General features: G+C 47.4%; 63 protein-coding genes (2 of these 63 only partly in view). 17 read left to right on the top strand and 46 right to left on the bottom strand.

Going from position 1 to position 56,646, the window contains the following annotated elements; all coding sequences use genetic code 11:
- The 3 genes from GC178_08180 to GC178_08170 all read right to left on the bottom strand — a co-directional run.
- Positions 1-882 carry the 5' portion of a SpoIIE family protein phosphatase gene (locus tag GC178_08180; GenBank protein MBI1287544.1) on the bottom strand. Its footprint begins 36 nt before the window's first position, so the window shows 882 of its 918 coding nt (coding positions 1-882); it begins with the start codon at positions 880-882; its stop codon lies off the left edge, out of view.
- 71 nt (positions 883-953) lie between these two features.
- Positions 954-2,093: a hypothetical protein gene (locus GC178_08175; protein MBI1287543.1), complete on the bottom strand. Its 1,140-nt coding sequence runs from the start codon at positions 2,091-2,093 to the stop codon at positions 954-956.
- Between the two features lie 148 nt (positions 2,094-2,241).
- Positions 2,242-4,053 (bottom strand): UbiD family decarboxylase, encoded by a 1,812-nt coding sequence (locus tag GC178_08170; protein MBI1287542.1) that lies wholly within the window; start codon positions 4,051-4,053, stop codon positions 2,242-2,244.
- A 47-nt stretch (positions 4,054-4,100) separates the two neighbouring features.
- On the opposite strand from GC178_08170, the gene GC178_08165 reads away from it, so the two are divergent.
- Positions 4,101-5,555 carry a hypothetical protein gene (locus GC178_08165; GenBank protein ID MBI1287541.1) on the top strand — a complete coding sequence of 485 codons (1,455 nt, stop codon included), beginning with the start codon at positions 4,101-4,103 and terminating at the stop codon, positions 5,553-5,555.
- Here GC178_08165 and GC178_08160 read toward each other — a convergent pair.
- The 34 genes from GC178_08160 to GC178_07995 form a co-directional block, all read right to left on the bottom strand.
- Positions 5,542-6,837: a phosphopyruvate hydratase gene (locus GC178_08160; protein MBI1287540.1), complete on the bottom strand. Its 1,296-nt coding sequence runs from the start codon at positions 6,835-6,837 to the stop codon at positions 5,542-5,544. The two genes, GC178_08165 and GC178_08160, sit on opposite strands and share 14 nt — an antisense overlap.
- 40 nt (positions 6,838-6,877) lie before the next feature.
- Positions 6,878-7,987 carry a glutamine-hydrolyzing carbamoyl-phosphate synthase small subunit gene (gene carA, locus GC178_08155; GenBank protein MBI1287539.1) on the bottom strand — a complete coding sequence of 370 codons (1,110 nt, stop codon included), beginning with the start codon at positions 7,985-7,987 and terminating at the stop codon, positions 6,878-6,880.
- A gap of 84 nt (positions 7,988-8,071) precedes the next feature.
- Positions 8,072-8,692 (bottom strand): 50S ribosomal protein L17, encoded by a 621-nt coding sequence (locus GC178_08150; GenBank protein MBI1287538.1) that lies wholly within the window; start codon positions 8,690-8,692, stop codon positions 8,072-8,074.
- Between the two features lie 63 nt (positions 8,693-8,755).
- Complete coding sequence (locus GC178_08145) at positions 8,756-9,748, bottom strand: DNA-directed RNA polymerase subunit alpha (GenBank protein ID MBI1287537.1); 993 nt, start codon at positions 9,746-9,748, stop codon at positions 8,756-8,758.
- A 26-nt stretch (positions 9,749-9,774) separates the two neighbouring features.
- Positions 9,775-10,380: a 30S ribosomal protein S4 gene (gene rpsD, locus GC178_08140; GenBank protein ID MBI1287536.1), complete on the bottom strand. Its 606-nt coding sequence runs from the start codon at positions 10,378-10,380 to the stop codon at positions 9,775-9,777.
- A gap of 20 nt (positions 10,381-10,400) precedes the next feature.
- Entirely contained in the window at positions 10,401-10,790 is a 390-nt protein-coding gene (gene rpsK / locus GC178_08135) for a 30S ribosomal protein S11 (protein MBI1287535.1), read from the bottom strand.
- A gap of 25 nt (positions 10,791-10,815) precedes the next feature.
- Entirely contained in the window at positions 10,816-11,190 is a 375-nt protein-coding gene (gene rpsM, locus GC178_08130) for a 30S ribosomal protein S13 (GenBank protein MBI1287534.1), read from the bottom strand.
- Positions 11,191-11,222: 32 nt separating this feature from the next.
- The gene (locus GC178_08125; protein MBI1287533.1) at positions 11,223-11,339 is read right to left on the bottom strand and encodes a 50S ribosomal protein L36; all 117 of its coding nucleotides are present in this window, start codon (positions 11,337-11,339) and stop codon (positions 11,223-11,225) included.
- Positions 11,340-11,346: 7 nt separating this feature from the next.
- Complete coding sequence (infA, locus tag GC178_08120) at positions 11,347-11,565, bottom strand: translation initiation factor IF-1 (protein MBI1287532.1); 219 nt, start codon at positions 11,563-11,565, stop codon at positions 11,347-11,349.
- A gap of 24 nt (positions 11,566-11,589) precedes the next feature.
- Positions 11,590-12,936, bottom strand: coding sequence for a preprotein translocase subunit SecY (secY, locus tag GC178_08115; protein ID MBI1287531.1), 1,347 nt, complete (start codon positions 12,934-12,936; stop codon positions 11,590-11,592).
- Positions 12,937-12,942: 6 nt separating this feature from the next.
- Positions 12,943-13,389 (bottom strand): 50S ribosomal protein L15, encoded by a 447-nt coding sequence (locus GC178_08110; GenBank protein MBI1287530.1) that lies wholly within the window; start codon positions 13,387-13,389, stop codon positions 12,943-12,945.
- A gap of 20 nt (positions 13,390-13,409) precedes the next feature.
- Entirely contained in the window at positions 13,410-13,586 is a 177-nt protein-coding gene (rpmD, locus tag GC178_08105; protein ID MBI1287529.1) for a 50S ribosomal protein L30, read from the bottom strand.
- A 24-nt stretch (positions 13,587-13,610) separates the two neighbouring features.
- A complete protein-coding gene (locus GC178_08100; protein ID MBI1287528.1) occupies positions 13,611-14,114 on the bottom strand; it encodes a 30S ribosomal protein S5 in 504 nt (167 codons plus the stop codon).
- Between the two features lie 18 nt (positions 14,115-14,132).
- Positions 14,133-14,483 carry a 50S ribosomal protein L18 gene (locus tag GC178_08095; protein ID MBI1287527.1) on the bottom strand — a complete coding sequence of 117 codons (351 nt, stop codon included), beginning with the start codon at positions 14,481-14,483 and terminating at the stop codon, positions 14,133-14,135.
- A gap of 12 nt (positions 14,484-14,495) precedes the next feature.
- Positions 14,496-15,050 carry a 50S ribosomal protein L6 gene (locus GC178_08090; GenBank protein MBI1287526.1) on the bottom strand — a complete coding sequence of 185 codons (555 nt, stop codon included), beginning with the start codon at positions 15,048-15,050 and terminating at the stop codon, positions 14,496-14,498.
- Between the two features lie 23 nt (positions 15,051-15,073).
- The gene (gene rpsH / locus GC178_08085) at positions 15,074-15,469 is read right to left on the bottom strand and encodes a 30S ribosomal protein S8 (GenBank protein MBI1287525.1); all 396 of its coding nucleotides are present in this window, start codon (positions 15,467-15,469) and stop codon (positions 15,074-15,076) included.
- A gap of 19 nt (positions 15,470-15,488) precedes the next feature.
- Positions 15,489-15,758, bottom strand: coding sequence for a 30S ribosomal protein S14 (rpsN, locus tag GC178_08080; GenBank protein MBI1287524.1), 270 nt, complete (start codon positions 15,756-15,758; stop codon positions 15,489-15,491).
- A gap of 8 nt (positions 15,759-15,766) precedes the next feature.
- Positions 15,767-16,318 carry a 50S ribosomal protein L5 gene (gene rplE / locus GC178_08075; protein MBI1287523.1) on the bottom strand — a complete coding sequence of 184 codons (552 nt, stop codon included), beginning with the start codon at positions 16,316-16,318 and terminating at the stop codon, positions 15,767-15,769.
- The gene (locus GC178_08070; protein ID MBI1287522.1) at positions 16,318-16,635 is read right to left on the bottom strand and encodes a 50S ribosomal protein L24; all 318 of its coding nucleotides are present in this window, start codon (positions 16,633-16,635) and stop codon (positions 16,318-16,320) included. Before GC178_08070 ends, rplE begins: the two co-directional genes overlap by 1 nt.
- Positions 16,636-16,654: 19 nt before the next feature.
- Positions 16,655-17,023 carry a 50S ribosomal protein L14 gene (rplN, locus tag GC178_08065; protein ID MBI1287521.1) on the bottom strand — a complete coding sequence of 123 codons (369 nt, stop codon included), beginning with the start codon at positions 17,021-17,023 and terminating at the stop codon, positions 16,655-16,657.
- 3 nt (positions 17,024-17,026) lie between these two features.
- Positions 17,027-17,290 (bottom strand): 30S ribosomal protein S17, encoded by a 264-nt coding sequence (gene rpsQ, locus GC178_08060; GenBank protein ID MBI1287520.1) that lies wholly within the window; start codon positions 17,288-17,290, stop codon positions 17,027-17,029.
- 6 nt (positions 17,291-17,296) lie between these two features.
- Positions 17,297-17,488 (bottom strand): 50S ribosomal protein L29, encoded by a 192-nt coding sequence (locus GC178_08055; protein ID MBI1287519.1) that lies wholly within the window; start codon positions 17,486-17,488, stop codon positions 17,297-17,299.
- 12 nt (positions 17,489-17,500) lie between these two features.
- A complete protein-coding gene (rplP, locus tag GC178_08050; protein ID MBI1287518.1) occupies positions 17,501-17,923 on the bottom strand; it encodes a 50S ribosomal protein L16 in 423 nt (140 codons plus the stop codon).
- A 29-nt stretch (positions 17,924-17,952) separates the two neighbouring features.
- On the bottom strand, positions 17,953-18,660 hold the full coding sequence (gene rpsC, locus GC178_08045; GenBank protein ID MBI1287517.1) for a 30S ribosomal protein S3: 708 nt from the start codon (positions 18,658-18,660) through the stop codon (positions 17,953-17,955).
- 7 nt (positions 18,661-18,667) lie between these two features.
- Entirely contained in the window at positions 18,668-19,057 is a 390-nt protein-coding gene (locus tag GC178_08040; GenBank protein MBI1287516.1) for a 50S ribosomal protein L22, read from the bottom strand.
- A gap of 28 nt (positions 19,058-19,085) precedes the next feature.
- Positions 19,086-19,352, bottom strand: a complete 267-nt coding sequence (gene rpsS / locus GC178_08035; GenBank protein MBI1287515.1) for a 30S ribosomal protein S19 — start codon at positions 19,350-19,352, stop codon at positions 19,086-19,088.
- Between the two features lie 7 nt (positions 19,353-19,359).
- Positions 19,360-20,184, bottom strand: a complete 825-nt coding sequence (gene rplB, locus GC178_08030) for a 50S ribosomal protein L2 (protein MBI1287514.1) — start codon at positions 20,182-20,184, stop codon at positions 19,360-19,362.
- 6 nt (positions 20,185-20,190) lie between these two features.
- Entirely contained in the window at positions 20,191-20,481 is a 291-nt protein-coding gene (locus GC178_08025; protein MBI1287513.1) for a 50S ribosomal protein L23, read from the bottom strand.
- Positions 20,482-20,487: 6 nt separating this feature from the next.
- On the bottom strand, positions 20,488-21,114 hold the full coding sequence (rplD, locus tag GC178_08020) for a 50S ribosomal protein L4 (GenBank protein ID MBI1287512.1): 627 nt from the start codon (positions 21,112-21,114) through the stop codon (positions 20,488-20,490).
- 19 nt (positions 21,115-21,133) lie between these two features.
- Complete coding sequence (locus GC178_08015) at positions 21,134-21,772, bottom strand: 50S ribosomal protein L3 (protein MBI1287511.1); 639 nt, start codon at positions 21,770-21,772, stop codon at positions 21,134-21,136.
- Positions 21,773-21,807: 35 nt separating this feature from the next.
- Positions 21,808-22,113 carry a 30S ribosomal protein S10 gene (gene rpsJ / locus GC178_08010; protein ID MBI1287510.1) on the bottom strand — a complete coding sequence of 102 codons (306 nt, stop codon included), beginning with the start codon at positions 22,111-22,113 and terminating at the stop codon, positions 21,808-21,810.
- A gap of 21 nt (positions 22,114-22,134) precedes the next feature.
- On the bottom strand, positions 22,135-24,234 hold the full coding sequence (gene fusA / locus GC178_08005; GenBank protein ID MBI1287509.1) for an elongation factor G: 2,100 nt from the start codon (positions 24,232-24,234) through the stop codon (positions 22,135-22,137).
- A 20-nt stretch (positions 24,235-24,254) separates the two neighbouring features.
- Entirely contained in the window at positions 24,255-24,728 is a 474-nt protein-coding gene (rpsG, locus tag GC178_08000) for a 30S ribosomal protein S7 (GenBank protein ID MBI1287508.1), read from the bottom strand.
- Positions 24,729-24,741: 13 nt separating this feature from the next.
- The gene (locus GC178_07995; protein MBI1287507.1) at positions 24,742-25,122 is read right to left on the bottom strand and encodes a 30S ribosomal protein S12; all 381 of its coding nucleotides are present in this window, start codon (positions 25,120-25,122) and stop codon (positions 24,742-24,744) included.
- Between the two features lie 214 nt (positions 25,123-25,336).
- Between GC178_07995 and GC178_07990 the strand changes: the two genes are divergently transcribed.
- From GC178_07990 to GC178_07970, 5 genes are read left to right on the top strand one after another with little or no spacing between them, the layout of a single operon-like run.
- Positions 25,337-25,999: a 2OG-Fe(II) oxygenase gene (locus GC178_07990; GenBank protein ID MBI1287506.1), complete on the top strand. Its 663-nt coding sequence runs from the start codon at positions 25,337-25,339 to the stop codon at positions 25,997-25,999.
- A 34-nt stretch (positions 26,000-26,033) separates the two neighbouring features.
- Positions 26,034-26,792: an exodeoxyribonuclease III gene (xth, locus tag GC178_07985; protein MBI1287505.1), complete on the top strand. Its 759-nt coding sequence runs from the start codon at positions 26,034-26,036 to the stop codon at positions 26,790-26,792.
- A 5-nt stretch (positions 26,793-26,797) separates the two neighbouring features.
- Positions 26,798-27,142: a DUF4260 family protein gene (locus GC178_07980; protein ID MBI1287504.1), complete on the top strand. Its 345-nt coding sequence runs from the start codon at positions 26,798-26,800 to the stop codon at positions 27,140-27,142.
- A 30-nt stretch (positions 27,143-27,172) separates the two neighbouring features.
- Entirely contained in the window at positions 27,173-28,009 is an 837-nt protein-coding gene (locus GC178_07975) for a hypothetical protein (protein MBI1287503.1), read from the top strand.
- A gap of 18 nt (positions 28,010-28,027) precedes the next feature.
- Positions 28,028-28,327, top strand: coding sequence for a HigA family addiction module antidote protein (locus GC178_07970; protein ID MBI1287502.1), 300 nt, complete (start codon positions 28,028-28,030; stop codon positions 28,325-28,327).
- On the opposite strand, the gene GC178_07965 is transcribed toward GC178_07970, so the two are convergent.
- The gene (locus GC178_07965) at positions 28,328-28,840 is read right to left on the bottom strand and encodes a hypothetical protein (protein MBI1287501.1); all 513 of its coding nucleotides are present in this window, start codon (positions 28,838-28,840) and stop codon (positions 28,328-28,330) included.
- A 97-nt stretch (positions 28,841-28,937) separates the two neighbouring features.
- Between GC178_07965 and GC178_07960 the strand changes: the two genes are divergently transcribed.
- The 7 genes from GC178_07960 (at position 28,938) to GC178_07930 (ending at position 35,438) form a co-directional block, all read left to right on the top strand.
- Entirely contained in the window at positions 28,938-29,327 is a 390-nt protein-coding gene (locus tag GC178_07960; GenBank protein ID MBI1287500.1) for a PadR family transcriptional regulator, read from the top strand.
- A 1-nt stretch (position 29,328) separates the two neighbouring features.
- A complete protein-coding gene (locus GC178_07955; protein MBI1287499.1) occupies positions 29,329-30,720 on the top strand; it encodes a hypothetical protein in 1,392 nt (463 codons plus the stop codon).
- Positions 30,721-30,838: 118 nt separating this feature from the next.
- A complete protein-coding gene (locus GC178_07950; protein MBI1287498.1) occupies positions 30,839-31,339 on the top strand; it encodes a transcriptional regulator in 501 nt (166 codons plus the stop codon).
- 65 nt (positions 31,340-31,404) lie between these two features.
- Positions 31,405-32,325: a methyltransferase domain-containing protein gene (locus tag GC178_07945; GenBank protein MBI1287497.1), complete on the top strand. Its 921-nt coding sequence runs from the start codon at positions 31,405-31,407 to the stop codon at positions 32,323-32,325.
- 71 nt (positions 32,326-32,396) lie between these two features.
- Positions 32,397-33,071 carry a response regulator gene (locus tag GC178_07940; protein MBI1287496.1) on the top strand — a complete coding sequence of 225 codons (675 nt, stop codon included), beginning with the start codon at positions 32,397-32,399 and terminating at the stop codon, positions 33,069-33,071.
- Between the two features lie 2 nt (positions 33,072-33,073).
- Positions 33,074-34,447 carry a HAMP domain-containing protein gene (locus tag GC178_07935; protein MBI1287495.1) on the top strand — a complete coding sequence of 458 codons (1,374 nt, stop codon included), beginning with the start codon at positions 33,074-33,076 and terminating at the stop codon, positions 34,445-34,447.
- A 97-nt stretch (positions 34,448-34,544) separates the two neighbouring features.
- Positions 34,545-35,438 (top strand): hypothetical protein, encoded by an 894-nt coding sequence (locus GC178_07930; GenBank protein ID MBI1287494.1) that lies wholly within the window; start codon positions 34,545-34,547, stop codon positions 35,436-35,438.
- A gap of 57 nt (positions 35,439-35,495) precedes the next feature.
- Here the strand turns inward: GC178_07930 and GC178_07925 are convergent, their stop codons facing one another.
- The 3 genes from GC178_07925 to GC178_07915 all read right to left on the bottom strand — a co-directional run bounded on the left by GC178_07925 (position 35,496) and on the right by GC178_07915 (position 42,557).
- Positions 35,496-36,470: a hypothetical protein gene (locus GC178_07925; GenBank protein ID MBI1287493.1), complete on the bottom strand. Its 975-nt coding sequence runs from the start codon at positions 36,468-36,470 to the stop codon at positions 35,496-35,498.
- A gap of 23 nt (positions 36,471-36,493) precedes the next feature.
- A complete protein-coding gene (locus GC178_07920) occupies positions 36,494-40,774 on the bottom strand; it encodes a hypothetical protein (protein MBI1287492.1) in 4,281 nt (1,426 codons plus the stop codon).
- 103 nt (positions 40,775-40,877) lie between these two features.
- A complete protein-coding gene (locus GC178_07915) occupies positions 40,878-42,557 on the bottom strand; it encodes a T9SS type A sorting domain-containing protein (protein ID MBI1287491.1) in 1,680 nt (559 codons plus the stop codon).
- Positions 42,558-42,877: 320 nt separating this feature from the next.
- Between GC178_07915 and GC178_07910 the strand changes: the two genes are divergently transcribed.
- The 4 genes from GC178_07910 to GC178_07895 all read left to right on the top strand — a co-directional run bounded on the left by GC178_07910 (position 42,878) and on the right by GC178_07895 (position 50,326).
- On the top strand, positions 42,878-44,239 hold the full coding sequence (locus GC178_07910; GenBank protein ID MBI1287490.1) for an rRNA methyltransferase: 1,362 nt from the start codon (positions 42,878-42,880) through the stop codon (positions 44,237-44,239).
- 21 nt (positions 44,240-44,260) lie between these two features.
- Complete coding sequence (locus GC178_07905) at positions 44,261-45,100, top strand: outer membrane beta-barrel protein (GenBank protein MBI1287489.1); 840 nt, start codon at positions 44,261-44,263, stop codon at positions 45,098-45,100.
- Positions 45,101-45,202: 102 nt separating this feature from the next.
- Positions 45,203-49,684, top strand: a complete 4,482-nt coding sequence (locus GC178_07900) for a T9SS type A sorting domain-containing protein (protein MBI1287488.1) — start codon at positions 45,203-45,205, stop codon at positions 49,682-49,684.
- 63 nt (positions 49,685-49,747) lie between these two features.
- Positions 49,748-50,326, top strand: a complete 579-nt coding sequence (locus GC178_07895; GenBank protein MBI1287487.1) for a redoxin domain-containing protein — start codon at positions 49,748-49,750, stop codon at positions 50,324-50,326.
- Here the strand turns inward: GC178_07895 and GC178_07890 are convergent.
- The 5 genes from GC178_07890 to GC178_07870 all read right to left on the bottom strand — a co-directional run.
- Positions 50,317-50,667, bottom strand: coding sequence for a hypothetical protein (locus tag GC178_07890; protein ID MBI1287486.1), 351 nt, complete (start codon positions 50,665-50,667; stop codon positions 50,317-50,319). The genes GC178_07895 and GC178_07890 overlap by 10 nt on opposite strands.
- Before the next feature lie 291 nt (positions 50,668-50,958).
- Positions 50,959-52,488, bottom strand: a complete 1,530-nt coding sequence (locus GC178_07885) for a T9SS type A sorting domain-containing protein (GenBank protein ID MBI1287485.1) — start codon at positions 52,486-52,488, stop codon at positions 50,959-50,961.
- A gap of 144 nt (positions 52,489-52,632) precedes the next feature.
- A complete protein-coding gene (gene trxB / locus GC178_07880) occupies positions 52,633-53,574 on the bottom strand; it encodes a thioredoxin-disulfide reductase (GenBank protein MBI1287484.1) in 942 nt (313 codons plus the stop codon).
- Positions 53,575-53,613: 39 nt separating this feature from the next.
- Positions 53,614-54,552 carry a DUF4249 family protein gene (locus GC178_07875; protein MBI1287483.1) on the bottom strand — a complete coding sequence of 313 codons (939 nt, stop codon included), beginning with the start codon at positions 54,550-54,552 and terminating at the stop codon, positions 53,614-53,616.
- Between the two features lie 3 nt (positions 54,553-54,555).
- On the bottom strand, positions 54,556-56,646 hold the 3' portion of the coding sequence (locus GC178_07870) for a TonB-dependent receptor plug domain-containing protein (protein MBI1287482.1). Its footprint extends 312 nt past the window's final position; only the last 2,091 of its 2,403 coding nucleotides appear in the window; its start codon lies beyond the right edge, outside the window — the gene reads right to left on this strand; it ends in the stop codon at positions 54,556-54,558.

Genomic DNA, 56,646 nt, shown 5'->3' with positions numbered 1-56,646 from the left:
CTGAACAAGGTCGCCTTTCCAGTCGTCAAACGTGCGCTCCACCTGCTTCAACTGCCTTCGCGGACTCAGTTCGTGTATGTCGAAAAGGAGTGAGCGGAAATTATCGTACTTGAATTTCTTACCAAGTGGGCCACCGAATTGGTCGGGATAACCGTCCGAGAAGATGTATACCATGTCACCTTCCTTCAGTTCGAACGTGTGATTGGTAAAAAGTCGAAGGTCGTCCATCTGCGCCAGCCCAATGGGAAACTTATCGCCTTTGGTCTCGATCAGTTTGCCATCTCGCATCACGTAAAGCGGATTGTAAGCACCCGCGTACTGTAGCTGCCTATTCTTGTAATCGACACAGATGAGGGCAATGTCCATTCCGTCCTTGATCCCCATTTCCACCGTTCCGCCCTGCTGCTTCAGCATGGAACTTACGCTTCGGTTCAACGAATCAAGGATCAATGCGGGCGTGGTCAGACCTTCTTCACGCACAGCCGCATTCAGGGCATTGTTCCCGATGATGGACATGAACGCGCCTGGCACTCCGTGTCCCGTACAGTCCACGGCCGCCACCAGGATCTTCTCATCATATTCCATCAACCAGTAGAAATCGCCACTAACAATATCACGTGGTCGGTGAAAGACAAACGACTCGGGAATGGAGCTTCTGAAACGCTCTTCGGATGGAAGAATCGCTTCCTGAATAAGTCGTGCGTAATGGATGCTGCTGAGCAGGTCTTCATTCCGTTCGTTCAGCTGCGCCAATGCCTTGCTGACACGGTTCTTTGCCTGATTGAGCTCGATGGAACTCAGTTCGATGGCACGCTGAAGCAGCGCCAAGTTCTCCTCGTAGTGATCGTAAGCGTCACTTATAATAGCCAAAAGGCCCTCCATCTCTTTCGGGATGGGGGCACCTCTCAGATATTTGCGTATCTGTCTATTGAGTAACTTGCTGTTGTACACGGTTATACCTCGGCAAAGGTCGTAATTGTCATTGTTTGATTATGCAACTCACAACGGGCCGATTCAACAACAGGCGAAATTTCTCCGTAAGAATAAAATCCAGTAATAGTAGTTCCATTTCCCAATACTGATTGAACAGCCTCGACTTCCTCGTCAATTCGTTGCCCTAAGATAAGTTTCCTACCGACACAACTGATCAAAAGAGCCAGTTTTTCACCAGAACCTCCTCCTTTTTGCGTGGTGTGTTCAGCGGCAAGATTGGCACCTTCGATCAATTTGTCGAAGTTGGCCTTCATCAATCTCACGTAGCATCCTTCGGGAATATCGCCAGCGAAGGTCATGCTGTTCTGCTCCTCATCAACACCGAGAACTGTTCTTACAATCGTGTCCGATTCTTCATCGAATTTCAAACCCAGCGGAAAAAGCAGCGCGGAACCAGGGAGTTCCGAAGCCTTATCGCCCAGGTACATTTTGTAAAGTTCCAATGCCGACTGACCATCCAGTTCATAGAGAACATTCCCTTCCGAACGCGTCACCAAACGCTCCGCCCCGAAGTTGTCCCAACCTCCTACCGAACCGTAACCGACCTCAATGTCGCTTCCGTAAAAACCAACCGCTACGATCAGGTTTTCCTTCGGTGGGCCGTCCAAACCGACCAATGTCTTTTCGAAGTTGGCCGCATCTCCTGCCAAGCCTCCCGTGCAGGGAACTTTCTCGTCCAACGTGGAATTGACACCTTTTACGATCTCGCTTCCGTTCACGTGCAAACCGTCCGAAAGCAGAAATACGTGCGACAGTCCTTCGCCTTTCAATTCGTTGGCCAAACGAACTCCAGCATCAAAACTGCTCTTGGCATCATTGATATCCATGGAAGTGACCTTGATGCTCGTCTTCTCGAACTCGACTGCCGTTACCGCCAAAGAATCGTCATATACAAGATCCTCCAATATCTCTCCAGACGTGCTTCCCATCAGGATGTGAGCCGATGGATACATCGACTTTATCTCCTCGAATTTCGATGCGTCTTCCAATAATTTTCTGGCACCGAAAACAAATACGAGATTGGCTGTTTCGCCAATGTCCTCGATCTTGATCTCCTGCCAACCGCCTTCCGCAGTCCATTGTCTTTGTTCCGTCTTCATGATTGCTGATCAATAAGTAGCAGATGAACGGTGAGCATTATTCAAGGTTACGAATAGACCGCAATCATCAACCTATTCGGACAAATTCACACATATCGGAAATTGACGATACGTGATTCACGTAAATGAAGTGCGTAAATTGGAAGGGTCAGATGATTCCGTACAACGATGCACCTTTGATCCCAAGTCGGTCAACCCGCTTTTCCACTTCGGGATCTTTGATGAGCGGAGGCGCATGATGGGGTTTTATCCGCGCATCAAAAACCACAGAACCTGTGCAGCCCCAGTGTTTGTTTTCAATGAACTCCCCTACTCCGTGAATGTCGTGTGAAGGATTGCTGCGTGTGAAGGTGACCCACAGGAAATTGTTCAGCGTTCGAGCAACGAATTCGCTGTCATCGACCAAAACAATCATAGGAAATCCTTCAAGATTCCTTTGCTGAGACTCCAAAACTGACGTCAGCTTTTTCACATCAGACCCATCTGAATATTTGTTGGATTCGATGGCCAGAACGCCTTCAAAAACCACCTTCGGATTCTTGAACCCATCGGGAAGATTCAACTCAGGAACTTCCGTGGCTAATTCTCTCTTTTTAGAACCGACAGCAGCTACCACCAACTTGGAACCGCTGTTCAGATCCGTTCCGCTGTAATCGAGCGTATCGATGGTCGTTCTGGTCTGAAAATGCAGATCGCGCGTTGGATCAAATCGCTCTAAAACGTATTTGAAAAACGCCTTTTCGTCTTTAGAACTTGGCGAATTCTCATCTTTTGCAATGATGAAAAGGAACTTGGCCAATGACATCTGATTGAAACCCAAAATGGCATTGGCTGTTGTGAGCAATTCCTGCGGTTGCTTCACTTCCAAATAAGGCGTGTAGCGCTCACTTCCAACCGCCAAAAGCAACGGATGAACTCCCGCAGCATCAACAGCATTCACTTCGTGCAATCCAGGAATGGTCTGCGGAAGAATAGCTCCCGTGATCTCGTGGATCAACGCACCGAAACTGGTGTCTTCCTGTGGTGGCCGACCAACCACCGTAAACGCCCAAATTCCATTCTTCTTGGCAAGAACTTTTTTCACCCGCATTAGCGGGAAATCGTGCTTCAGACTATAGTAACCTAAGTGATCACCGAACGGTCCTTCAGGTTTGTTTTCCATGGGATAAACCTCACCGAGAATGACAAAATCGGCATCCGCAGAAACGGTGAAACCATCCTGCTTGAAATAGCGGAAATTCCTACCACCCAACGCACCTGCAAAAGCAACCTCTGGTAATCCTTCTGGCAATGGCATTACAGCTGCAAACGAATGTGAAGGCGGTCCACCAACGAACACGGCCACTTTGAGCGGCTGCCCCGCGTTGTTACTTTTGGTCTGATGAATCCCGATGCCGCGATGCAATTGGTAATGCAGACCAATTTCCTTGTTCTGCACATAATCGTTTCCACCCAACTGAACGCGATACATTCCCAAGTTGGAATTCATGATTCCTGATCGGTCAATGTCTTCCGAATAAACTTGCGGCAGCGTTACGAACGGACCGCCATCATCTGGCCAGCATTTTATCTGCGGCAGATCGGAGATAGAAACTTCCTCGAAACTGCTCTTCCATTGAAAAGGCAATGCGTCAATACCTCCTTGTAAGGCGGAAATGATCCAAGATGGATTCTTCATGAGGAGCGATGGGTCGCCTTTCATCTGAACCAAACGCTTCACTCTTTCCAACGAATCGCGGAAAATGAATCGGCTACGCTCAAGAGACCCGAACAGGTTAGAAACCGCGCGATACTTGGAGTCTTTCACATTCTCGAAAAGCAACGCTGGGCCGTTGTTCTCAAAAACCCGCAAATGGATGGCGGCCATTTCCAAATTCGGATCGACCTCTTCGGTTATCCGAACCAAATGACCGTGCTTTTCAAGGTCTTTGACACACTGCTCAAGCGAACGATATCCCATCTGTGCGAAAATAACCACAAGCAGCGCGACTTGTTTAAATTCGCTCGATGTCACGTTTCTTCCGTTTTCCGTACGTACTTGCCACCATTGTGGTACTTGGAATCGCATTGCATTGGAGCATTTGGCAGTTGGACATCATGGGAATTCATGCTTGGCGACAAACGCAGACCATGACGGTTGTCGAGAATTTCGTCTTCGAAGACATGAATATTCTGAACCCACGCATCAACTCGCGTGGCGATGGCGATGGCATTTTCCGAATGGAATTTCCGCTGATGCAATGGGTTTTCGCATGGTTTTACCGTCTGTTTGGAGATAATCTGACAATTGCCCGTGCGCTCACATTCATCATTTCCATTTTCAGCGGCATCGGCTTTTACCGCCTGCTGAAAGCTTACGGTCTTTCCGATACCGTAAGTTCAATCGGCATGTGGTGTCTTTCGTGGTCGCCTGTATTCTTTTATTACGCTGTAAATCCGCTTCCAGACAATCTTGCGCTTTGCTTCGGCATTTGGAGTCTGAGCTTTCTGAAACGGTATCAACAAAACGGTTTGGTTCGCCAATTGGCTGGTTTCGGCATCTTCTTGGCATTGGCCACAGCGGTCAAACTGCCCTTTATTCTTTTCGGTGCTGGATACATTCCTGTGTTCATTCAAAACCTGAGAAAATCTCCAGCTAAATCCATTCTGCATGCGTCAATCCTTATCGCAACCATGCTTCCTGCTATTGCTTGGTATGCTTGGGTGATTCCGCAATGGAAGAACACGGCTTTGATCGGTGGCGTTGGAGCCGAGGCGTCATTCGATTCCGCATCTGCATTCAACAACATTTGGGGCGTATTTCATTCGCTACTTCCCGAACTCTTCGTGAACTATGCCGCTGTTCTGTTTTTCATAGTAGGTTTTATCGTGCTCTTTCAGACAAAGGACTTTTTGAAGCTTTACGCTTCGGAAATATTCATCTTCGGATCTGTACTGCTGTATTATCTCTACGAAGTGAACATGATAGGAATGGCGCACGATTACTACCTGTTTCCTTTCCTTCCAATCATATTCTTACTGGTAACCGCTGGTGCAAAACGGGTCATTCTCAGCAGACAGATGTGGCTCCGATACGTTGGGTTGATCGCATTGCTGATACTTCCGTTGACGGCTTACTTGAGGGCCATTGGACGGTGGACTCCGATGGGAAATGAAAAAGCCATTCTCGAACACAAAGAAGAATTGCGGAATCTGATTCCTGATGATGCATTGGTCGTGGTAGGAAATGACCCTTCTACTCACATTTTTCTTTATCACATACATAAAAAGGGATGGACGTTTGAGCAGGATTGGCTGACCACCGAAGAGTTGAAAGACCACATTGAGCACGGTGCAAAGTACCTCTACTCCAACACGGATCATGTGAGAAAATCAGAAGGAATCAGTCAATTCTTGGAAGAACCGATCTTCGATAAGGATGGAATCACGGTTTACCCGTTGAAGCGAATCAGCGATTCTTGACGTACCTCATCGTCTTGCCAAGGAACTGGGCTTCCTCGCCAAGCAACTCTTCAATACGAAGCAACTGATTGTACTTAGCGATACGATCAGAGCGAGATGCAGAGCCTGTTTTGATCTGCCCCGTTCCCAAAGCCACAGCAAGGTCAGCAATGGTCACATCTTCGGTTTCACCAGAACGGTGGCTCATAACGGAAGTATATCTGTTAGCTGTAGCCATTTTTACCGCATTGATGGTCTCAGTCAGCGAACCGATCTGGTTCACTTTCACCAAAATTGAGTTGGCCACACCATTCTCAATTCCTCGGCTCAGACGCTCCACATTTGTCACAAAAAGGTCATCGCCCACCAGCTGAACTTTATCTCCGATCGTGTCTGTCAGTTGCTTCCAACCATCCCAGTCGTTCTCATCCAAACCGTCTTCAATCGATACGATCGGATATTTCGAAGACCAATCTTTCCACAAAGAAACCATATCAGAACTGCTCAGTTTTTCGCCTGATGACTTGTGCAGATGATAAACACCTTCATCCTTCAGGTAGAACTCAGAAGAAGCAGCGTCCATAGCCATGAAAATATCTTCACCTGGACGGTAACCAGCATTCTCAATTGCCTTGAGAATAACCTCAACCGCCTCATCGTTCGACTTTAAATTCGGGGCAAAACCACCTTCATCTCCAACGTTTGTGGAATAGCCTTTGTCGTGCAGTACTTTCTTTAGATGATGGAACACTTCCGTTCCCATTCTCAAGCACTCCGAAAATGAACTCGCGCCAGCGGGCATGATCATGAACTCCTGAAAATCGATACTGTTATCGGCATGCGAACCACCGTTGATGATGTTCATCATCGGAATCGGAAGCAAGTTCGAATTCACTCCGCCCACATAACGGAACAGCGGTTGACCAGCCTCTTCAGCAGCCGCTTTTGCCACAGCCATCGAAACTCCCAAAATGGCGTTGGCTCCCAAGTTGCTCTTGTTGGCCGTACCATCCAGATCCATCATTCGCTTATCGATGAGATGCTGATCGAACACATAGCTTCCTGTAATGGCTTCAGCAATCGCACCGTTCACATTTTCAACGGCTTTCAGCACTCCTTTTCCAAGAAATCTGCTTTTATCGCCATCCCGAAGCTCCACTGCTTCATGCTCTCCTGTAGACGCTCCTGAAGGAACCGCAGCTCTTCCAAGAACTCCGTTCTGTGTGATTACGTCAACTTCCACGGTAGGATTTCCTCGCGAATCCAATATCTGACGGGCAACAACTTTAGCTATGTAGGTCATTCTTCGTTGAGTAGTGAATTAGATTATCAGTTAATTCAAATCAGGCAAGAACCATCTTCATGTTCTCTACAAACTGATCAAACAGATAGCGACTATCGTTCGGTCCTGGCGATGATTCTGGGTGATATTGCACACTGAATACCGGACGACCTTTCAATCGCAAACCTGCAACTGTATTGTCGTTGAGATGTACATGCGTGATTTCAATATCAGCATGGTTCTCACATGCTTCGCGATTCACCACAAAACCGTGATTTTGGGATGTCACTTCGCATTTGCCTGTTTCAAGGTTCTTGATCGGATGATTGATGCCACGGTGACCGTTGTGCATCTTGTAAGTCGGAATTCCCTGACTGATGGCCATCACTTGATGACCGAGGCAGATTCCGAAAACCGGAATTCCAGAATCGATCATTTTGGTAACGGTTTCGCTTACCGCTGGCATGGCTGCAGGATCGCCAGGGCCGTTAGAGATCATAAATCCTTCAGGATTCCATTCCATGATCGTATCGAATGGCGTGTCCATCGGGAACACTTTCAGGTAGCAACCTCGTTCAGCAAGGCATCTCAAGATGTTCTTCTTCACACCAATATCAAGAACCGCCACACGATGGTCTGCATTCTCATCTCCGTAGAAATAAGGCTCTTTCGCGCACACTTTGGATGAAAGCTCTAAACCTTCCATAGAAGGAACTTTTTCCAATTGCTTCTTCAGAACTTCAACATCCAACTCTTCAGATGAAATGATGGCGTTCATGGCGCCTTTATCACGAATGTGTTGAACGATGGCTCGTGTATCCACATCGGAAATTCCAACCACTTGGTTTTCTTCGAAATAACCTTGGATGTTGTCAACTCCTCTTGGTCGGCTGTAAACCTTTGAGAAGTATTTACACACCAATCCGCTGATCTTCATTCCTTCCGACTCAACGTCTTCCGGACTTACGCCATAGTTTCCTATATGAACGCTTGCCGTAACCATGATCTGACCGTAGTAAGATGGATCGGTGAAAATCTCCTGATATCCGGTCATTCCAGTGTTGAAGCAGATCTCGCCTGTGGTCGTTCCGATCTTGCCTGCCGCTTTCCCTCTGAAAACTGTTCCGTCTTGGAGTAATAGGATCGCGTCAGGTCTGTTCTGGTATTTCATCTGCTTTTGGGTTTGGGCAAAATTAAAAAAGGACGAACCGTAAGCGGCTCGTCCTTCTGTCAACTTTTAAACACGTTTTGAAAATCAGGCTTTTTTCTTTTCGTCTCCGCCTTCTTCTTCCTTTGCAGCTTCATCAGCAGCCGGCTCTTCCGCCTTGGCTTCTGGAGCAGCTTCTGCTGGTGCAGCCTCTTCAACTGGTGCCTCTACAACTTCTTCAGCTACTTCAGCCTTTGGCTCTTCTGCCTTTGCTTCAGCCGCTGGAGCAGCTTCCGCTTTCTTAGCAGCACCACCAGTACTTCTGCGGCTTCTTCTGCTACGCTTCGGCTTGGCTTCTTTCACCAACAGCTCGTTGAAGTCAACCAACTCGATCATCGCCATATCTGCGCTATCGCCCAAACGTGTTGGCAACTTGATGATGCGTGTGTAACCACCTGGACGATCAGCAACTTTCGGAGACACTTCACGGAAAAGCTCCGCAGTAGCCTCTTTGTCTTTCAAGTAGCTGAATACCACTCTACGTGCATGCGTCTCATCAACCTTCGACTTGGTGATCAACGGCTCCACGTAAGAGCGTAGTGCTTTCGCCTTGGCTACAGTTGTAGTGATTCTTTTGTGAAGAATCAATGAACTGGCCATGTTTGACAGCATTGCATCGCGATGCCCTTTCTTTCTCCCTAAATGGTTAAAACCTTTCCTATGTCTCATTTCAATAGTTCAATGTTCAAGGTTCAAAGTTCAATCGCAAGAACTTGAAACTTGAGGCTTTTATTAATCCTCGTCCAGTCTGTATTTCGCAACGTTCATTCCGAAGGTCAAGTTCTTAGAGTGAACCAGATCCTCCAACTCTGTCAAAGACTTCTTACCGAAGTTTCTGAATTTCAATAGATCGTTCTTGTTGTAAGAAACAAGGTCGCCCAACGTTTCCACGTCAGCTGCTTTCAAGCAGTTCAATGCACGAACAGAAAGATCCATATCAACCAATTTGGTCTTCAACAATTGACGCATGTGCAACGCGTTCTCATCGAATTCCTCCGCTGGCTTTTTCACTTCAGTCTCCAAAGCGATCTTCTCGTCAGAGAACAACATGAAGTGGTGAATAAGGATCTTGGCAGCTTCTTTCAATGCATCCTTCGGATGAATAGAACCATCCGTTGTGATCTCCATCACCAATTTCTCGTAGTCGGTCTTCTGCTCCACACGGAAGTTCTCGATAGAGTACTTCACATTTTTGATCGGAGTGAAGATGACATCGATAGCAATGGTTCCAACTGGAGCGCTTGCTGGCTTGTTATCTTCAGCAGGAACGTAACCACGGCCTTTATCAATTGTAAGGTCCATGTTCAGTTTTACTGACTTCTCCATGTGGCAGATAACCAACTCTGGATTCAATACTTGGAAACCTGTGAGGAACTTGCCGATATCACCAGCGGTCAATTTATCCTGTCCTGAAACAGAAACTGTAACACGCTCATTTTCCTGCGTATCGATCTGACGCTTGAAACGTACCTGCTTCAAGTTAAGAACCATTTCAGTCACGTCCTCAACAACTCCAGAAACGGTTGAGAACTCATGCTCTACACCATCAATACGGATTGAGGTGATCGCAAATCCTTCCAATGAGTTGAGAAGGATTCTTCTCAGCGCGTTACCGATAGTGATACCGTAACCTGGCTCAAGTGGACGGAATTCGAATTCTCCAACACGCTCATCTGAGTTGAGCATGATGACTTTATCAGGTTTTTGAAAATCAAGTATTGCCATGATTATTTGATGCCTTTTAGCAGTTATTACTTAGAATACAATTCGACAATGAGCTGCTCATTGATGTTCTCAGGAATTTCTTCGCGAGTTGGATAGTGCATGAACTCTCCTTCCATGTTTGAAGGATTCCAGCTCAACCATGCGCTATCGCACGAGTTGGCAGCAAGCGATTCGCTGATCGCTTCCAATGACTTCGACTTTTCGCGGACCGCGATCTTCTCACCTGGTCTGATGGAACGTGAAGGAATGTTACAAACCTCACCACCGACAGTTATATGACGATGCGTTACCAACTGACGGGCAGCTGCACGAGAAGGAGCAATTCCCATTCGGTAAACCACGTTGTCCAAACGAGCCTCGCACAATTGCAACAGCAACTCACCTGTAATACCAGATTTGCTTGATGCCTTGTGGAAAAGGTTCTCGAACTGACGCTCAAGCATACCGTAAGTGTACTTGGCCTTTTGCTTCTCCATCAACTGAACACCGTAGTCAGACTGCTTCTTTCTGCGTCTGTTGTTACCGTGCATCCCAGGAGGATAGCTTTTCTTCTCCAAGTACTTATCCGGTCCGTAGATAGCCTCTCCGAACTTTCGTGCAATTTTCGATTTTGGTCCTGTATATCTGGCCATTTCTTTATTCTAATGCGTGCTTAAACTCTTCTTCTTTTCGGTGGGCGACATCCGTTGTGTGGAAGTGGCGTTACGTCTACGATCTCGCTAACTTCAATTCCACTTGCGTGAATGTAACGGATAGCCGACTCGCGACCACCGCCTGGTCCTTTCACAAACACCTTTACTTTTCTCAGACCAGCCTCATACGCAACCTTGGCGCAATCGGTAGCTGCGGTCTGAGCAGCGTAAGGAGTGTTCTTTTTGGAACCTCTAAAGCCTTGCTTACCAGCAGACGACCAAGAGATGACTTCTCCTTTGTTGTTGGTAAGAGAGATGATGATGTTGTTGAAAGTTGCGTTGATGTGCGCTTCTCCAACTGCATCGACCTTAACGGTTCTTTTTCTTGTAGTTTTTGATGTCTTTGCCATTTCCTCGAATTATCGAAGTCTATTATTACTTGGTTACCTTCTTCTTGTTGGCAACAGTTTTTCTCTTTCCTTTTCTCGTACGAGAGTTGTTCTTGGTCTTCTGTCCACGAAGTGGAAGACCTGAACGGTGACGGATACCACGGTAGCAACCGATATCCATCAATCGCTTGATGTTCATCTGGGTAAGAGAACGAAGCTCACCTTCCGTTTTGATAAGGCCGATAGCCTCACGGATAGCAGCTTGCTCATCGTCTGACCACTCTTCTACTTTCTTGTCACGGCTGATGTTTGCACCGTCAAGGATTTTCCCTGCGGTTACTCTACCGATCCCGTAGATGTAGGTAAGGCCGATTTCGCCTCTCTTGTTCTTTGGAAGATCTATTCCTGCAATTCTTGCCATTGTACTTATTCTATACAGTTACGTAAAGGCTATTAACCTTGTCTTTGTTTGAACTTCGGATTCTTCTTGTTGATCACGTAGACGCGTCCTTTTCTCTTGACGATCTTGCAATCTGCACTTCTCTTCTTTACTGATGCCCTGACTTTCATCTTGCAATTATTTATATCGGTATGTAATACGTCCTTTTGTAAGATCGTAAGGACTCATTTCAACTTTTACTTTATCTCCTGGTAGAATCTTTATGTAGTGCATTCGCATCTTTCCTGAAATGTGGGCTGTGATCACATGCCCATTCTCCAACTCCACACGGAACATGGCATTTGATAGTGCTTCCACTACGGTGCCGTCCTGTGATATAGATGCTTGTTTTGCCATACGCTTCCTCTAACCTCTCTCCTTTTATCCGGCCATGCTCATTGAAGAGCGACCTTTGATTCTACCTGACTTCATCAATCCGTCATAGTGACGCATCAACAAATGACTCTCGATCTGCTGTAGTGTGTCGAGCACCACACCGACCATGATCAACAATGATGTTCCTCCATAGAACTGTGCAAACTGAGCGTTCACTCCAAAGATCATCGCAATGGATGGAAGGATGGCAACGATTCCAAGGAAAATAGATCCCGGGAGCGTAATACGCGACATGATCGTATCGATGTACTCTGCCGTCTTCTTCCCAGGCTTCACTCCAGGAATGAAACCTCCAGTGCGTTTCATGTCTTCCGCCATCTGATTCGGGTTGATAGTGATGGCCGTATAGAAATACGTGAACACGATGATCAACAGGAAGAAGGTGATGTTGTATGCAGGACCCGTGAAATCTGAGAATGCAGTAACGAACCAAGATGCACTATCGCCAGCAAAACCACCCAATGTGATCGGCACGAACATGATCGCTTGCGCGAAGATGATCGGCATAACACCAGCAGCATTCACCTTCAAAGGAATGTACTGACGTGTTCCTCCTTGTGGCAACGCCTGACGACCAGAGATGGCAGCCCGTGCAACCTGAACTGGAATTCTTCTGGTTCCCTGAACCAACAGAATGGAGAAGACGATCACAAACAGCAGCACAACCAATTCAATCAAGAAGATGACAAGTCCACCACCAGACTGCTCCAACTTGGAGAAGAATTCTGCGATGAATGAGAACGGCAATCTCGCCATGATACCCACCATGATGAGCAATGAGATACCATTTCCAATTCCTTTATCAGTGATACGCTCACCCAACCACATGACGAATACGGTTCCTGTGATAAGAATTAACCATGCGGTGAACCAGAACAGACTTGGTGATGTCAAGAAAGCATCTACAGGCAATTGCGACTGAAGGTTTGCAATGTACCCTGGTGCCTGACCAGCCGTGATAAGGATTGTCAGGTAACGTGTGTACTGATTGATCTTCTTTCGTCCGCTCTCTCCTTCTTTCTGCAATTTCTGCAAAGCTGGAACCGCCATACCTGCCAACTGCAACACGATGGATGCAGAGATGTAAGGCATGATACCCAATGCGAAAATGGAAGCGTTTGAGAACGCACCACCCGAGAACATGTTCAACAGACCGAGAAGACCGTCTGAGGTCTGTGCCTGAAGTGCACCCAATTTAGATGGGTCCAAACCTGGCAACACCACAAACGAACCCACTCTGTAGATCATGATGAAACCCAAGGTGTTGAGAATCCTCGTCCTTAGGTCATCGATCTTCCAGATGTTCTGAAGTGTATCTATAAATTTCTTCATCTACCCTTATAGCGTAACAACTGTTCCTCCAGCTGCTTCGATTGCACTTACTGCTGTTTTAGAGAATCCGTGTGCTGACACCTCCAATTTGGCTTTCAGCTCACCTCTTCCCAAGATTTTCACCAACTCGTTCTTGTTGGCAAGTCCGTTTTCGATAAGAACCTCAGGAGTGATAGCCGATACTTTCTTCTCGTCAGCCAACTTCTGAAGTGTATCCAAGTTGATACCGTGGTATTCTACTCGGAACGGATTCTTGAATCCGAACTTCGGAACGCGTCTTTGAAGTGGCATCTGACCACCTTCAAAACCTACTTTCTTCTTGTAACCAGAACGCGACTTGGCACCTTTGTGTCCACGTGTTGATGTTCCACCGTGACCGCTTCCTTCGCCTCGTCCGATGCGTTTTCTACTCTTGGTAGAACCTGCTGCTGGTTTTAGATTATTCAGAGCCATTGCCTAATTCGTTGTTCTGTTTATTCTACTACTTCTACCAAGTGACCTACCGCTTTTACCATTCCCATGATCTGCGGAGTGTTCTCGTGTTCAACCACCTGGTTCATTTTTTTCAATCCCAAAGCCTGAAGAGTCTTCTTCTGGCGCGCAGTTCTGTTGATTGCGCTTCTTACTTGCTTTACCTTGATCGTAGCCATTTTACTTGCTCTTTATCGGGATAATTATCCGTTGAATACAACGTCAAGTTTAACTCCTCGCTGGTTCGATACCGCAATGGCATCACGCATTTCGCTCAATGCAAGGAATGTTGCCTTTACCACGTTGTGCGGGTTTGAAGAACCTTTAGACTTTGCCAATACGTTCTTAACTCCGGCAGCTTCAAGAACTGCACGCATTGCACCACCTGCAATAACACCGGTACCCAAAGAAGCTGGCTTCAAGAATACGCGCGCTCCGCAGTACTTGTTCTCTTGCTCGTGCGGAACAGTTCCATTGATAAGTGGCACACGGACCAAGTTCTTCTTCGCATCGTCAATTCCTTTAGCGATAGCTTCAGTAACTTCCTTTGCTTTTCCAAGACCGTGTCCTACAACTCCGTTCTCATCACCAACTACAACGATGGCTGAGAAACTGAAGGTTCTACCACCCTTGGTCACCTTGGTTACACGCTGAATACCAACTACGCGGTCTTTCAGCTCAATATCTGTTGATTTTACTCTTTTCATCTTTTCTCAGTAACCAGATTAGAATTTAAGACCTTCTTCACGAGCACCATCAGCCAACGCTTTCACACGTCCGTGGTACAGGTAACCGTTACGATCGAAAACAACAGTTTCGATACCAGCTTCCTTTGCCTTCTCTGCGATCAACTTACCCACTTTACCAGCGATCTCCGTCTTGGTTCCTTTCTCATCAGCCACTCCTTTCTCTGAAGAAGATGCAGACAATAGGGTTTTACCATCGTTGTCATCGATCAACTGAACATAGATGTCCTTGTTGCTGCGGAAAACCGACATTCTTGGTCTGTCTGCAGAACCCGACACTACGCTACGGATGCGTTTCTTGATCTTTAGTCTTTTATTACTGGTAGCCATTTCCTCTACTTCTTATTTTTTAGCTGCTGATTTCCCAGCCTTTCTTCTGATCTGTTCTCCTACGAACTTGATACCCTTTCCTTTGTAAGGTTCAGGCTTTCTCAATGAGCGGATCTTGGCGCAAACCTGTCCGATCAATTGCTTGTCGTGCGACTTGAGCGTGATGATGGGATTCTTACCTCTTTCCATCGCGGTCTCAACCTTGATCTCGTTTGGAAGAAGAAAAACCACGTTGTGCGAGAAACCCAATGAAAGCTCAAGCTCCTGCCCTTTGTTGCTGGCACGGTAACCTACACCTACCAATTCCAGCTTCTTCTCGTATCCTTTAGATACGCCTTCTACCATGTTGTTGATAAGCGAACGGTAAAGCCCGTGGTAGGCTTTGGTCTGCTTGGCCTCATTCTCACGGACAAGCTCAACGTTTCCATCCTTCACTTCTACTTTGATAGAAGGATCGAAAGCCTGAGTAAGCTCACCCAATGGACCTTTTACTTTCACAACGTTGTCACCAACGGTTATCTCAACTCCTTGAGGTACTACGACCGGTGCTAATCCTATCCTTGACATTGCTCTTCTCTTCTTTCAGTTTCTTAGTACACGTAGCAGAGAACTTCTCCACCAATATGTTGTGCCCTTGCTTCTTTATCGGTCATCACCCCATGAGATGTTGACACAACAGCTACTCCAAGACCATTCTTTACGCGTGGCAATTCGCCCGCTCCGGAATACTTACGAAGTCCTGGCTTACTTACACGCTCCAATCCTTTGATGGCATTCACCTTCGTGTGTGGATTGTACTTGAGAGCGATCTTGATATTGCCTTGAACACCTTCGTCCTCGAACTTGTAGTTCAGGATGTATCCTTTCTCGAAAAGGATCTTAGTGATAGCCTTTTTCACGTTGGATGCAGGAATATCAACCACTTTGTGGTTCGCCTGAATCGCGTTTCTAACTCTTGTCAGATAATCTGCTACTGGATCTGTCATTTTCTTTCGAATAAATCGCTTACCAACTTGCCTTTTTAACACCTGGAATGAGCCCGGCATTGGCCATCTCTCTGAACTGAATCCTGCTGATACCGAAATCTCTCATGTATCCTTTAGGACGACCGGTGATGCTGCATCTGTTATGCAAACGGATAGCAGCTCCGTTCTTAGGAAGTCTTGCCAATGCTTGGAAGTCTCCTTCTTCTTTCAGTCTCGCTCTTTTCTCAGCATAACGGGCAACAAGCTTTGCACGCTTGCGCTCTCTTGCTTTCATTGATTCTTTAGCCATGCTCTTTCTTACTTTTTAAATGGCATTCCGAACTCGGTCAAAAGTGCGAGTCCTTCTTCGTTTGTCTTAGCAGTTGTCACGAAAGTGATGTCCATACCAAGAATCTTGTTCACTTTATCGATATCGATCTCTGGGAAGATGATCTGCTCGGTGATTCCCATGTTGTAGTTACCAGCGCCATCAAATCCTTTAGGGCTGATACCACGGAAGTCACGTACACGAGGAAGAGCGACTGCTACCAATCTTTCCAAGAATTCATACATCTTGTCTCCACGAAGCGTAACGCGGGCACCGATGGCCATTCCCTTACGCAATTTGAAGTTGGCGATGTCTTTCTTAGACTTTGCGGCAACTGCTTTCTGACCAGCGATGGTTGACATGTCGTTCAACGCTGCCTCAAGGATCTTCTTGTCAGCAACTGCCTGTCCAAGTCCTTGGTTCAAGCAGATCTTCTGCAGTTTTGGAACTTCCATAATACTCTTGTACTGGAACTTCTCTTGAAGAGCAGGAACGATCTCGTCCTGGTACTTCTTTTTAAGTGTCGGTGCTGTACTGCTCATCACTTAATTACTTCTCCGGATTTCTTAGAATATCTTACAAGCTTACCATCAACCTCTTTTCTTCCCACTTTGGTGGTTTCTCCTGTTTTAGGATCAACCAACATAAGGTTAGAAATGTGGATGGGTGCTTCTTTCTCCACAATACCTCCGTTAGGATTGGCGGCATTCGGCTTGGTGTGACGCTTAACGATGTTTGCTCCTTCTACCAACGCTTTGTTCTTAGAAGGGAACACTTCAAGCACCTTGCCTTCAAGTCCTTTGGACTCACCGGTCATTACCTTAACGGTATCGTCTTTCTTAATGTGAAACTTTGCCATTGCTTTGCTTCTTGCTATATCAAAGCACCTCTGGTGCAAGTGATACGATCTTCATGTATTGTTTCTCTCTCAACTCACGCGCAACTGGTCCGAAGATTCGAGTTCCTCTCATCTCACCAGCATTGTTCAAAAGAACTACCGCGTTGTCATCGAAACGGATGTATGATCCGTCCTGTCTTCTGGTCTCTTTCTTGGTCCTTACAACCACAGCTTTAGAAACCGTACCTTTTTTAGCGTTACCGGATGGAACAGCATCTTTTACTGTTACCACGATGGTATCACCGATGCGCGCATAACGCTTTCTGGTTCCACCAAGAACCCTGATGCAAAGAACTTCCTTTGCTCCGCTGTTATCAGCTACTTTAAGTCTTGACTCTGTCTGTATCATGGCTTACTTGGCTTTTTCAATGATCTCTACCAACCTCCAGTTCTTAGACTTGCTCAAAGGACGTGTCTCCATGATGCGAACCGTATCTCCGATACCGCAGTCGTTGTTCTCATCGTGTGCATGGAACTTGTTCGTCTTCTTAACGAACTTTCCATACATCGGGTGCTTCACTTTACGCTCAACGCTAACAGTGATGGTCTTATCCATCTTATCGCTGGTAACGACCCCGATCCTTTCTTTTCTAAGGTTTCTTGCTGTACTTTCCATTTCAGCTTATGCTTTGCTCCTTTTAGTTCGCTCTGTCATCAAACGAGCGATCAATCTTCTTGAGTGCTTCAACTCTTGCGGATTCTCAACTGGAGATACCGCGTGATTCATTTTCATCTTGGCAAGCTTCAATCGCTCTTCCGCCAACTTGTCTTCCAGCTCTTCGCCTGACAATTCTCTTATTACTGCGTTTTCCATTGTCTTAAACTCTTAAGCTCCGGTATAATCTCTTCTGGTCACAAACTTGGTTGTGATAGGAAGTTTCTGTGCTGCAAGTCTCAAGGCCTCTTTTGCGATGGTTGAGTCTACACCTTCAATTTCGAACATGATGCAACCAGGCTTCACAACGGCCACCCAATATTCTGGAGAACCTTTACCCTTACCCATACGAACCTCTGCAGGCTTCTTAGTGATCGGCTTGTCTGGAAAAATCTTGATCCAAACCTGTCCTTCCCTTTTCATGTATCGGGTTACCGCAATACGGGCAGCTTCTATCTGACGTGCAGTGATCCACGCACCTTCCATTGCCTTAATGCCAAATGAACCATAGGCCAACTGACTGCCACGATTGGCAAGACCTTTCATTTTCATTTTGTGCATTTTGCGGAACTTCGTCCTTTTTGGCTGTAGCATCTCTTTGCTCTTGTTGCTGTTCTACCTAATTACTTCTTAGTACCACGCTCTCTTCTGGCCAAACGTGCTGGTTTCTTGCTCTGAACCGTTGCGTTAGGTGCCAGATCACGCTTTCCGTAAACCTCTCCCAACATGATCCAAACCTTGATTCCAAGACGACCATAGGTTGTGTGTGCCTCAACGTTTGCGTAATCGATGTCTGCACGGAATGTGTGCAATGGAATACGACCATCTTTGTACATCTCAGAACGCGCCATTTCAGCTCCTCCCAAACGACCACTCACTTGGATCTTGATTCCCTCTGCTCCCATTCTCATGGTTGAGGCAACCGCCATTTTCATTGCTCTACGGAAAGAGATACGTCCTTCCAACTGACGGGCAACGCTATCGGCCACCAAACGGGCATCCAATTCTGGGCGCTTGATCTCGAAGATGTTGATCTGAACCTCCTTGCCGGTGATCTTCTTCAACTCTTCTTTCAATTTATCTACTTCCTGACCTCCTTTACCAATGATGATACCTGGACGTGCAGTATTTACCGTAACCGTGATCAACTTAAGGGTACGCTCTACAATGATCTTAGAGATACTTGCCTTTGCCAAACGGGCGCGCAGGTACTTTCGGATCTTGTAATCCTCCTCAATTTTTGCTGGGGTTTCTTTACCACCGTACCAGTTGGAGTCCCAACCTTTAACGATTCCCAGTCTGTTACCTATCGGATTTGTTTTCTGTCCCATGCGTCAATCAGTTCTTGCTATCCAAAACAAGTGTTACGTGGTTTGATCTTTTTCTAATTCTGTGAGCTCTACCCTGAGGTGCTGTCTGAAGTCTTTTCAATGAACGACCACCGTCAACAGAGATCTCTTTCACGATAAGGTTCGCTGAATCTCCACCGTTGCTCTTCTGCTCGAAGTTTGAAAGGGCAGAAAGCAATAGCTTCTCCAAACGAATCGAAGCCTCTTTCGGGTGCAGTTTCAAGGTGTAAAGTGCCTTGTCTACATCCATACCTCTTACAAGGTCGGCTACAAGCCTCATTTTACGTGGTGATGTTGGCACATTTTTCAATGTAGCGAAGTACTGCGTTTTACGCGCTTCCTTCATTGCATCTGCCATTTCTCTTTTTCTCTTTCCCATTGCTTTAAGCTTGGCGATTCAACAGATCTTACTTCTTACCTTTTGAGTGACCACGGAACGTACGTGTTGGAGAGAATTCACCCAACTTATGACCTACCATGTTCTCGGTTACATACACAGGGATGAACTTGTTTCCGTTGTGTACTGCAATGGTCAGACCTACGAAATCAGGAGTGATCATTGACCTTCTTGACCAAGTTTTGATCACGGTCTTCTTCCTTGTTTCTTGGGCATCAACAACTCGCTTCTCGAGCTTGAAGTCTACAAAAGGCCCTTTTTTAAGTGATCTTGCCATTACCTAATTACTTCTTTCTTTTTTCTACTATGTACTTACTTGAAGCTTTCTTCTTGTAGCGTGTCTTGTATCCTTTAGCAGGAAGACCTTTTCTTGATCTTGGGTGACCTCCGGAAGCCCTTCCTTCACCACCACCCATCGGGTGATCAACTGGGTTCATCACTACTGGACGAGTACGTGGTCTTCTTCCCAGCCAACGGCTACGACCTGCCTTACCAGAACGCTCAAGGTTGTAATCGCTGTTTGAAACAGTACCGATAGTTGCTTTACAAGTAGTAAGGATCATTCGAACCTCACCTGAAGGCATCTTCAACGTAGCGTACTTACCTTCTCTTGCAATCAACTGAGCATAAGTTCCTGCGCTACGCGCAAGAAGAGCTCCTTGCCCTGGACGCATCTCAATGCAATGAACCGTGGTTCCCATTGGTACATCTTTCAGGAAAAGTGTGTTACCAACATCTGGCGTAGCACCTTTACCTGAAGAAATGGTTGCACCAACCTCCAATCCCTTAGGGGCAATGATGTATCGCTTCTCACCATCTTTATATTGTACGAGGGCGATACGTGCGTTACGGTTCGGGTCATACTCAATGGTAAGAACTTCTGCGTTTACACCATCCTTATCACGCTTGAAGTCGATGATACGGTACTTCTTTTTGTGACCACCACCGATGTAGCGCATGGTCATCTTACCAGTATTGTTACGACCACCAGACTTCTTAAGTCCAACTACCAAAGACTTCTCTGGTTTGGATGCAGTAATCGTTTCGAACGTACTGGCAACCTTATGTCTCTGTCCCGGGGTGGTCGGTTTTAGTTTTCTTACAGCCATGGTCTATCAGATATTGCTATAAAAGTCAATGGATTGTCCTTCAGCCAATGTTACGATGGCCTTCTTTACAGCAGATGTACGACCAACGATGAATTTGGTCTTTGTATTTCTGCTTCGCTTCTTGCCTGGAATGACCATGGTATTCACAGACTCTACGTTCACTCCGTACATCTGCTCAACCGCTTTCTTCACGTCCAGTTTATTGGCTTTTCTATTGACAACGAAACCGTACTGACCACGCTTTTCAGCAAGGCCTGTCATTTTTTCGGTTATCAATGGTTTAACTAGAACTTCCATCACTTCTTAGCTTAAACTTTTCTCAATTGTCGCGATTGCACTCTCCGAAAGGAGCAGATTATTCGCGTTTAAAATGCCGTAAGTGTTTAATTCTGAGACAGTTACGACTTTCGCCCCCTTCAAATTTCGGGAGGACAAATATATGTTTTTATCCTGCTCATTCAGAACCAGCAAAGTTTTTTTGTCTGAGAGCTTCAAATTGCCCAAAAACTCAGCGTAATCCTTTGTCTTGATAGCATCGAATTTCAAATCCTCAACAACAGTAATAGCGTTGTCTACAGCCATCTTAGAAAGAGCCGATCTACGGGCAGCTTGCTTCAGTTTTCTGTTCAGTTTGAACCCGTGCTCTGCTGGACGCGGACCGAATACACGGCCTCCACCTCTCAACAATGGACTCTTGATATCCCCGAAACGCGCTCCACCAGAACCTTTCTGCTTTCTGATCTTACGTGTACTACCGCGTACTTCAGAACGCTCTCTTGAACTTGAAGTTCCTTGACGCTGATGGGCCAAGTACTGCTTCACATCAAGGTAGATGGCATGCTCGTTCGGCTCTACACCAAAAACCTCTTTGCTCAACGTCACTTTCTTTGACGTGGCTTTACCTTTTCTATCGACTACTGCTAATTCCATGATCGCTATCTGTTACAGATCACTTTTCTATAATGATGTAAGAACCTTTTGCTCCGGGAACGGCTCCGCTCAACACAAGAAGATTCTTCTCTGCATCAACGGCCAAAACCTGTAGGTTCTGAACTTTAACTCGCTTGTTACCTGTCTGCCCGGCCATTCGAAGACCTTTGAAAACACGCGCTGGGTATGAACAGGCACCGATAGCACCTGGAGCACGCAAACGGTTGTGCTGTCCGTGAGTTGCTTGACCAACACCACCGAAACCATGACGCTTTACAACCCCTTGGAAACCCTTTCCTTTAGACGCTCCGATCACATCCACATATTCTCCGGTTTCGAAGATGTCTGCAACTCCCAACGAAGCCCCAAGAGCAAGACCGTCAGCGAATGGTGTATAACCATGGTTTGTTCTGAACTCGATGAGCTTTTGCTTTGCATCTACCTTGGCCTTATTGAAATGTCCTTTCAATGCGGCAGAGGTACGCTTGTCCTTGCGCTCTCCCGTTCCTATCTGAACAGCCTCGTAACCATCGGTCTCAGTAGTTTTAACCTGAGTAACCGCACATGGCTCTACTTCGAGTACTGTACATGGAATGTTCTTTCCGGCCTCGTTGTAAAGGCTCGTCATTCCTATTTTCTTTCCTATAAGTCCAGACATGACCGTCTATTAATAGTTATACCTCTTCTTCTCCGTTATACCTTGATCTCTACCTCAACTCCACTTGGAAGTTCAAGCTTCATCAATGAATCAACTGTTTTAGCTGTGCTGCTGTAGATATCCAACAGTCTCTTGTAAGAGCTGAATTGGAACTGCTCGCGCGACTTCTTGTTAACGTGCGTTGAACGAAGGATCGTGTAGATCTTCTTGTGTGTTGGCAATGGGATCGGACCATTAACAATGGCTCCGGTGGCCTTTACCGTCTTCACAATTTTCTCCGCGCTTTTGTCAACCAAGTTATGGTCGTACGATTTCAGCTTGATTCTAATTCTCTGTGTCATGATTCTCTTATCAGACTATTGTTAACCTACTTTTTCTCCTTTGACCTTCGCGATCACATCCTCCTGAATGTTCTTTGGACATGGCTCGTAGTGATCGAACTCCATGGTAGAAGTTGCTCTACCAGAGGTGATGGTACGAAGCTGCGTCACATAACCGAACATTTCAGAAAGTGGCACCAGTGCCTTCACTACCTGTGCACCGTTACGGCTGTCCATACCCTGCATCTGACCACGTCTTCTGTTAAGGTCGCCCATAACGTCTCCCATGTTCTCTTCAGGAGTTACAACCTCCACCTTCATGATCGGCTCAAGAAGAACTGGCTGCGCTTTCTTAACGGCTTCTTTGAACGCAAGCTGTGCACAGATCTCGAATGACAACTGATCGGAGTCAACGTTGTGGTAAGAACCATCGTTCAACGTCACCTTCAAGCTGTCCATTTTGTAGCCGGCAAGCACACCATTGTTCATGGCAATGCCGAATCCTTTCTCTACAGATGGAATGAATTCTTTTGGAATGTTACCACCCACAACTTTGTTCTCAAACTGAAGTCCTGTCTTGTCAGCATCAGCTGGACCAACTTCAACCTGAATATCAGCGAACTTACCACGACCACCGGTCTGTTTCTTGTAAACCTCGCGGTGAGAAACAGGAACCGTAATCGCCTCTTTGTAAGTTACCTGAGGAGCTCCTTGGTTACATTCTACCTTGAACTCCCTTTTCAATCGATCCAAGATGATCTCCAAGTGAAGCTCACCCATACCAGAGATAACTGTCTGACCAGAATCTTCATCTGTATGAACACGGAATGTTGGATCCTCTTCAGCCAATTTGCTAAGAGCAACACCCAGTTTATCCACGTCAGCCTGTGTTTTAGGCTCAATGGCCAAACCGATTACCGGCTCTGGGAACTTCATCGATTCAAGAACGATAGGCGCTTTCTCATCGCAAAGCGTATCACCTGTCTTAATATCCTTGAAACCTACAGCAGCACCGATGTCACCAGCTTCGATGAACGGGATAGAGTTCTGCTTGTTTGCGTGCATTTGGAAGATTCGCGAAATACGCTCCTTCTTCTCAGTACGCATGTTAAATACATACGAACCAGCTTCCAAACGACCTGAATAGGCACGGAAGAAACACAGACGACCTACGAATGGGTCAGTAGCGATCTTGAACGCCAAGGCTGAGAATGGCTCCGCTGGATCTGGCTTACGAGAAACCATTTCATCCGTATCAGGATTGGTTCCTTTGATGTTGTCCATGTCAAGCGGGCTTGGCATCAACTCCATCACATAGTCAAGCATGGTCTGAACACCTTTGTTCTTGAATGCTGAACCACAAAGCATTGGAATAACCTTGTTTGCGATACATGCTTGACGCAAGGCCGCGATGATCTCATCTTCAGAAATTGAATCTGGATCTTCGAAGTATTTCTCCATCAAGGTATCATCGAAATCAGCAACTGACTCCAATAACTTCTCTCTCCACTCGGCAACCTCATCGGCCATATCGGCAGGAATCGGAACTTCTTGGAAGGTCATTCCGTTGTCCTCATCATTCCAAACCATTCCTCGGTTGTATACAAGGTCAACCACGCCTTTGAAGTTCTCTTCAGCACCGATCGGCAACTGCAATGGAACCGCGTTACCACCCAGCATCTCACGAACCTGATTGACAACCTTCAGGAAATCGGCTCCCTGACGGTCCATCTTGTTCACAAAACCCAAACGGGTTACATTATAGCCATCGGCCAAACGCCAGTTGGTCTCTGACTGTGGCTCAACGCCATCAACGGCAGAGAAAAGGAACACAAGACCATCCAATACACGCAACGAACGGTTTACCTCAACGGTAAAGTCAACGTGTCCCGGAGTGTCAATGATGTTGATCTTGTACTTGTCATCCTTGTAGTTCCAGAAGCAAGTAGTTGCAGCAGATGTAATGGTGATACCACGCTCCTGCTCCTGCTCCATCCAATCCATGGTAGCTGCACCATCGTGCACCTCACCTATCTTGTGGTTTACACCTGCGTAATAAAGGATACGCTCAGTAGTAGTCGTCTTGCCCGCATCAATGTGAGCGGCAATACCAATATTCCTCGTGTACTTTAAGTCAGCCATCTTTCTCTACTACTACCTTATTAGAATCTGAAATGAGAGAATGCCTTGTTCGCCTCGGCCATTCTCAATGTGTCTTCTTTCTTCTTGAATGCCGCACCTTCTTCTTTAGAAGCCGCGATGATCTCAGCAGCCAATTTTCGGGCCATTGACTTATCGTTACGCTTCGAAGCGAATGTGATCATCCACTTGATACCCAAAGCCAGCTTACGCTTCGGACGAACCTCAACCGGAATCTGGAAGGTAGAACCACCTACTCTACGGCTCTTCACCTCAACTGGAGGCATCACGTTATTCAATGCTCTCTTCCAAACATCAAGGCCATTTTCCTCTTCACCCGATTTCTCGTCCACAATCGCGATAGCATCATAGAACACTTTAAGCGCAGTGCTTTTCTTTCCATCAACCATCAGGCTGTTCACAAAACGGGTTACCAGCGTATCCTTGAATTTCGGATCCGGAACCAGCTCTCTTTTTTTAGGTATCGACTTTCTCATTGTCTATATACTCTTACTTCTTATCCTTAGGACGCTTAGCGCCATATTTTGAACGACCTTGCTTTCTATCACCAACACCGGCAGTATCCAATGCACCGCGTACAATATGGTATCGCACACCTGGAAGATCCTTTACCCTTCCACCACGCACCAATACAATAGAGTGTTCTTGCAGGTTGTGTCCTTCACCACCGATGTAAGAGTTCACCTCTTTACCATTGGTCAAACGTACCCTTGCCACTTTTCTCATGGCCGAGTTCGGTTTCTTTGGCGTGGTCGTGTAAACACGTACACAGACCCCTCTTCGCTGTGGACAAGAGTCCAAAGCAGGCGACTTACTCTTATCTACAAGAGTCTTTCTTCCTTTCCTTACAAGCTGCTGTATCGTAGGCATAGTGCGGCTTTCGTTGATTTTTAGTTCAGTACCCTATTATTTAAGGGTCGGCAAAAGTACAAACTTGTTCTCGAAAAACAAGCGGAAATTGACGAATTGCAAATTCTTTTTTCAGAAGGTGATTTTTGGGGTTACCAGCGAGTGTAAAATTGAGTCAATATGCTGGCCGATAGAAACCTAATTAAGCCCTGATTTCACAGTTTCCCTTTGAGTTATTTCCAAGGCATACTCCTACATTTATACATTCTTTCAGAATTGCTGCGTGGACAGCACCGTTGCGCTGATTGCCGAACAGCTTGATCGGCACGCGATCGCGATCATTGACCATCTTCTTCCAGAAGACGTCCTGCACAGGCTTTTAAACGAATCGAAAGAACTCCTTGGCGAAGGTGAATTTCATCCAGCACTCATCGGACGAGGCGTTGCTGAACAACGGATATCTGAAGTACGTGGAGATAAGATCCTTTGGTTGGAACCGAGTCATCTCACTGAAGCACAGCAACTGTATTTCAAGTTTCTGGAAGAGCTGCGTGGGTCGCTTTCCAACTACTTCCGCATCGGCCTTCCTTGGTTCGAGTGCCATTTGGCCACTTATCCGATCGGAAGTTTCTATACAAGACACTTCGACCAGTTCCGCGAAACGAACAACCGCATTTTCTCCGTCATCCTCTATCTGAATGAGAACTGGAAGAATGAAAATGGCGGGCACCTTCGCATTTATGAGAACGGAACACACCGCGATATTGAACCTAAAATGGGACGTTTGGTCTGCTTCCGCAGCGACCTGATCGAACATGAAGTGCTGGTGACGAACCAACCGCGATTCAGTATTACAGGTTGGATAAGAAGAGACGAGCCTACGCCCGTTTTCCTTTGATGTTTTCGCATCTTCGTGAATCCAAAACAGATTCATGAAACTCATCTCATTCAACGTAAACGGAATTCGCGCAGCAGCCAAGAAAGGCTTGCTGGAAAGCATTCAGGAAATGAACCCCGACATCATGGGTTTTCAGGAAACCAAAGCAACACCAGAGCAGGTTCGCGAAGTGCTTTTTGGAATAGACTATCACATCTACGCTTTCTCTGCCGAAAAACTCGGCTATTCCGGCACAGCCGTGATCACCAAGAAAGAACCGTTGGATGTGAAATACGGAATCGGCATTCCTGAACATGACGACCAAGGTCGCGCTATTACATGCGAGTTTGAGGACTTCTACTTTTTGAATGTATATGTACCCAATTCGGGTAATGGATTGGTGCGATTGCCTTATCGCAAAACGTGGGATGACGCTCTGCTCAACTACATCAAGGACCTGGAGAAGAAAAAGCCTGTGATCTATTGTGGTGATATGAATGTAGCACATCAGGAAATTGACATCAAAAACGCTGCTTCCAACTACAACAAAACTGCCGGCTACACGCAAGATGAGATCGATGGTATGGACAAATACCTCGGTTCCGGATTGGTGGACACCTTCCGAACGCTACACCCTGAAGAAGTGAAATACAGTTGGTGGAGTTTTAGAATGAATGCACGCGCGCGCAACATCGGCTGGCGCATTGATTATTTCTTGGTTTCGGAGAGTTTGATGCCGCAAGTGAGGGAAGCATTTATTCTCAATGAAGTGGAAGGCTCAGACCATTGTCCGGTTGGGATCGTCTTAGAATAACCGCCATGAAAAACCTGCTGAAACTCGAAGAACTCGTCCTGTTTTTGGCGAGCATTTATGCGTTGTACCTCCACGAAGTGCCTTGGTGGGCCTACCTCCTGCTCGCTCTGGGGCCAGATGTTGGAATGATCGGTTACCTCATCAACCCGAAGATCGGTGCTTACACCTATAACCTGTTTCACCACAAAGGAATTGCCGTTGCCATTGGTTTGGTGGGATTCTTCACTGGTTCAACCGTAATTTTCTTGGCGGGTGTTGTTCTGTTCGGTCACTCTAGCATGGACCGCGTTCTCGGCTACGGACTGAAGTTCACCGATGGGTTTAAGAATACACACCTTGGAAAGATTTAGATTCTACCACTCCTCAAAGACCAGCGAAAAATGTTATCCAGGACAAAGCTTAACCCTTTTGTAATTGAGTGGACGAATATCGTTCGAGAGTTCGTAAATCAAGCAATCGACAATCAAATCCATCCTAATGACGTTGCGTTGATAATTAAATGTGGGCTGTATCTGGGAGATGAGAAAAAATCAGAATTCAGCAAGGTTTCTCAGGGCTTTGTAACTGGCATGGGGTTCGAACAGTTTGCTGAGAAATCAAACTCAATGCTGCTTCGTTGGTATCTGAACGATTCTCCTTTTGGCAATTCTGAAAATCAGGAATTGAATTTCGACCCTAGCAATGAAACATTCCATGTTTCGATTCGCATAGAGACACTCTTCTATCTGTCATTCTGGGAAAGCGACACTACACTACACATACTGTATCAATTGGTAAGATTAGCAAGTGGGAAAAGATATGATTGGTATTGGAGGCAGAAATTCGACAGCATTACTTCGCGTCAGAAATTCTTTAGAGAGCACATCAAGAATCCGCTCAAAAAACTCAACAAATCCCTGTATCACAATCTTGATTCCGTGGTAAGAAATCAAATAAGAAATGCAATTGCACATTCTCAGTTCGTTCTTTTACCTAACTCTATTAAGCTCTTGAACCATTCCGAAAATCCGAAACATTATGCGCCTGAAGTATTAATTGGATATTCCGAGTGGGAAAAAATAATTTACTCAACTGTAGCATTTCGGAACGAGCTTGTCAGCGTTTTAAACAAACTTGATAAGGGATATAAAGCCGATTCGGTATCTGGAAACGGAAAGTTTTCCACCGAGATAGAAAAAGAAGATGGAACTTTGCTCAACCTTGCGTTCAAGTATTGAGTCGCTGGATTATTAGATATGGCACAACTGAAAAACATACATCCTGGCGAAATCCTCCGAGAAGAATTTCTTGAACCTTTGGGCATTTCAGCGTATCGTCTATCAAAGGAAACGTTTATTCCACAGACACGGATAAGTCAAATATTGAAGGAACAACGAAGAATTACAGCCGATACCGCATTGCGCTTTGCAAAATTCTTCGGAACGAGTGCTAAATTCTGGCTCGGACTACAAGATGATTATGACATTGAGGAAGAGCAACGCCAAAAACAGGATGAACTGAACGAGATACGTTCGCTTGGCGATCAGGCCGCCTGATCACTTCTTAAAGAAGTATGTTTCCAGATCAACGTTTTCCCACTCATCATCCTTCATGGTTCCTACCTTGAACATGTACTTGTCGGGTTTTATCCAGATGAGCGCATCCGTCATATAGGTTTTTACACCCAACGAATCTTCCACCACGTACTCGTACATGATGGTCTTCTGCTTGGTCTTCACCGTCCCTTCTTTCACATTTTTGGTCACATCCTCAATGTTGAATTTGATGACATTCTCCACCGTATCCCAGCGGAACACTCCATCCGAAAAATGACCGAACTGGATAAAACTCTTGTCCAAGTAATCGCTCGTTTCCATCAGAACCTCCTCTTCATTATCTGACCATTTGTAGACCACTTCCTGCTTGAAAGGAGTTCCATCTTTCCACTTGCCTTCGGCTTTCCAAGTGGCATTCATCAAAGGCTCAAAAGGCAGAAGCATAATATTTCCCTGGGCAAGAAGGGAAAACGGGAGAACGAAAAAAGCGAAAAGGGTAATAAGGTTTTTCATGTTTTCAAAGGAAAGAAACATCTCACACAATAACTGAAAAAGAAAAAAGTTAATACCTAAGATTCTTATACTTAAGAATATTATGCATATTTGCCCTATGTATTCGCCAGAGCTCATAAAAGGAACGCTTCAGACCATAGTTCTGAGCCTTCTTTCAGAAAACGAAAGGATGTACGGCTACGAGATAACGCAGCACGTTAAGGACCGCACACAAGGAGAGATCCAACTCACCGAAGGTGCGCTCTACCCTACTTTACACAAATTGGAAGCAGACGGATTGCTCACAACCGAGAAGGTCAGTATTGGTAAGCGCGTGCGCAAATACTATCGACTTACTGAGAACGGCAACAAACAGGCGAATGATAAGGTAAGCGAGTTCCGCAGGTTTGCCGAAACCATGAACGAGCTACTGAACAGTTTCAAACAGCCCCCTTTATCCCCCGAAGGGGGACTTCTTCTCGCTCCAACATCAATCAAATTCATCTGAAATGAAAGACACCAGTTTATCAAATGATGTCGGAAACCCCTCCTTTGGAGGGGCAAGGGGAGGCTCTGAGTTGAGTGAAGCACAAGTGGAGCTGGTGAGCGCCTACATCAAGCAGAATGGTGTGGCGCAAGATGAACTGCATGATGATCTGCTGGATCACGTTTGCACCAGCATTGAACTGAGAATCCAACAAGGCGAGTCGTTTGACGAGGCCTTTCAATATACGATCAAGCTCTTCGGACCTGGGGGTTTAAAACAGGTTCAAAACGAAACATTTGAATTATTAACCGAAATGAACGAAACAATGAAAAAGTTAACGTTTGGTTTCGGGCTGACTTCTACATTTCTTCTCTTGGCGGGGACGATTTTCAAACTGATGCATTGGCCGTTTGCCAGCATCCTCATTACGCTCGGCACGGGGCTCTTAGTGCTTGGGTATCTGCCGATGATACTCTCGCACAAGCTCAAAGAAAGCCCGCGCGATGAGGCACTGCTGCACATCACTGGATTCTTGGGGCTTACGCTCACATCCATCGGTGTGCTGTTCAAGGTAATGCACTGGCCAGGTGCCGCGGTGACGCTATTGGGCGGCATGGGAATACTGTCATTCGGATACGTTCCTATCTATTTCTTCAAGCGCTACAAGGTGAGTGCGAACAAACCTGTTACGCTATCCAGTTCCATTGTGGCAACGGCATGTCTCATCCTCATTTTCGCTTTGATGAAAACGGGAAACAGCAGCTGGTATGAGCATGGCGTTTTGCTGACCGATGAAACGCTGACGGAAGAATTGCACAGAATGTCGGATTCAAATGATGCGTTGTATGCTTCCGTGAGTTCAGATGAACTTTCAGACCTGCGGTCGGAAGCAAACAAACTGGTCATACATATTGATGCATTGAAATTGGAACTGATGTCGTGGGCGGCAAATGTTCCACCGAACGAAGCGGCCAAGATCAGCTTGAGCGACCTTGAGAAAAAGCACGATATGGCCGTGGTTCATGACCTTTTGCTTGGTGCTGATGATCAGCTTCGCGAAGGGCTTTTCAGCGCTACGGAGTTGAAAGGCATGATGGATCATTACCGAAACACGGTTCTTGGAGAATATCCAAGCGAATTGCGATCGGCCATGAGTTCCAGCCTGGCGCTACGAACCGATGGCACTTTCAGAAACGCTCACGGACAGGAACAGGATTGGATGCATCATCAGTTCGAATACACGCCTCTGTTCACCGCAATCACGAACCTAACCAAATGGCAATTGGACATCCGACAGATGGAGAACCAACTATTGATATTTCACTCTGCGATAGATCAGAGTGACACCGCTCCTCCCTTTAGGGGAGGTCGGGAGGGGTCAAGTCGGCCCGAGGCCTCAAACCCGCCAAGTTGAGGCCGGGAAAACCGAGCCCCACCTGAAACGGTGGGGCTTTTTTTATGCTTTTCATTCCCACATAGAATAAACTTTCAATATTTTTTGAAAGTTCAGAAATATCATCTATTATTGTTGCATGCAATTCGATGACGCCAAAAAGGAATTCATTCAGACCTGGGGAACCTTGGGCAGCAACTGGGGCATCAACCGCACCATGGCGCAGATCAACGGATTGCTTCTCATCGCCACCGAACCGATGAGCACGGAAGACATCATGGAAGAGCTTTCCATCAGTCGTGGAAATGCCAACATGAACATCCGCACGCTGATCGATTGGGGAATTGTACATAAGGTTTGGGTGGCTGGAGAGCGAAAGGAATATTTCCGATCTGAGAAAGACGTGTGGAAATTGGCCAGCCGCATTGCCGCAGAGAGAAGAAAGAAAGAGATCGAACCGCTTATCCGAAAGTTGAGCGAATTGAAAGACGTAGAAGGCGAAGGAGCAGACGCAGAAGAATTTCGAAAGATGAATGCCGAACTGTTTGAATACGGAAAGAAGATGGACAGCATCTTGGACAAATTCATCCGCTCTGACGAGAGTTGGTTTCTGCGCAGCATCAAATCATTACTGACCTGATATATTTTTTGCCTTATATGTTTCAATTTTTTCTGAAAGTTTAGAATTAACCAAATTCAAATACCATGAAAACGTTAGCCATCCCTTTGAATCATCCTCATATCGAGGAAAAAACCATGGATCTTAAACAAGGAAGCCGCGAGCACATCCGCGCCTACTTCGAGGATTCTGGTCCCGATTACAAAGCATGGAGCCCGAACTACAACATGCATTTCGGCTACTGCAACAGCAGAACGGGCTTTTTCAGCCGCGAAAAAATGCTGGAGCAGATGAATCAGGAAGTTGGTGACCGATTGCAACTCCTTGATTTCGGCAATTGGCAGATCGGGGATTTTGGTTGCGGCATGGGTGCAACGGCCGCCTGTCTGGGAGAACGATTTCCTTACAGCGAGATCAACGGACTGACCATTGTTCCGTGGCAAGTTCAGATGGGAAATGCGCTGATCAAAAACCGCGGATTGAAGAACGCGCGATTGCATTTGAGCGACATCAGCAATCCGCTGTTCCCAACAAAAAGCTTGGATGCTGCTTATGCCGTAGAAAGCTTCTGTTATGGCGAAGGATTAGACAAAGCCAACTTCATCAAAGGTTTGAGCCAGTCTTTGAAACACGATGGCAGGTTTGTGATCGTTGACGGATTCATCACCAAACCGAAGGAGGAATTCAATCCAATTTTCAGAAGCATCTACGAAGTCGTTTGCAAGAACTGGGCTTTGAATGATTTTGCACACATTGATGCCTTTAAAAATTCCCTGAAAGAAAACGGACTTCGAATCGAAACGATCGAAGATGCCAGTTGGCGGGTGGCACCCACCGCTTTACAAGTTCCTGCCGTTACCACCAAATTTCTTTGGGAAAGATTCCGGAACGGAGACCGCCTGAACCAGTTACGTTGGGGACATTTGAAGGCTTGCATCTGCGGCATGCTGATGGGCATGTTCCGCAGTCACTTCAGCTACTACATCATTTCTGGAAGGAAGATCTGATAAGCTGATCTTAATAGTATTTTCATGTGACGGCTTTGCGATGAAGTAATTTTGTCGAGAGAAATTTGAGCATGAGAATTCTTGTAGTAGAAGATGAACCCAAGGTGGCCGCGTTCATCGTTCAGGGTTTGGAAGAGAGCGATTACGAAGTAAAACTGGCTTATGATGGACAGTTAGGACTTCGCTTGGCCACCAAGGAAACCTTCGACCTGATGATCTTCGATGTGATCATTCCGGGAATGAACGGTTTGGAACTCTGCAAAGAAGTTCGGAAGCAAGGCATTACAACACCAATTCTGATGCTTACCGCACTCGGAACCACCGAGGATAAGGTGAGCGGATTGGATTCTGGCGCTGACGATTACTTGGTGAAACCGTTCGAGTTCAAAGAACTTCTTGCAAGGATTCGTTCGGTGAGCCGAAGAAATTCCGGAACATCGGAAGTAAGCAACAAGATCATCTACCACGACCTTGAACTTGACCTCGACAAAAAGCAAGCAAACCGCGGTGGAAAAGAAATCCCGCTCACGGCCAAAGAGTTCTCCTTGCTCGAATACTTGATGAGAAATCGCGAGCGCGTGCTTTCTCGCGTGCAGATCTCTGACAGCGTTTGGGACATCCATTTCGATACGGGAACCAATGTGGTGGATGTGTACATGAACCTGCTTCGCAAGAAGATAGATAAGGATTTTGAAACGAAATTGATTCAGACGCGCATCGGCCACGGCTACGTGCTTCAAGCATAAGTATGAGTCTTCGCAACAGGCTTACGCTCCAATTCGGATTGCTGGCTTCGCTGGTGTTAGGCATCGCCTCGTTGGCCATTTATTTCCTTTCTTCAGATTACCGAAAAGATGAATTTTCTCATCGTTTGGTGAGCCGTGGTGAGAACATGGCCAAGCTGCTCATTCAGGTAGAGGAAGTGGACGAAAATCTCCTGAACATCATCGAACGCGATAATCCCGTGCGATTACCCGAAGAGGAAATCCTCATTTTCAACTTCAAAGACAGCCTTATCTACAGTTCTGAAGGATTGGAAATTGAACGACCAAGCAACGACTTTCTCAATCAGGTTCGGCTGGAAGAGAGCATCCAACTGACCAAGGACAAGCGCGAAACCGAGGCCTTCCTTTTCGTTGATCGTTATGACCGATTTGTGGTCATCGTTTCGGCCGTTGACATTTACGGTCGAAGGAAGATCCAAAACCTTGCTCAGGTTTTGGCGATCGTATTGGTTTTGGGCATGGTCGCCTTTTTTGTTGTCGGGCGCATTTACGCGGAACGTGCGCTCAATCCAATCAAACAATTGGTGGCCGAAATTGCCGGTATTTCCATCAGCAATTTGAGCAAGCGCGTGAATGAAGGGAACGGTGCTGACGAGATCGCTCAGTTGGCCATTTCGTTCAACGCCATGCTGGCGCGATTAGAATCTGCTTTTGCCGCACAACGGAATTTCATTGCTAATGCGAGCCACGAAATGCGCACTCCGCTCACGGCCATTTCAGGCCAGTTGGAGGTTGTTCTTTTAAAGGAACGAACTGGAGAAGATTATCGAACAGCGGTTGAATCGGTCCTTCAAGACATTCAAAAACTGAACAAACTCGCCAACCGTCTGCTACTTTTGGCACAAACGGGAACCGATGCTCCCGAAGCCAATTTCAAATCAGTTCGGGTGGATGATATCCTGTGGGAAGCCCGAACAGACCTTCTCAAAATGAAACAGGATTATACCGTGGAGGTCGATCTGGATCAAACCATCACGGACCTTGAAGAATTACAGGTTTTGGGAAGCGATATTCTCTTGAAAACACTCGTTCTGAACCTGATGGAGAATGGCTGTAAATACTCGGACGATCACACAGTGAAAGTATCTCTGGGACTTCAGGGGAAATCCATCAAACTGACGTTTGCAGACTGCGGGATTGGTATTTCTGATGCAGACAGAAAGCAGGTTTTTGAACCATTCTTCCGCTCCAATTCGATTCGGAACCGCGATGGACACGGTATCGGTCTTTCTCTTGTTAAACGCATTACCGACCTCCACAAAGGCACCATTCAGGTTGTCAGTGAACTCGGAAAAGGTTCGGTTTTCACCGTCAGTATTCCTCGCCAAAACCTTTAATCGGTTTTTAATTCGGCTTTCATGGGCTTCTAATACGCTTGGGTCAACTTTGCTTCAACAAACAAAGACACAAGTCAAACATTAGAAAATAGAAGTCATGGAAACCACAGTCCAAAACCCCAAAAGCAAAATGGCTCCCAAAGCGGTTGCAGCCGTTACAACTGTCCTTTTCTTCACAGCGCTTTCAGCATTGCTGATCCTTCAGAATCAGAACTGGGATCTAAGCAAAGTGTTGAACGACACACGCATTCAGCAGGAAAAACTGATGGGCGAAAAGCTTCGACTGGAAAAGTCGGTGGCCAAATTCAAAGCCGAGTTGGCGAAAATGGGTTCTGAAAATGCTGAGTTGAGTGGAAAGATCAACGAGCAGTTGGCCATGGTTGAGAAACTCGAAAAAGAGAACAAGAAGTACCGCTCAACAGCCAAACAGGTTGAAGGTCTGAAAAAGGAAAAAGTCGATCTGCAGGCCATGCTGGGCGACCTTGAAAGAGACATGCTTCGAATGGACAAAAGCTTACAGGAACTGATAGCTGAAAATGTGCGGATCAAAGCAGAGAACGAACAGCTTGCGGCCAACAACTCCAAACTGAACGAACACGTGAGCGTTCTTCAGGAGGTGGCAATAAACAATGCTTTGGTAGAAGCTTTGCAAGGCAAGAAAAAGGACCGGTTGACCGTAATAGCCAAGCGAACAAAAGAGCTCAAAATGGAGGTGGACCTTCCGGCCAGCATGACGCAGAACTTGACACTGAAAGTGATCGATCCGCAAGGAGCGGAACTGACAGAGAAAGACGGCACGGCCAGCATCACCGAAGTGGTGAACGACCAGAGCCTGACCGCATCACTGACTATGGTTGAAGGTGAGTTCGTATCGGCAAAAAGAATGAAAATGGAATTTGCGCCAAAGACAAAGTTGAGAAGAGGAACTTATACACTTGAAGTAAGCAATGGCAAGAAAAGCTTGGGACGGGTTCAGATCAAGCTAAGGTAAAGTTGGTGGTTGGCAAGAGCGAAAGGCCGTGGCGAAAGCTGCGGCCTTTTGCTTTTTTCAAGGCAATGCATCAATCAGATCCGCAAGTTCAGCCTGTGTTGTAGGTGAAAACCCGGTGATGGTCTCAACGTGATCCTCATGCATGGTTGCGCCCTGTATCGCGTACTGAAGCACACCATCGATCACCGTCACGGCAATGAAATGACACTCCAGGCCAATGGGTATCTGTCCGTAATGTTCGGTAAACATGCCCCGTTCCTCATCCCAAATATCAAAACTTGCCAAGGCATTTGGTTCTCCGTCATAACTCAGATAGACCTCGCAATTCGTATTGTCATAACCTTCAGGTAATTCCACATAAAGATGCGTTTTGGGGCGTGGGTCGGATGACCATCGGTCAATGTTCGTCCAACCCCAATTGTTTTCCAAGATCGAGTATACCGGAACGTAACCGACCAGATTTCCTCCTTCCATGCTATCAACCGTAACTGTATCGATCGGAATCAAGCTATCCATCGCCATTTCCCAAATTGGATTTCCGTTCAGATCATTAGCACCGTCAAACTTTCGCATATCCGTTTCTCCAGAACCTCCATACGCTGTAGCCATTTTCACAACCACATCCTGATTGAGAAAAACCTGACCACTTTCGGAAAAGGCGTTCAGGTAATATTCTCCACCGGTAACCATGGTTTGCACAACGCCCGGAGACCTCATTCCCTGTGTATTCTTTCCCACCATGAACAGCGATGTTCTGTCGAACAATGCAATGAACTCAACCGTCACCTGCTCCGTGACCAAGTTCCCCTGACCATCAACAAAGGAATTCGGTGATATCTGCACCAACACTCCCTGCATTCCTTGAAGACTGTTATAAATGGTCGGGTCGATGGTAAAGACCTGCTTGGCATCTTCCAAATTCTGGGCAAAGAATGCTGCTGGCGAAGTGACAAGTCCTTCCCCCTTGTCCTTTTTGCAGCCTCCGACAAAAAGTGTGAAAAACGGAAGCGTGAGTATCAGTAATCGTTTCATGACAATAGCTGTTTTGTGTGAAATTATCTCACCAATTGGAAGAATCCTTTTATCGGTTTCTGATCCGTGAACTCGATGATGTAGTAATAAACGCCTGCGCTATGATTGCCACCGTCCCACGGCTTCAGTTGGTAATCTTTCTGATCGTAGAGCTTGCGGCCCCAACGGTCGAAGATGCGCACGCGGTTGCCCGGATACCATTCCAAACAAGGCAGGCTGAAAACATTGTTCTGCGGAACGCTACCACAGAAATCTCTTGTTCCCTGATAGCTTGAATTCGGGTTCATGATGCTTGGAACGACCACATCGCACAGGTCGCCATCCACAATGATGCTGGCAGAGACATGCGCCACACAATTATCCGTTACCTGATAGGAGTAAACGATGGAATGCACACCATCTCCGGCAGCTTTCGGGTCGAAGACGCCATCCTCGGTAATTCCATCTCCTGAGAAAGTTCCACCTCCGGGGAATGCTACGAGCTGCACCGGTCCGCTTACATCGCAAAGCACCGTATCTGTTCCTTCAATAGTGAGTGTAGGAACAGAGGTGACATTTACCTGTACCGCATCCGTTGTCAAGCATCCGTTGGCATCGGTTCCCTGAACGTAATAAACCGTTGTCATTTGAGGAGAAACGGTAATTGAAGATGAATCCACACCACCTTCAAATATCCAATAATAGCTCTGCGAGCCTTGGGCTGTAAGCACTACCTGCTCTCCTTGACAAATGGCCACGTCTTGACCGGCATTGACAACATCCACCACAAAGGCTCCGATGGTTACGTTTCCATTGCCTTGGCAACCGTCCTGATCGGTGGCAGTAACCTGATAATCTCCCGGAGAAAGACCGGTAATGCTACTACCGGATTGTGCCGGAGTTGTATTCCAAGAATAAGTGTAAGGTCCGCTTCCATTTGTTGCATCGGCAGTTGCCGTTCCGTCCTCCGTATCAGGACAGACATCTCCGCCCGAAGTGACCGTTACGGTTACCGATGGACGTTCTTCAATGGTCCAAGAACCTGTTTTCGTACAACCAGCTGCATCGGTAGCTGTAACCTGGTAAGTTCCAACCGAGAGTGAATTGGCGGTAGCGGTAGATTGGGCAGGGTTCGTGTCCCAAGAATAGGTGAAGTTTCCGGAGCCGCCCGAAGCAGCAGCAGTGGCACTTCCAACAGTAACACCCAAGCAAAGAGAATCTGTACCCGAAACCTGAACCGTTATTTGAGGATTCTGAACAATCTCAACAGTGTCTGATACTTCGCATGCGTTATCATCTACAACCGTGACGACATAAACGCCAACTCCGAGTCCCGTAGCCGTTGACGATGATTGTACAGGCGTTGTATTCCATGTATATGTGGGGGTTCCAAATGCACCTCCGACCGTTGCGGTCACCTCCGCATCCGACTGCCCGAAGCACGTGAATGCCGTATCGGGAACGCTGACCTGCAGATAGCAGGATTGCGTACAAACAGGAAGGTCGGCAAGCGCATTGATGATGAGCGTATCCCCTGCACCATCCACTACGGCAACCGGCCAATTTCCGGTAGGAGTTGCCATGTCTCCGGTTGCAAATTGCTGATAGCCTTGAACTGTTACCGCACAGCCGGGAGGGAATGTACATGGCGGAAATCCGGGCAGTACAGCACACGCACTGCAATCTGTAGAATCCGCATACTCGTACCACGCGAAAGGCCCGACACCATCGGCCTGCATATCACCGAACGGTGTTGCACAAACGATCGGTCCCACACATTCATGCTCAACCACATAAACAGAATCCATGGCCACGCACGAGCTATCATCGGTTACGGTGACCGTGTAATACGCTCCCGGAGGCAGGTTGATGGCCGTTTGCGTTGTCTGTTCCGGAGTGGTGTTCCAAGAATAAGTTACGTTTCCGATGGCTCCTGTAACCTGAACGGTTGCCTGACCGCTGTCTCCCAAACAGGCAATTGCCGTATCGGGCAGATTGGCCACAATAAAACAGCCTACATCACAGGCGGGAAGCGAGGCCATGGAATTGATCTGAAGTGTATTTCCCTCAGAATCCTCCACATAAATAGGCCAGTTTCCAGTCGGAGCAACCGTAAGGTCGTTAGAGAACTCAACCACAGCAGTGGTCTGAACCGCACAGCCCGGTGGCGTGCTACATGGCTGAATGAACGGAGGCAAGCCAGGGAAACAGGCGCTGCAATCCATGGTGTCGATGGTTTCTGACCATGTGTATGGCGGAATTCCGTTCGGGATGGAAATGTTCCCCAACGAATCGACACACGCCTGCAGATCGACACAGTAGTTGACCTCAATGATCAATGAATCGACACCGCACACCAATGGGTCATCCGGTGTGAAATGAATCACATGCGTTCCCGTATCGGCCACGGCCGGATCGAAGATTCCCAACGCAGCATCGATGATGCCCGGTCCTGACCACGTTCCGGTGGAAGGATTTGCGATCAATGTGTCCTGCGGATCTTCTGGGCAGAAAGGTCCTGCCGGAGTCAGTTCCAAACAGTTAAGACACACCGCCTTTGGACGGGCGCACGGTCCCAAGTTCAACGATGCCACAAAGCCTTGGCCGCAAGCAACGATCTCTCCTGCACCGTTCACAGCAAGGTCGTAAACACGGGATTGTGTGGATTGAAAACCCAACTGATTCAGATCTGAATCGAATTTATAAACGCCCGTTGTGGAACCCACGTAAACGTTTCCACAACTATCAATCTCCAATCCTCCGTTACCTACGGAATTGAAGCCCAGATTTGAATTTGTACTCCCGTTCGGAATTGGTGTTGAAGCGATTATTGAACCGTTCACAATATTCCTTTTGTCCAGCACCGAGCCATTATGAGTATACAGATAATCTGTAGTTGCAGCCATGGCGTTGATGCCCAAGTTGGTAGGAGCGTAACCTGCGCATGCATAAGAAAAATCGTAACCATGATTGTCCTGATAACCTAAGTTCAGACCCGCATCGAACACCCCGATCGTATCAAGCGTCATGTAGTAGAACTTGCCGTTGGGAGAGGAACATAGCGCGCGAACCTCATTGGGATTGTTGACCAATGCAAAACCCGGACTGGTAGCCGCGATCTCGGCCGAGTTTACTTGGGAACCGTTGTTCATATCGATCTCGAACACATAACCGTAGCCTTCAATAAGTGTCCCTCCCGCACCGAGCGAAAGCTGCGTTCCACCAAGGATCAATTGGGTTTTGTCGCAGTTCAGAGCCAGTTTCCAGTATTCGTCAAACGCACCACCTGTAGCCGTCCAGATCGGTGATCCTGCGGTAGATATTCTTGAGATCACCGGGTTGGTTGAAGCCGTGATGAAACAATCTCCCGTGTTAGGCTCCGTGATCATGGTGCCGATCCAGTAGTTGGCCGAATCCCATGGTGTATTGTACGTCCATTGCAATGCACCGGCAGCATCGTATTTCTGCAACTTCATCGGGGTGTCTCCACCATACACATAAACGTTACCCTGATTGTCCACATCAATGTCCCAGATCCCTCCAGAGTTAGGGAATGATGGCGTTTGCACCCATGGGTCGATGATCAGTTCCTCGTCCGAGTTGTAATCACCAAGTTCAAAACCTACCGCAGTGTCATCAACCTTGAAACGGGCCATTACTTTTCTGCCTGATGACTTCTCAAACGCGATTGGAGCATGATCCACAATATCTCCGAAAGTTGTCGGCACCACCACATCGCCCACATTCATAAACGGTCTGTATGCCGAAGGATAATTGAGTTTGAATGCGGAGACATCTGCTCCCGGATGCAGAACAAGTTCATATTTGAAACCACCGTCCATGTGGATGGTGAAGACCATGTCGATGTTCGGATAAATATTCTCGTAGGTGAGTTTCTGAAAACCCGAAACTCCATTGATGCTGTACTGAGCTCGTTTGGCATCGAGCATCGCATAGGTCGAATAATGGTCTGCCTTTTCCGAGGGAACCACTTTCAAGTTTGCGTCCGCATGTACGAAGCGTACCGGAATACGCTCTACCTGTTGAAAATACTTCGGTTGCGATCGGTCGCCATCTTTTCGATTCTCATTCTTGATCTTTCTTTCCAAACGGATCTCATAGCCATTTTTGTAAAAAAGCACTTGGGCGGAGCCTTCGTCAATAGCAAATAGAATCTGCTGATCAGAAAAATGATCGAACTGTCCTTTGTTCTCGATAAACGTGCGACTGTCGGAAAATGACCGCGACCATTTCAGATTGTTTGATTGCGAAAAAGCCGTGATGCCAAGCACGGAAAAAGCAAAAGCCAATAAAGTTGTTCTCATAAGAAACGGGGTTGAGGGCTACGAAATACGGAAATTTAAGCCAATGAAAAAGAAAGCCCGCAACCAAGGCTGCGGGCTTTACTGCCAATTACATCAGTATCTATCAATTTAGAATGATCTTTCGCACGAATCGCTCTGCTGCCTGCTCAACGCACAGTGCATAAAGTCCGGGCCTTTCAGAGCTGAGATCGATCTGCATAACATTGGAATTGCAGGTGAAGCTTCGCACCAACCTTCCCGAGACGTCATAGATGCTAACTGTTGCGCCATCAAGTCCTTGTAATGTAACGTTGCCTTCCGTTGGGTTCGGATAGACGTTCCAATCAACGATCGGGTCAAGGTCATCCACACCAACGATGCATCCTGTCATGAACGGGTTTGCTTCCAGTTGAGTTCCAGAACTCAGGTCTCTTCCAGAGAAACCGGGAAAATCGGCAGCATATCGTGGTGCTCGGAAAACAAGGTTTCCTTGAAATGCACCACCACCTGCCAGTGGAATTGGATCGGTTGAGCTAATGATCCCGTTGAAAGTGACCGGATTCACGTATTCCCACACTTTTTCTCCATCATAGGTCACCTCAAAAATTCTTCCCTTCTCTCCTTCGCAGATAATGGTATTTCCGTTCGGCTGCCTTCTCGCTCCTGAAATGAAATAGGAATAGAAGCTCACCGAATCCGGAGCATGGTAATTCCATGTTTTTGTCTCTGGCCCATAAGCCTGACCAGAAACAAGTTCATAAACTCCTGCACTTACCTGTGGCGGTGTAATAACATCTATCTCTGAGAAAGAGACCTGTCTGTCCAGACCATTGTTGAAGATCATGATGGAACCCCCGTCCTGAAGATCATCTGGAATCCAATGCGCATCATGCTGGCGCCAAAGCTTCTGATCTTGCGCTGACCCACGGTCATACACTTGCGGATTTCCGTATCGGTAAAGGAAATCTCCGCCTTTACCACGGGTGCCACCCGAATGGCCAGCAGCTTCAGTCGTTGTGGTGGCGTGATCGATGATCCATATCTCACTCAGCACCTGCGAACTCATCAGAATCTGATCCAGATCGGCATTGTAATCTACCGCGTTCATGTGTATAAAATCTGATTGGCCCGGAACATCCATCTCCATGTTCAGATAATTTACATCCAAAAGTTCGGGGTGATCGGTCACCACACCGTAATTGTCTTTTGTATTGTCAAAATCTTGAACAAGATGATCCCAAAGCCTCCATTGCCAAACAATGTCTCCAGTGGTTGATCCTGTCGGGTGCACCTCAATGATCTTTTCATTGAGTAGAAAGCCGTGCGCCAACCTACCTGGATCACAACCCGCTTGCAGACATGCCGCCTCATCCATGAGCTCCCAAACAATGGCCAGCACATTCCCGTTAGGCAAAACTTCTATGTCGTGATGTAGCCGTTCGTTCTGAGTGTAGTAGATGTAATCCCATGTTACAGAACCATCCCACTGCACCTCTTGTATGCGTTCACCACCTCCACCGGCCTGAATAACGTGATTGACTGCTGTATCGGCCTTGGCGCAACGGATCATTGTTCCATCATCCTTCAGGTAAAAAGAGTTGCCCAATGTAACCCCATCACCATGCCAAGTATGGACAACCTCTCCGCAATTGTTCATAACGTATTGGTCGTAACCGAAAATGGGACCCCAGACCACATACCCATCTTGAGTTGGCCAGTCATATTGAAAGAGTCCGGTTGTCTGCTGAGCTCGAACGGACAGGATGGTGAATGGAATTAATAGAAGGGTTGCAATTTTTCTCATCAGAACGTAATTGTTTTCTGCGCTAAACTATGGACACAAGCAATCAGAATGGACGCTGTGAGATTGAACTATCAACAGTTTTATGCACGATCATTTAAGAATGAACATGCGATAGAACAATAGACCCAGTCCAGCAAAGCCCATAATTGCCATAATGAAAGTGCGCCAGAAGAAGTAGCCCTGTTTTTTGTGATAGCTGGCCGAAAGCCACGCAAGCAAGAGTACCGCAATGCCAAATATGACCCAACCTATCTTCATCTCAGGTTGCGAAATACGTATTTTCGGCCGTTCGCCAAAGTGATTCCGATCACTGATTTACGATGCAGATACCCGAAAAAGTCATCTCCGAGATCGCTGCCCTGACGGGTGAAGGAAATGCGGAGGTGAGAGCAGCTTTCGAAAGAAAGACCAACACGAGCATCCGCATCAACTCCCAAAAAGTGCAACTGCCTGAAGGACTGCAACAGGTTCCTTGGTGCAAAACGGGGTATTTTCTTGAAGAACGCCCCACGTTCGTTACCGATCCGCTTTTCCATGGGGGAGCCTACTATGTGCAGGAATCAAGCTCCATGTTCTTGGAACAGGCCATCAAGCAACACGTGTCTACGGATGAACCAATCTTGGCGTTGGACCTTTGTGCCGCGCCCGGTGGCAAATCCACGCATATTATTTCGCTACTACCGGAAGACTCGGTTCTCATCAGCAATGAGGTGATCCGCACACGAGCGAACATTCTCTCAGAAAACCTGACCAAATGGGGCTATCCGAATCAGGCCATCGTCAACTCCGATCCGAAGTTCATTGGCAATTCCGAACTCCAGTTCGACCTTATTGTTGTAGATGCACCTTGCTCCGGTGAAGGGCTTTTCAGAAGAAGCCCCGAAGCCATCCACGAATGGTCGGAGGAGAACGTGGAACTCTGTGCCGCACGGCAGAAACGCATTTTGGCCGACATCTGGCCCGTACTGAAACCGGGCGGAGTATTGATCTATTCCACGTGTACGTTCAACCATCTGGAGAACGAACAGAATATGACCTGGCTGAAAGAGCAGCATGACGTTGAATCGTTGCGCATCTCATTCCAACACGATTCCATTCTTGAAACGGAGACCAATGACATTTTCGGTTATCGCTTTCTGCCCACACGGTCGTTGGGTGAAGGATTCTTTCTTTCGGCTGTTCGAAAAACGGGAATTGGGAAAACACAAACTGGCAAAAGCAGGATCAGAACCGTGAAGAGCAGTCCCGCCTCGGTTTACCTGAAAGCAACGGAGAATCTGGTGATCATTGATCAGAACGGACAGCACCTTCTGACGAATGAATTTCTGGCATCCAACATGGAAACCCTGAAACGGCTGCGCCCTCTACAGGTAGGCACTCCACTTGGAACAACGAAAGGACATGATTTCATTCCGGCACAGGCATTGGCCAATTCGATTTATTTGCGTGATGGAATGCCAAGCATTGAACTCGATCAGGACGAAGCCTTGAATTTCCTTTCGCTTGGCAGCCTGAGCGGAAACTATCCGAAAGGTTGGCATGTGGTACGGTTCAATGGTGTCGCGCTCGGTTTTATCAAGTCGGTCGGCAACAGGAACAACACTTATTTTCCGAAGGAATGGCGCATCCGCACCGACCTTGCAAAATATCCGAGGCCATTTTTCAGTTTAGGCAACTTGTAATACAAGCCCCTATTTTTGCGCATGCGCTTTTTTATTGTCATCCTTTTCGCACTCGTTGCTTTTTCTGAATGCTTGGCGCAGGATGATAAGAACCCACAGACGATCACAGCCGGTTTCGAGTTCCGCCCCATCTTCCCCGCCAATTTCTTGAAAACAGGCGACCAGAGCATCTCCAATGATGACTTTGATGTGCTGGTCAGTCCCAAGTTCGGGTTTTCCGCAGGAATGGTGATCCGTTACAATTTCACCAAACGACTGGCATTGGAAACAGGGCTCAGTTTTGTTCAGCGCAACTACAATCTCAGCATTCACCGCGATTCGGTAGTGGTTGACCCGTTGAACACCTCGCCTACTTATAATAGCAAGTCTGATTTTACCATTATTGGCTACGAGCATCCGGTGAAGCTGCTGGTCTTCATCCGTTTGGCAGAGAACCTGTACATGAATGCGGCAGGAGGTTTTCAGTTCACATTCTACCCTTCAGACATTTTCACCTCAGATGAGCAGTCAAGTACCACCGGACAGTACTTCAATCATTATGCATTACGGCTTGGGTTTGACGGAAAGCCGGGAAATGACGGTTTCATCAGCGGGGGTGCCATTGCCAACTTGGGCTGGGAATACCGAACCAAGAAGATCGGTTATTTCTATTTGGGCGCCACTTACCAGATTCCATTCTCACCTATATATAAGAGCAGATTCCAGTATGTGGATGACTTCCACAGGTCGAATGTTCAGGAACTCGACCTCAACGGAAGTTACCTGACCTTTGATGTGCGATACTTCTTTACAGCCAAGCCACTGACCAAGAAAGAGGGCAAGAAGAAGAAAAAGCGGAAAAAGGGCGAGAAAACAGAATGATTTTTTTGGTCTTGGATGTGACCAAACTGTTATTGTTTCGTCATCGCTACGAGAAATACGCAGGATTTATTAGATAACTTCGCTGGTCTAAACTCAGACCGAATGAAAAAACTATTTACCCTCGCCATTCTCGGGCTAAGCGCATTTCTCGCCAACGCTCAGAGTATTTTCTACGAAGATTTTGAAAGCGGACTCCTCACGCAGTTCACGCAAGAGTATGTGGTAGGCACCCAAAACTGGGTCACTTCCACGGCAAGCATCAATACGGGCGGTGCCCCTGCCACTTTTGAAGGCGACTCTGCAGCACACTTTTACTATCCGGGTTACTCGGGCTACATCACAACCCTCACTTCTCCATCATTGGACCTTTCTGGAGGGGGCTTCAAACTTTCTTTTGAGGTGGTGCAGCCAAGCTGGGCAGGTGACCAGAACACACTTTCCGTCTATTATTCGGGAGATGATGGTGCGACCTGGACGCTTATCGATAGCATCACTTCCAGCTATGTTTCCTACCAGGCCATGGAGTATGCGCTGGATGATTACGCCACGCTTACCGCAACTTCCAAGGTGCGTTTTAGCGGTTGGATCGATTATGGCTATGCCATCGGGCTGGATGCGGTGAACGTTTTCCTTCCTCCAACGGACGATGCCGAACTGGTTTCTTCGCTTTCTCCTATGACCGGATGCGGCATTGCAGATCAGGCGGTCTCCGTACTGGTTTACAACAATGGTCTCGATAGTATTCTATCAATCGATGCATCTTACACATTGGATGCTGGCACTCCGGTAACAGAAAGCTTCTCGGTAGCAATTGCCGCTGGCGAAACTGATACGCTGACCTTCACTACCATGGCCGACCTTTCGGCCACCGGCATGCATGACCTGATGGTCTGGGTCGATCTGCTGAACGATCAGGATCAAACCAATGACACCATTTCATTCTCAGCTGAGAATATTCCTGTTATCAGTACCCTTCCGTATATGGAAGACTTTGAGAACGGCCAAGGAGGTTGGACCTCTGGCGGCACGTTGAATGATTGGCAATTGGGCGATCCGCAGACGGCTTTCATTGATACGGCCCATTCCGGAGTTAATGCTTGGGTTACAAATCTTACCGGGCCTTATCAGAACAATTCTGACCAATACGTGGAATCGCCTTGCATGGACTTTTCGTCACTGACGGTCGATCCCGTGTTCCGATTTGCTTTCATTACAAGTTCAGAGGTCAACTGGGATGGAACTTGGATCGAGGTCTCTACCGATGCAGGTGCAACTTGGACAACCGTTGGTAATGTTGGCGAAGGCACAAATTGGTACAATAATGCGGATGAACATGGCCCCAATGGTCTTCTTGACTGGTGGGATGCTCCGTTCGGTGGTGCGGGTGAATGGACAACTGCCACTCACCTTCTTACCGGGGCCGCTGGACAGTCTTCCGTTAAGGTGCGTGTATTCTTCCACTCGGATGTGAGTGGAACCGATGAAGGTTTCGCATTTGATGACGTTGAGATATTCGAACAACCATCCGTTAACGCAGGTGTTGTTGAGATTCTATCTCCTATGAACGGTTGTGGTCTTTCTGCAAGCGAAACCGTCAAGGTGATCCTTCAAAACTTTGGAGATGCCGATCTGGTAAACTTCAACGTTGAATATGATGCTGGAAACGGAGTGGTGACGGAAATGATGACGGATACCCTTTTCTCCTCAACTACAGATACGTTCACCTTTGCAACTCCAGTAGACCTATCGGTGGCCGCCACTTACGATTTCGGTGCCTGGACCGCTGTTGCCGGTGACGGAGACGCCACAAACGATTCACTGTTTGCATCAGTTACCAACTCACCTGTCATCACCTCACTTCCTTATATGGAGGATTTTGAGAACGGACAGGGCGGTTGGGTCTCTGGCGGAACAAACAGCTCGTGGGAATTGGGTGTTCCGGCCGGTACGTTCATCGATACGGCCAGTTCAGGCATTAACGCATGGGTAACCAATCTGAGTGGTTATTACAATATTCTGGAACAATCCTACGTGGAGTCGCCTTGTTTCGATTTCTCATCATTGCAACTCGATCCGCGATTGAGACTTGCTGGAATAGTAAGTTCTGAGCAGGCTTGGGATGGCGCTTGGATAGAGACCTCTGTGGATGGCGGTGCCACGTGGACGGTACTTGGTGCAACGGGCGAAGGGACCAACTGGTACAACGATGCATTCCCTGCTAACGGAAACTTCCCCACTGGTTGGGACGGAGAACAGACCCAACCGGGTATGTGGTTCGAGGCGGAGCACCTTCTTGATGGAACAGCCGGGTACTCAAGCGTCAAGATCCGTGTTAATTTCTCAGAGGATGGTTACTTCAATCAAATGGAAGGATTCGGATTCGACAACATCCGTATTGAGGAGCAACCTGCAATCAATGGAGCCCTTACAGCCATTTCATCTCCAACTACAGGTTGCGGACTTTCGGCTGCTGAGTCTATAACGGTGGATGTTGCCAACCTTGGCTATATAACCATGGATTCCATCGTGGTCTCGTACATGGTAAACAATGGAACGCCCGTAATGGAGGTTTTCAACGGGTCGCTGGCGCTTGCAGGAGATACCACACTCACCTTCTCAACCACGGTTGATATGAGTGTTCCGGGAGAATACGACCTTACGGTATGGGTATCTACCGTTGGTGATGGCGACACGTCCAATGATACCATGAGTGTGATGGTCACCAACGTTCCTATCGTATCAAACTTCCCTTATGATGAGAATTTCGAGAATGGAGCAGGTGGCTGGACCTCTATGGGTACCAATGGCATGTGGCAATTGGGCGACCCTGAAGGCATGCTGATCGACACGGCATACAGTGGAGTCAATGCTTGGGCAACCAACTTGGACAGCATGTACTACCAGAACGATCAATTGACCTATCTGACCTCTCCATGTTTGGATTTCTCGAACATGAGCGATGACCCGATCATTCGGTTCGCATTTATCGGAGACTCAGAAGTTGGTTGGGACGGCATGTGGCTTGAAATGACCACAGATGGCGGAACCACTTGGACAACCGTTGGTCAGGTGGGCGATGGTACCAACTGGTACAATGATCCAAATCAGCACGGAGCCAACTTCGATCTCGATTGGTGGGACGGACAATCCGGTGGCTGGCTCATTGCAGAACGATTGCTTGATGGCGTGGCCGGAATGTCTGGTGTTCAGGTACGATTTGTATTCAGTTCCGATGTTTCTGGTGTGTACGAGGGCTTTGCTGTGGATGACATCAGCATCCGTCCGCAACCGCAGCTTGACCTTGTCATGCTGAGCATGGACGCTCCGATGGATGGCTGTTCATTGGATCAGGAGACCGTAACGGTTACCTTCTGGAACAAGGGATTGCAAACCGTATCAGGTTTCGACCTCGGTTTCATGGTTGACGGCAACACCGCTCAAACCGAAACTTATTCAGGTTCAGTTGCCCATGGCGATTCTGCCAGCTACACCTTTACGGTGGAAATGGCCGACCTCTCCACAACAGGAATGCACAGCATTGATGTGTTCACTGCACTCTCTGGAGATGAGGACATGACCAACGACACGCTGAGCAATAACATGGTTGAAAACTTTGGTTCGGGTACGCCTCTTACACAGACCGAAGCTCCGGGACTACCGATCAGCAATGATATTGCTGCAGGTACCACCTCTCAGATATTCTTCTGTGGTCTTCCACAGTCGTTAGACGGATGTTTGGAGATTGCCAGCGTAACGATCGATTCCATCGATCATACATGGTTGTCTGACCTTGACATCTATCTGATCTCTCCAGCAGGAGACACGGTTGAACTCTCTACAGACAATGGTGGTTCTGCCGATAACATGTCGAACGTAGTATTTACAGACACCTCCACCAACGACATCACGTTGCAGACCTCCGACATTATGCCGGGATACTACCATACGGAGGATTCGCTCGGGTTCGCTGGCCTTTACAACGGTCAGGATCCGAACGGTGGATGGTCGCTCTTCATCAGGGATGATGCGGGTGGTGATGATGGAACGTTGATCAGCTGGTCCATGAGCTTTGCCGATCACAGCCCAACACCAACAATTGCCTATTCCGATACCACCATTTGCATTACGCAGGTGCTGGAGGTGACGATAGACGAACAATACGATTCGTACCTGTGGAGCACCGGACACAACACGCAGACCGCGCAGTTGTACGGAAACGTGCTCGGCCTCGGACAGTATGAAGTTTCGGTTACAGTGGATCAGAACGGTTGTACAGGTGTAAGTAACTCGTTCATGCTAACGGTAGATGCCTGCGCTGGCATTGAAGAACTCGGTAACCTGAACATTGAAGTTTACCCGAACCCAAGCAATGGGAACATTGTGCTGAGTGTTGATGGAAGTTCAAAAGAGCTTGGTCTTACCGTACAGGACATGAACGGCAGAATGGTTCACATGGAAACCTTGGGTGAGGTGAACAGCCGCTTGCAGAAGAACATTGACCTAAGCGGTCTGGCAAATGGCGTTTACCTCTTGAGATTGACAAATGGAAACGACTCGCTCATCAAAAAGCTGGTCATCCAATAATGGTTGAAGGTTGGTTAGTACAGAAAGGCGGAACGCATGTTCCGCCTTTCTTATTTTTAGCCCATGGCACGTACACCTACAGTTTCTGTCCCGCTTGGTTATCAGGCTCCCGATTTCAAACTACCCAATGTTGTTTCAGGCAATGAAACTTCTTGGAAAGACATCACAGGCAAAAAGGCCACCGTGGTTCTTTTCATCTGCAACCATTGCCCGTTTGTGATCCATGTAATGGACGAACTGATACGCGTTGGCAACGATTACAAAGACCGTGGAATCGGCTTTGTGGCCATCAGTTCCAATGATGTGGAGAATTACCCGGACGATTCTCCCGAGAAGATGAAACAACTGGCGTTGGAAAAGGCATTTCCGTTTCCGTATCTGTATGATGAATCGCAACAGGTGGCCAAAGCCTACACGGCCGCCTGTACGCCCGACATCAGCGTTTTCGATGCAAACGATACGTGCGTGTATCGCGGACAATTGGACGATAGCCGACCGGGAAATGCTGAACCCGTGAACGGCAAAGACCTCCGCGAGGTGCTTGACCTTCTTATCGAAGGAAAATCCGTTCCTACCGACCAGCGGCCAAGCCTTGGTTGCAACATCAAATGGAAAGCAGGGAACGAGCCCGACTATTTCTGATTCTCCGCGTAGCGCTTAAAGCTTTCCGCACTCTTGGTCAGCTGCCGGTCCAAGGTTCCCTTTACCAGGCCGGAAGCCAGTTTGAAAGCCCCTTTCAACTCCACATGCTGAACCATGATGAACTTTGTGTTCTTCGGTGAAAGTTCCTCGAAACGATAGTTGGAATAGCTGACATACCCCTGCCCCTCGTACCGAATGATGTACTCTTCTGGCAGGTCGTTACTGATCACCGTTTCGGTAATGAGCATTCTTCCTGCAGGGGAATCGAACACCACCTTGCTAACCGCCCCCGGTTGTCTGAACTCTCCCGAAATATGCTCCACCGATCGCAGCCCTTCCAACCACTACAACGTCACATCCGGGTCCAGCAACAATTTGATCAACAGGTCTACCGGCTTGCCTATCTCAATCTCTGAACTGAACTTCATTTCACACAATTACCAAGAACAAGAAACGAAAAAGGCGCTCCTATTAAGAACGCCTTTCCTGTCAGTTATCAAAAGGTTTTTCAATACGTTTTGACCATCATGTGTCTTTGCTGCTAAAGCCATACAGACCTTGGAACCGACCACAATACAACTAAGTACATTCGGAACCCTTGATCCCGTGTTGACAGCAGGGAAGTGTTTGCGCTAATCCTTCACCACCTTCACAGAAAAACTTCTTCCCTTTTCATCCGATCCTTGGAGAACGTAGATGCCGCTCGGCCAAGCGGAAACATCTTCCGTATGAATCCCCCGCCCTGCGGGCACCCCCTTTGAAAGGGGGAACTGGCGGCCGCACATGTCCGTTACCGTAATTGTGAGCTTGGCCGAAGGGTCCAACACCTCAATATTCAAAACATCAACCACCGGGTTGGGCCACACATCTACCATCACGGTCTTTTCCTCCTCCTCAATGCCTACCGTACAGTTGGGGTACGGGCAGCCGATGCTGTCAACTTTCAGCAGCCAGGCATCTTGACCGTTCGTCTCATCATTGATTGCCTGACCGCTTAGCAGGAAACCGCCATCATCGGTGGCGAGAACGCCATAGAAAAGGTCGGTGTATTGGTTATGGTTGTATTTACGCTGCCAAAGCAGATTGCCTTCGCTGTCTGCTTTCAGGAGCCAGCCGGCATCACCATCTGCGGAATTGTTAGTAAGTCCCGTGGCTACTATGGTTGAATCAGGGTTGACAAGACAATCAAAGAGATAATTGCTACCCGTTCCCTCTGGATGGGCGTATGTTTGCTGCCAGATTATATTTCCCTCCGAATCAATTCGAATTATCCTTCCATTTCCTTGGCCTCCGCCACCAACAAGAACATAACTCCCACTGGGCCCATCCGCTATCGAAGAACCTGATTGATTGTTCGAGTCTCCATAGGTCTTATGCCATTGCTCATTGCCCTGAGCATCTGTTCGTACCAAGTACCAATCCTTTTGACCGGCACCAAAACTTCGGGTCCAGCCCAACAAAAGAAATCCTTCATCCGGTGTTTGAACCACATCTGTACCAGCTTCGTATTGTCCTCCTCCATACATTCTGCTCCAACTCATATCCCCATCAGAATCGGTTTTCACAAGCATCATCTGAGCGTCATTCGTACCGCCAGTATCAATAGTTGATTGACCAACAATAACGAAACCACCATCTATGGCTTGAATAACGCGACCGGGAATATCTAATCTAAAATCTTCTCCATATCGCTTTTTCCAATACTGTGTTCCATCAATATTCATTTTTCTCAGTACGAAATCCCCTGGTACTGGCTGGGTCAGAATCTGTTCAAAACCCCTCGCAACTACAGTTGTGTCATCCAATACGATCAAATTTCCACTCTGTTCCCGTACGGAGTCAATCAAAGGCAACTCAAATGCCGAAATAATGGTGCCTTCATCATCAATGGCAAACATGCTTTGCTGACTAGCAAGTGTATCCGTGAAAAAACCACTGTTCCAGCATATATATCCGTCTCCAAGCTTTTGAGTTCCACCAAGACCTATTCCATCTGCGCGATCATCGAATAGGTATAAGTCATCGAAATAAATTGGTTGCGCCTTTGAGACAAAACCTACAATGATGAGAAAGAATGTTCCTATTGTCCTAAACACAGCAGTTTTTCTTGAAGCAGTTGTTTGCCATTTTCTGACACGCGCAATATGTAGAAGCCTTGGCATTCTCCTAAGTTAAGCATCCGTTGTCCAACTTTTGCCGCTGCCATCGATTGCGGTGGTGTGGAGCCGTGTGGGGTCGTGTTCCGTCAAGAAACGAAAAAGGCGTTCCTGTTAAGAACGCCTTTCCTGTCAGTTGTCAAAAGGTTTTCAATGCACTCCTATCTCCGACAGGTAGCGCTCCGCATCCAAGGCGGCCATGCAGCCTGTTCCTGCAGCGGTTACTGCTTGACGGTAAACCTTATCGGCTGCATCGCCTGATGCAAATACACCCGCGATCTTGGTCTTGGACGTTCCTGACTGAACCTTGAGGTAGCCTGTTTCGTCCATATCCAACCACCCCTTAAAGATGTCGGTATTCGGTTTATGCCCGATGGCCACGAAGAAACCCGTACAAGGGATCACACTTTCCTCATTGGTCTGGTTGTTCACCACTTTCACACCTTCCACATTCTTCTCTCCAAGAATCTCCACCGTATCGGTGTTCCAACGGATCTCAATGTTCTTGGTGTTCATAACGCGATGCTGCATGGCTTTGGAAGCGCGCATCTCATCCCGTCTCACCAACATGGTAACCTTAGAGCAAAGCTTGGCCAAGTAGGATGCTTCTTCCGCAGCGGTATCTCCTGCACCAACAATTACCACTTCCTGACCTTTGTAAAAGAAGCCATCGCAAACCGCGCAGGCCGAAACCCCAAAGCCGTTCAAACGCTGTTCACTTTTCAATCCTAACCACTTGGCCGAAGCACCGGTTGCAATGATGACCGAATCGGCCAGCACGGTCTTATCGTTGATGATGACCTTGTGAACAGGTCCGGTAAGATCGACCTCGGTCACCATCTCATAACGTATCTCTGTACCGAATCGCTCCGCCTGCTTGCGAAAATCCTCCATCATCTCAGGCCCATTGACCCCATCAGGGTAACCTGGATAATTCTCCACATCCGTAGTAATGGTCAACTGACCACCAGGTTGCATACCTGTGTACATCAGCGGTTGCATGTCGGCACGGGCCGCGTAGATGGCTGCGGTATAACCAGCTGGGCCAGAACCGATGATCACACACTTTCTTCTCTCTAATTCTTCACTCATTTTATTTCCATTTGCTCGGCCAAGCCGAAATCTGATTATTTAATATTTCACACAGATAAACGTGTCTACTGTCGTTGCATATCCTGCCCAAACGCCTCTTCCTCCATTATCAAAATTGGAAAAAACAGGCGTTGGCGAACTGAACGGATTCAGGTTAGAAGCGGCATCCACCGATTCCCAGAAGTTGTAAACCCCTTGGTCTATCGTTCCCAATTTAACCACCACCGTATCTCCTTGTTCAAAAAGCCCAGTGTCCTCACCAGAACCATTGTCGTTGGCCAAGTTCGAACCCTGATAGATATTGAACTGAATGCTCTCACCGTTGAAAAGACGGTCTGAAAAACTGGGACCGCCATCAACAGGATACATGGAACGTCCCTGCGTAAAGTTCTCCGACCACATGAAGTAGTAATCGGTCGTTGCCGCAGGATCCGAAAGCTGCACCCAGATGGAGCCGAAGCTATCGACAGGAAGTTCATCCTTGTACCAAAGGCTATCCAAGTAGACCTGATGCTCGATGGTTGTTGATGCATTGTACTCCTTCCCTTCTACATAGGCTTTCAGCGCATAGGTCTTCCCCAGTTCACCGATCAGACTGAACTTGGCGTAAACGCACAGGTTCAAACTGGTTGGCAAGGAGTCGATGCCCAACGCCTCAAGTGCCTGCTGCCGTTGTTCAGGCGTGAGGTCATTTACGCAGATCTGATCCATTTCGTAACGCGTACCATCAACAGTGATGAACACGCTATCTGCCGTTACCAGCGAGTTGACGATGGCCTCTGTTGCCGTGTTGATGGGAGAAAAGTAGCTCTCGCTTCGGCTGATGATGAGATAGGGGAATTTCCCATTCTCGATCTGCCCTTCAAACACAATTCCGCTAACGCCTTCGGGAAGATTCACATTCAGCACCTTCTCGCAGGAGGAGAACGCAGCTATTCCGAGCAGAAGAACGAATACGGAAATTGAAAATCTACGCATCTCTTAGAATTTGAAGTTCCACGTTACGCTTGGCAATATCGGAAACACGGACACTTGGCGTGCTTCAATACTGACAGTTTGATTCTGTTCATCCACCTTCTGTGTAAAGTAGATGAAGTACGGATTCTGACGGCTGTAAACGTTGTAGATACCGAAGTTCCACGTGCTCTTGAAACGTTTTTTCTTCTTGGGATTCGGATGCAACGTTGCTCCCAGGTCCAGGCGGTGATAATCGGGCATACGGAACGAGTTGCGCGAACCGTATTCGGTCACCAGATTGCCATTGATGAAGTAGCGCGAAGCAGGAACGGTCATCGCGCTTCCTGTTCCATACACGAAAATGGCAGAGACAGACCAACGCTCGTTGATGCGGTAAGAGGCCACGATGGAAAGATCGTGTCTGCGGTCGTACCGCGCTGGGAACCACTTGCCTTGGTTCAGATCGGGAAACTTGCGATTGGTCCACGAAAGCGTGTAACCGATCCATCCCGTAAACTTCTGTCCGTTCTTCTTGATGAAGAATTCTGCTCCATAGGAATTGCCTTTCCCGAACACGAAATTGTTATCTGGATTGTTGTTGATGTTGTCGCCTGGACTGAACCCATCCTTGTAGGCAATGAGGTTCTTCATGGTCTTGTAGTAGGCTTCCACACTTGTTTCCAATTTGTTGTCGAAGAAGTTGTGGAAATACCCGATGGCCCATTGATGACCTTGCTCTGGTTTAACTATATCCGTGCTTGGAACCCAAAGGTCCGTTGGAAAACTGATGGAGGCCAAACTCGCCAAGTGGAGGTACTGGAAGTTCATCGTGTAGCTGGCCTTGAGGGAATTGTGCTTGCCCAGCATGACGCGGCCCAGAACACGCGGTTCAGCAAACGCATACGTCTTCACGTTTTTCAGCGCTCCGTAATGCACGGTGTCTACCACCTGTCCCACCTGATTCAGTATGTACCGATCGAATGGCCCAGTATGGGCGAACATGGAACCGCGAACACCCACATTTACTTTAAAACGTTTGGAAATATCCCAATCATCCTGAATGTAGATGGCCGCTTCATGCGCATGGTATTTGACCACGCCACCAAGATCGAGCTGGCTTCCGCCCGAACGGGCCGAAATACTACTTGGCGTGAACGTATGGTAAATGTAATTGCCACCGAACTGAACATTATGACGCACATCGGGCAACCAGTTCAGATCCAATTTCAGGTTGTAATCTCTGATGCCCGATTGCAGCGTCAGATCGAACTCTTGCTGGCCCGCCCCGAACTCAAACTTGTAATCGCTGAAAATGAGCGATGTGTTCATGAACAGCTTCGGATTGAAGATGTGATTCCAACGCATGGATCCCGTGGCATTTCCCCAACCGATGTTCGCCTTGAAACCATCTGCACTCTTAAATCCGAAAACATCCCGCCCGAAATAACCGCTCGCAAACAAACGGTCCTTGCTTCCAAGTGTGTAATTCAACTTTCCGTTCAGGTCGAAAAAGTAGTAGCTGGCACCTGCAAAGAAACTTCCGCCATTGTTGTTATTGTTGTTGCTGGTTGCCGCGTTGGCAATGGCTCCGCCAAGAAGTCCTGCATAGGCAAATCGCCCAGAGACAATGAACGAGCCTTTGTCTTTAACGATCGGTCCTTGAATCGTAAGACGCGAGTTGATGACCCCTATTCCACCATCCACTTCAAATTTCTTGTTGTTGCCTTCCTTCATGCTAATATCCAGCACCGAGGCCAAACGACCACCATACTTGGCAGGCATGCCTCCTTTGGTCAGTTCCATGCCTTTGATGGCATCGGCATTGAAAACCGAAAGGAATCCGAACAAGTGTGATGCGTTATAAACCACCGCCTCATCCAACAGCACAAGGTTCTGGTCAGGACCTCCACCACGGACGTAAAGCCCCGCGTTTCCTTCCGAACCTGACTGAATACCAGGCATCAACTGAATGGTTTTGATGATGTCGACCTCGCCCATCAAAGCAGGCAATTCTTTCACCTGTTGGATCGGAATCTCCACCGTGCTCATTCTCGCACTTGTGGTGTTCTCGTCCTTCTTCTCGCCCGTTACCACAACCTCTTCCTTCGTATAGGT

Source organism: Flavobacteriales bacterium (assembly GCA_016124845.1).
Classification (GTDB): domain Bacteria; phylum Bacteroidota; class Bacteroidia; order UBA10329; family UBA10329; genus UBA10329.
Note: the sequence above shows the minus strand (reverse complement) of the source record. Positions and strands in the feature narration are given on the sequence as shown.

Bases quoted from the DNA above. Each gene is read 5' to 3' on its own strand.
- rpsM (MBI1287534.1), bottom strand. From the start codon at position 11,190: ATGGCAAGAATTGCAGGAATAGATCTTCCAAAGAACAAGAGAGGCGAA.
- rpsH (MBI1287525.1), bottom strand. From the start codon at position 15,469: ATGACAGATCCAGTAGCAGATTATCTGACAAGAGTTAGAAACGCGATT.
- GC178_07960 (MBI1287500.1), top strand. From the start codon at position 28,938: ATGTATTCGCCAGAGCTCATAAAAGGAACGCTTCAGACCATAGTTCTG.
- rplB (MBI1287514.1), bottom strand. From the start codon at position 20,184: ATGGCTGTAAGAAAACTAAAACCGACCACCCCGGGACAGAGACATAAG.
- GC178_07930 (MBI1287494.1), top strand. From the start codon at position 34,545: ATGGAAACCACAGTCCAAAACCCCAAAAGCAAAATGGCTCCCAAAGCG.
- GC178_07995 (MBI1287507.1), bottom strand. From the start codon at position 25,122: ATGCCTACGATACAGCAGCTTGTAAGGAAAGGAAGAAAGACTCTTGTA.
- GC178_07925 (MBI1287493.1), bottom strand. From the start codon at position 36,470: ATGAAACGATTACTGATACTCACGCTTCCGTTTTTCACACTTTTTGTC.
- GC178_07970 (MBI1287502.1), top strand. From the start codon at position 28,028: ATGGCACAACTGAAAAACATACATCCTGGCGAAATCCTCCGAGAAGAA.
- rpsK (MBI1287535.1), bottom strand. From the start codon at position 10,790: ATGGCAAAGACATCAAAAACTACAAGAAAAAGAACCGTTAAGGTCGAT.
- GC178_07940 (MBI1287496.1), top strand. From the start codon at position 32,397: ATGAGAATTCTTGTAGTAGAAGATGAACCCAAGGTGGCCGCGTTCATC.
- GC178_07950 (MBI1287498.1), top strand. From the start codon at position 30,839: ATGCAATTCGATGACGCCAAAAAGGAATTCATTCAGACCTGGGGAACC.
- fusA (MBI1287509.1), bottom strand. From the start codon at position 24,234: ATGGCTGACTTAAAGTACACGAGGAATATTGGTATTGCCGCTCACATT.
- GC178_07905 (MBI1287489.1), top strand. From the start codon at position 44,261: ATGCGCTTTTTTATTGTCATCCTTTTCGCACTCGTTGCTTTTTCTGAA.
- rpsD (MBI1287536.1), bottom strand. From the start codon at position 10,380: ATGGCCAGATATACAGGACCAAAATCGAAAATTGCACGAAAGTTCGGA.
- rpsS (MBI1287515.1), bottom strand. From the start codon at position 19,352: ATGGCAAGATCACTTAAAAAAGGGCCTTTTGTAGACTTCAAGCTCGAG.
- GC178_08150 (MBI1287538.1), bottom strand. From the start codon at position 8,692: ATGAGACATAGGAAAGGTTTTAACCATTTAGGGAGAAAGAAAGGGCAT.
- rpmD (MBI1287529.1), bottom strand. From the start codon at position 13,586: ATGGCTACGATCAAGGTAAAGCAAGTAAGAAGCGCAATCAACAGAACT.
- rpsC (MBI1287517.1), bottom strand. From the start codon at position 18,660: ATGGGACAGAAAACAAATCCGATAGGTAACAGACTGGGAATCGTTAAA.
- rplP (MBI1287518.1), bottom strand. From the start codon at position 17,923: ATGCTACAGCCAAAAAGGACGAAGTTCCGCAAAATGCACAAAATGAAA.
- GC178_08165 (MBI1287541.1), top strand. From the start codon at position 4,101: ATGTCACGTTTCTTCCGTTTTCCGTACGTACTTGCCACCATTGTGGTA.
- GC178_08100 (MBI1287528.1), bottom strand. From the start codon at position 14,114: ATGAAAAGAGTAAAATCAACAGATATTGAGCTGAAAGACCGCGTAGTT.
- GC178_07910 (MBI1287490.1), top strand. From the start codon at position 42,878: ATGCAGATACCCGAAAAAGTCATCTCCGAGATCGCTGCCCTGACGGGT.
- GC178_07980 (MBI1287504.1), top strand. From the start codon at position 26,798: ATGAAAAACCTGCTGAAACTCGAAGAACTCGTCCTGTTTTTGGCGAGC.
- GC178_07965 (MBI1287501.1), bottom strand. From the start codon at position 28,840: ATGAAAAACCTTATTACCCTTTTCGCTTTTTTCGTTCTCCCGTTTTCC.
- trxB (MBI1287484.1), bottom strand. From the start codon at position 53,574: ATGAGTGAAGAATTAGAGAGAAGAAAGTGTGTGATCATCGGTTCTGGC.
- GC178_08125 (MBI1287533.1), bottom strand. From the start codon at position 11,339: ATGAAAGTCAGGGCATCAGTAAAGAAGAGAAGTGCAGATTGCAAGATC.
- GC178_08095 (MBI1287527.1), bottom strand. From the start codon at position 14,483: ATGGCTACCAGTAATAAAAGACTAAAGATCAAGAAACGCATCCGTAGC.
- GC178_08040 (MBI1287516.1), bottom strand. From the start codon at position 19,057: ATGGGAAAGAGAAAAAGAGAAATGGCAGATGCAATGAAGGAAGCGCGT.
- rpsG (MBI1287508.1), bottom strand. From the start codon at position 24,728: ATGAGAAAGTCGATACCTAAAAAAAGAGAGCTGGTTCCGGATCCGAAA.
- GC178_08055 (MBI1287519.1), bottom strand. From the start codon at position 17,488: ATGGAAAACGCAGTAATAAGAGAATTGTCAGGCGAAGAGCTGGAAGAC.
- rpsN (MBI1287524.1), bottom strand. From the start codon at position 15,758: ATGGCTAAAGAATCAATGAAAGCAAGAGAGCGCAAGCGTGCAAAGCTT.
- infA (MBI1287532.1), bottom strand. From the start codon at position 11,565: ATGGCAAAACAAGCATCTATATCACAGGACGGCACCGTAGTGGAAGCA.
- carA (MBI1287539.1), bottom strand. From the start codon at position 7,987: ATGAAATACCAGAACAGACCTGACGCGATCCTATTACTCCAAGACGGA.
- GC178_07955 (MBI1287499.1), top strand. From the start codon at position 29,329: ATGAAAGACACCAGTTTATCAAATGATGTCGGAAACCCCTCCTTTGGA.
- GC178_07875 (MBI1287483.1), bottom strand. From the start codon at position 54,552: ATGCGTAGATTTTCAATTTCCGTATTCGTTCTTCTGCTCGGAATAGCT.
- GC178_08160 (MBI1287540.1), bottom strand. From the start codon at position 6,837: ATGACCTACATAGCTAAAGTTGTTGCCCGTCAGATATTGGATTCGCGA.
- rpsQ (MBI1287520.1), bottom strand. From the start codon at position 17,290: ATGGAAAGTACAGCAAGAAACCTTAGAAAAGAAAGGATCGGGGTCGTT.
- GC178_08090 (MBI1287526.1), bottom strand. From the start codon at position 15,050: ATGTCAAGGATAGGATTAGCACCGGTCGTAGTACCTCAAGGAGTTGAG.
- GC178_07900 (MBI1287488.1), top strand. From the start codon at position 45,203: ATGAAAAAACTATTTACCCTCGCCATTCTCGGGCTAAGCGCATTTCTC.
- GC178_07885 (MBI1287485.1), bottom strand. From the start codon at position 52,488: ATGCCAAGGCTTCTACATATTGCGCGTGTCAGAAAATGGCAAACAACT.
- GC178_08110 (MBI1287530.1), bottom strand. From the start codon at position 13,389: ATGGCTCTGAATAATCTAAAACCAGCAGCAGGTTCTACCAAGAGTAGA.
- GC178_07975 (MBI1287503.1), top strand. From the start codon at position 27,173: ATGTTATCCAGGACAAAGCTTAACCCTTTTGTAATTGAGTGGACGAAT.
- GC178_07935 (MBI1287495.1), top strand. From the start codon at position 33,074: ATGAGTCTTCGCAACAGGCTTACGCTCCAATTCGGATTGCTGGCTTCG.
- secY (MBI1287531.1), bottom strand. From the start codon at position 12,936: ATGAAGAAATTTATAGATACACTTCAGAACATCTGGAAGATCGATGAC.
- GC178_08025 (MBI1287513.1), bottom strand. From the start codon at position 20,481: ATGGAAGTTCTAGTTAAACCATTGATAACCGAAAAAATGACAGGCCTT.
- GC178_08175 (MBI1287543.1), bottom strand. From the start codon at position 2,093: ATGAAGACGGAACAAAGACAATGGACTGCGGAAGGCGGTTGGCAGGAG.
- GC178_07945 (MBI1287497.1), top strand. From the start codon at position 31,405: ATGAAAACGTTAGCCATCCCTTTGAATCATCCTCATATCGAGGAAAAA.
- GC178_07915 (MBI1287491.1), bottom strand. From the start codon at position 42,557: ATGAGAAAAATTGCAACCCTTCTATTAATTCCATTCACCATCCTGTCC.
- GC178_07920 (MBI1287492.1), bottom strand. From the start codon at position 40,774: ATGAGAACAACTTTATTGGCTTTTGCTTTTTCCGTGCTTGGCATCACG.
- xth (MBI1287505.1), top strand. From the start codon at position 26,034: ATGAAACTCATCTCATTCAACGTAAACGGAATTCGCGCAGCAGCCAAG.
- rpsJ (MBI1287510.1), bottom strand. From the start codon at position 22,113: ATGACACAGAGAATTAGAATCAAGCTGAAATCGTACGACCATAACTTG.
- GC178_08070 (MBI1287522.1), bottom strand. From the start codon at position 16,635: ATGGCAAAGTTTCACATTAAGAAAGACGATACCGTTAAGGTAATGACC.
- GC178_08170 (MBI1287542.1), bottom strand. From the start codon at position 4,053: ATGGGATATCGTTCGCTTGAGCAGTGTGTCAAAGACCTTGAAAAGCAC.
- GC178_08145 (MBI1287537.1), bottom strand. From the start codon at position 9,748: ATGGCAATACTTGATTTTCAAAAACCTGATAAAGTCATCATGCTCAAC.
- GC178_07895 (MBI1287487.1), top strand. From the start codon at position 49,748: ATGGCACGTACACCTACAGTTTCTGTCCCGCTTGGTTATCAGGCTCCC.
- GC178_08015 (MBI1287511.1), bottom strand. From the start codon at position 21,772: ATGTCTGGACTTATAGGAAAGAAAATAGGAATGACGAGCCTTTACAAC.
- rplN (MBI1287521.1), bottom strand. From the start codon at position 17,023: ATGATACAGACAGAGTCAAGACTTAAAGTAGCTGATAACAGCGGAGCA.
- rplE (MBI1287523.1), bottom strand. From the start codon at position 16,318: ATGAGCAGTACAGCACCGACACTTAAAAAGAAGTACCAGGACGAGATC.
- rplD (MBI1287512.1), bottom strand. From the start codon at position 21,114: ATGGAATTAGCAGTAGTCGATAGAAAAGGTAAAGCCACGTCAAAGAAA.